The organism is Gordonia marina (assembly GCF_052036135.1).
In the GTDB taxonomy this organism is placed as follows: Bacteria; Actinomycetota; Actinomycetes; order Mycobacteriales; family Mycobacteriaceae; genus Gordonia.
Map to the genome: position 1 here is coordinate 1 of NZ_JBPSDN010000020.1, position 55191 is coordinate 55191.

59 protein-coding genes and 1 pseudogene (1 of these 60 only partly in view) are annotated in these 55191 nt (G+C 69.4%); 38 read left to right on the forward strand and 22 right to left on the reverse strand.

The genetic code is table 11. The features are described from left to right. The 3 genes and pseudogenes from ACSEEN_RS13440 to ACSEEN_RS13450 form a co-directional block, all read left to right on the forward strand. A pseudogene (locus ACSEEN_RS13440) lies at positions 1-120 on the forward strand (IS30 family transposase); the annotation flags it as partial. A 353-nt stretch (positions 121-473) separates the two neighbouring features. Then, on the forward strand, positions 474-710 hold the full coding sequence (locus tag ACSEEN_RS13445) for a helix-turn-helix domain-containing protein (RefSeq protein WP_440713423.1): 237 nt from the start codon (positions 474-476) through the stop codon (positions 708-710). Positions 711-787: 77 nt separating this feature from the next. Next, positions 788-1417, forward strand: a complete 630-nt coding sequence (locus ACSEEN_RS13450; RefSeq protein ID WP_440713424.1) for a hypothetical protein — start codon at positions 788-790, stop codon at positions 1415-1417. Here the strand turns inward: ACSEEN_RS13450 and ACSEEN_RS13455 are convergent. Beyond that, entirely contained in the window at positions 1403-2671 is a 1269-nt protein-coding gene (locus tag ACSEEN_RS13455) for a tyrosine-type recombinase/integrase (protein ID WP_440713425.1), read from the reverse strand. The two genes, ACSEEN_RS13450 and ACSEEN_RS13455, sit on opposite strands and share 15 nt — an antisense overlap. Positions 2672-2850: 179 nt before the next feature. Then, positions 2851-3762 carry an aminoglycoside phosphotransferase family protein gene (locus ACSEEN_RS13460; RefSeq protein ID WP_440713426.1) on the reverse strand — a complete coding sequence of 304 codons (912 nt, stop codon included), beginning with the start codon at positions 3760-3762 and terminating at the stop codon, positions 2851-2853. A gap of 173 nt (positions 3763-3935) precedes the next feature. Between ACSEEN_RS13460 and ACSEEN_RS13465 the strand changes: the two genes are divergently transcribed. From ACSEEN_RS13465 to ACSEEN_RS13475, 3 genes are all read left to right on the forward strand, one after another. Beyond that, complete coding sequence (locus ACSEEN_RS13465; protein ID WP_440713427.1) at positions 3936-4637, forward strand: nucleoside/nucleotide kinase family protein; 702 nt, start codon at positions 3936-3938, stop codon at positions 4635-4637. A 52-nt stretch (positions 4638-4689) separates the two neighbouring features. Then, a complete protein-coding gene (locus tag ACSEEN_RS13470) occupies positions 4690-5484 on the forward strand; it encodes a tyrosine-protein phosphatase (RefSeq protein WP_440713428.1) in 795 nt (264 codons plus the stop codon). 89 nt (positions 5485-5573) lie between these two features. Continuing rightward, positions 5574-5969 carry a DoxX family protein gene (locus ACSEEN_RS13475; RefSeq protein ID WP_247866691.1) on the forward strand — a complete coding sequence of 132 codons (396 nt, stop codon included), beginning with the start codon at positions 5574-5576 and terminating at the stop codon, positions 5967-5969. On the opposite strand, the gene ACSEEN_RS13480 is transcribed toward ACSEEN_RS13475, so the two are convergent. Then, positions 5953-7188 (reverse strand): MFS transporter, encoded by a 1236-nt coding sequence (locus ACSEEN_RS13480; RefSeq protein ID WP_440713429.1) that lies wholly within the window; start codon positions 7186-7188, stop codon positions 5953-5955. The two genes, ACSEEN_RS13475 and ACSEEN_RS13480, sit on opposite strands and share 17 nt — an antisense overlap. A gap of 80 nt (positions 7189-7268) precedes the next feature. On the opposite strand from ACSEEN_RS13480, the gene ACSEEN_RS13485 reads away from it, so the two are divergent. Continuing rightward, positions 7269-7940: a FadR/GntR family transcriptional regulator gene (locus tag ACSEEN_RS13485; RefSeq protein ID WP_298441336.1), complete on the forward strand. Its 672-nt coding sequence runs from the start codon at positions 7269-7271 to the stop codon at positions 7938-7940. On the opposite strand, the gene ACSEEN_RS13490 is transcribed toward ACSEEN_RS13485, so the two are convergent. After that, complete coding sequence (locus ACSEEN_RS13490; protein WP_440713430.1) at positions 7941-8879, reverse strand: M23 family metallopeptidase; 939 nt, start codon at positions 8877-8879, stop codon at positions 7941-7943. Positions 8880-9047: 168 nt separating this feature from the next. On the opposite strand from ACSEEN_RS13490, the gene ACSEEN_RS13495 reads away from it, so the two are divergent. The 11 genes from ACSEEN_RS13495 (at position 9048) to ACSEEN_RS13545 (ending at position 22655) form a co-directional block, all read left to right on the forward strand. Then, entirely contained in the window at positions 9048-10460 is a 1413-nt protein-coding gene (locus ACSEEN_RS13495; RefSeq protein WP_440713431.1) for an endoglycoceramidase I, read from the forward strand. A gap of 10 nt (positions 10461-10470) precedes the next feature. Next, the gene (locus ACSEEN_RS13500; protein ID WP_440713432.1) at positions 10471-11127 is read left to right on the forward strand and encodes an HAD-IA family hydrolase; all 657 of its coding nucleotides are present in this window, start codon (positions 10471-10473) and stop codon (positions 11125-11127) included. Positions 11128-11208: 81 nt separating this feature from the next. After that, positions 11209-13242 carry an N-acetylglucosamine-specific PTS transporter subunit IIBC gene (nagE, locus tag ACSEEN_RS13505; RefSeq protein WP_440713433.1) on the forward strand — a complete coding sequence of 678 codons (2034 nt, stop codon included), beginning with the start codon at positions 11209-11211 and terminating at the stop codon, positions 13240-13242. A gap of 18 nt (positions 13243-13260) precedes the next feature. After that, complete coding sequence (locus ACSEEN_RS13510) at positions 13261-14655, forward strand: YibE/F family protein (protein ID WP_440713434.1); 1395 nt, start codon at positions 13261-13263, stop codon at positions 14653-14655. A gap of 10 nt (positions 14656-14665) precedes the next feature. Beyond that, a complete protein-coding gene (locus ACSEEN_RS13515) occupies positions 14666-15274 on the forward strand; it encodes a phosphoribosylanthranilate isomerase (protein ID WP_440713435.1) in 609 nt (202 codons plus the stop codon). Positions 15275-15318: 44 nt separating this feature from the next. After that, positions 15319-17568, forward strand: coding sequence for an MMPL family transporter (locus ACSEEN_RS13520; RefSeq protein ID WP_440713436.1), 2250 nt, complete (start codon positions 15319-15321; stop codon positions 17566-17568). After that, positions 17565-18161 (forward strand): TetR/AcrR family transcriptional regulator, encoded by a 597-nt coding sequence (locus ACSEEN_RS13525; RefSeq protein ID WP_440713437.1) that lies wholly within the window; start codon positions 17565-17567, stop codon positions 18159-18161. Before ACSEEN_RS13520 ends, ACSEEN_RS13525 begins: the two co-directional genes overlap by 4 nt. Positions 18162-18172: 11 nt before the next feature. Continuing rightward, entirely contained in the window at positions 18173-19705 is a 1533-nt protein-coding gene (locus ACSEEN_RS13530) for a serine/threonine-protein kinase (protein ID WP_440713438.1), read from the forward strand. Between the two features lie 105 nt (positions 19706-19810). After that, positions 19811-19972 (forward strand): hypothetical protein, encoded by a 162-nt coding sequence (locus ACSEEN_RS13535; protein WP_247866669.1) that lies wholly within the window; start codon positions 19811-19813, stop codon positions 19970-19972. Next, a complete protein-coding gene (locus ACSEEN_RS13540) occupies positions 19969-20826 on the forward strand; it encodes an SDR family NAD(P)-dependent oxidoreductase (RefSeq protein ID WP_440713439.1) in 858 nt (285 codons plus the stop codon). Before ACSEEN_RS13535 ends, ACSEEN_RS13540 begins: the two co-directional genes overlap by 4 nt. 32 nt (positions 20827-20858) lie before the next feature. Then, positions 20859-22655 carry an acyl-CoA dehydrogenase gene (locus ACSEEN_RS13545; protein WP_440713440.1) on the forward strand — a complete coding sequence of 599 codons (1797 nt, stop codon included), beginning with the start codon at positions 20859-20861 and terminating at the stop codon, positions 22653-22655. 256 nt (positions 22656-22911) lie between these two features. Here the strand turns inward: ACSEEN_RS13545 and ACSEEN_RS13550 are convergent, their stop codons facing one another. From ACSEEN_RS13550 to ACSEEN_RS13575, 6 genes are all read right to left on the reverse strand, one after another. Further along, positions 22912-23052 (reverse strand): hypothetical protein, encoded by a 141-nt coding sequence (locus ACSEEN_RS13550; RefSeq protein WP_440713441.1) that lies wholly within the window; start codon positions 23050-23052, stop codon positions 22912-22914. 37 nt (positions 23053-23089) lie between these two features. Further along, positions 23090-23398, reverse strand: coding sequence for an XRE family transcriptional regulator (locus tag ACSEEN_RS13555; RefSeq protein ID WP_440713442.1), 309 nt, complete (start codon positions 23396-23398; stop codon positions 23090-23092). Further along, on the reverse strand, positions 23395-23808 hold the full coding sequence (locus tag ACSEEN_RS13560; RefSeq protein WP_440713443.1) for a type II toxin-antitoxin system RelE/ParE family toxin: 414 nt from the start codon (positions 23806-23808) through the stop codon (positions 23395-23397). Before ACSEEN_RS13560 ends, ACSEEN_RS13555 begins: the two co-directional genes overlap by 4 nt. 33 nt (positions 23809-23841) lie before the next feature. Then, entirely contained in the window at positions 23842-23997 is a 156-nt protein-coding gene (locus tag ACSEEN_RS13565; RefSeq protein ID WP_440713444.1) for a hypothetical protein, read from the reverse strand. Between the two features lie 155 nt (positions 23998-24152). After that, a complete protein-coding gene (locus ACSEEN_RS13570) occupies positions 24153-24986 on the reverse strand; it encodes an alpha/beta hydrolase (RefSeq protein WP_440713445.1) in 834 nt (277 codons plus the stop codon). Next, the gene (locus ACSEEN_RS13575) at positions 24983-25435 is read right to left on the reverse strand and encodes a hypothetical protein (RefSeq protein ID WP_440713446.1); all 453 of its coding nucleotides are present in this window, start codon (positions 25433-25435) and stop codon (positions 24983-24985) included. The genes ACSEEN_RS13570 and ACSEEN_RS13575 overlap by 4 nt, the downstream gene beginning before the upstream one ends. A gap of 128 nt (positions 25436-25563) precedes the next feature. Here ACSEEN_RS13575 and ACSEEN_RS13580 point away from each other — a divergent pair, with 128 nt between their 5' ends. The 4 genes from ACSEEN_RS13580 to ACSEEN_RS13595 are packed head-to-tail and all read left to right on the forward strand — an operon-like array spanning position 25564 to position 29090. Then, positions 25564-26547 carry a pirin family protein gene (locus ACSEEN_RS13580; protein WP_247866659.1) on the forward strand — a complete coding sequence of 328 codons (984 nt, stop codon included), beginning with the start codon at positions 25564-25566 and terminating at the stop codon, positions 26545-26547. A 2-nt stretch (positions 26548-26549) separates the two neighbouring features. Continuing rightward, positions 26550-27020 carry a MarR family winged helix-turn-helix transcriptional regulator gene (locus tag ACSEEN_RS13585; RefSeq protein ID WP_247866657.1) on the forward strand — a complete coding sequence of 157 codons (471 nt, stop codon included), beginning with the start codon at positions 26550-26552 and terminating at the stop codon, positions 27018-27020. Further along, positions 27017-27745 (forward strand): pirin family protein, encoded by a 729-nt coding sequence (locus ACSEEN_RS13590; protein ID WP_440713447.1) that lies wholly within the window; start codon positions 27017-27019, stop codon positions 27743-27745. Before ACSEEN_RS13585 ends, ACSEEN_RS13590 begins: the two co-directional genes overlap by 4 nt. Before the next feature lie 10 nt (positions 27746-27755). After that, the gene (locus ACSEEN_RS13595) at positions 27756-29090 is read left to right on the forward strand and encodes a M20/M25/M40 family metallo-hydrolase (RefSeq protein ID WP_371307367.1); all 1335 of its coding nucleotides are present in this window, start codon (positions 27756-27758) and stop codon (positions 29088-29090) included. A gap of 26 nt (positions 29091-29116) precedes the next feature. Here ACSEEN_RS13595 and ACSEEN_RS13600 read toward each other — a convergent pair whose 3' ends face one another. The 4 genes from ACSEEN_RS13600 to ACSEEN_RS13615 all read right to left on the reverse strand — a co-directional run bounded on the left by ACSEEN_RS13600 (position 29117) and on the right by ACSEEN_RS13615 (position 33203). Continuing rightward, entirely contained in the window at positions 29117-30094 is a 978-nt protein-coding gene (locus ACSEEN_RS13600; protein ID WP_440713448.1) for a serine hydrolase, read from the reverse strand. Between the two features lie 149 nt (positions 30095-30243). Continuing rightward, complete coding sequence (locus ACSEEN_RS13605) at positions 30244-31155, reverse strand: serine hydrolase (protein WP_440713449.1); 912 nt, start codon at positions 31153-31155, stop codon at positions 30244-30246. Positions 31156-31167: 12 nt separating this feature from the next. Beyond that, positions 31168-32634: a serine/threonine-protein kinase gene (locus ACSEEN_RS13610; protein WP_440713450.1), complete on the reverse strand. Its 1467-nt coding sequence runs from the start codon at positions 32632-32634 to the stop codon at positions 31168-31170. Then, positions 32631-33203 carry a TetR family transcriptional regulator gene (locus ACSEEN_RS13615; RefSeq protein ID WP_247867933.1) on the reverse strand — a complete coding sequence of 191 codons (573 nt, stop codon included), beginning with the start codon at positions 33201-33203 and terminating at the stop codon, positions 32631-32633. The genes ACSEEN_RS13610 and ACSEEN_RS13615 overlap by 4 nt, the downstream gene beginning before the upstream one ends. Before the next feature lie 238 nt (positions 33204-33441). Here ACSEEN_RS13615 and ACSEEN_RS13620 point away from each other — a divergent pair, with 238 nt between their 5' ends. The 9 genes from ACSEEN_RS13620 (at position 33442) to ACSEEN_RS13660 (ending at position 42358) form a co-directional block, all read left to right on the forward strand. Then, on the forward strand, positions 33442-34518 hold the full coding sequence (locus ACSEEN_RS13620; protein ID WP_440713451.1) for a ferredoxin reductase: 1077 nt from the start codon (positions 33442-33444) through the stop codon (positions 34516-34518). A gap of 45 nt (positions 34519-34563) precedes the next feature. Further along, the gene (locus ACSEEN_RS13625) at positions 34564-35751 is read left to right on the forward strand and encodes a fatty acid desaturase family protein (protein WP_440713452.1); all 1188 of its coding nucleotides are present in this window, start codon (positions 34564-34566) and stop codon (positions 35749-35751) included. A gap of 104 nt (positions 35752-35855) precedes the next feature. Further along, positions 35856-36197 carry a hypothetical protein gene (locus ACSEEN_RS13630; RefSeq protein ID WP_247866643.1) on the forward strand — a complete coding sequence of 114 codons (342 nt, stop codon included), beginning with the start codon at positions 35856-35858 and terminating at the stop codon, positions 36195-36197. Further along, positions 36194-38053 (forward strand): DNA helicase RecQ, encoded by a 1860-nt coding sequence (recQ, locus tag ACSEEN_RS13635; RefSeq protein ID WP_247866642.1) that lies wholly within the window; start codon positions 36194-36196, stop codon positions 38051-38053. The genes ACSEEN_RS13630 and recQ overlap by 4 nt, the downstream gene beginning before the upstream one ends. Positions 38054-38216: 163 nt before the next feature. Then, a complete protein-coding gene (locus ACSEEN_RS13640) occupies positions 38217-38735 on the forward strand; it encodes a DUF4395 domain-containing protein (protein ID WP_440713453.1) in 519 nt (172 codons plus the stop codon). 85 nt (positions 38736-38820) lie between these two features. Beyond that, a complete protein-coding gene (locus ACSEEN_RS13645; protein ID WP_440713454.1) occupies positions 38821-39492 on the forward strand; it encodes a phosphatase PAP2 family protein in 672 nt (223 codons plus the stop codon). Between the two features lie 43 nt (positions 39493-39535). Then, entirely contained in the window at positions 39536-40198 is a 663-nt protein-coding gene (locus ACSEEN_RS13650) for a phosphatase PAP2 family protein (RefSeq protein ID WP_440713455.1), read from the forward strand. Then, on the forward strand, positions 40195-41001 hold the full coding sequence (locus ACSEEN_RS13655; RefSeq protein WP_371307369.1) for a COG4705 family protein: 807 nt from the start codon (positions 40195-40197) through the stop codon (positions 40999-41001). Before ACSEEN_RS13650 ends, ACSEEN_RS13655 begins: the two co-directional genes overlap by 4 nt. Continuing rightward, a complete protein-coding gene (locus tag ACSEEN_RS13660; RefSeq protein WP_440713456.1) occupies positions 40982-42358 on the forward strand; it encodes a sensor histidine kinase in 1377 nt (458 codons plus the stop codon). The genes ACSEEN_RS13655 and ACSEEN_RS13660 overlap by 20 nt, the downstream gene beginning before the upstream one ends. A 61-nt stretch (positions 42359-42419) precedes the next feature. On the opposite strand, the gene ACSEEN_RS13665 is transcribed toward ACSEEN_RS13660, so the two are convergent. Continuing rightward, the gene (locus ACSEEN_RS13665) at positions 42420-42695 is read right to left on the reverse strand and encodes a hypothetical protein (protein ID WP_440713457.1); all 276 of its coding nucleotides are present in this window, start codon (positions 42693-42695) and stop codon (positions 42420-42422) included. 165 nt (positions 42696-42860) lie between these two features. Between ACSEEN_RS13665 and ACSEEN_RS13670 the strand changes: the two genes are divergently transcribed. Continuing rightward, positions 42861-43712, forward strand: a complete 852-nt coding sequence (locus ACSEEN_RS13670; protein ID WP_440713458.1) for an alpha/beta hydrolase family protein — start codon at positions 42861-42863, stop codon at positions 43710-43712. Between the two features lie 6 nt (positions 43713-43718). Here ACSEEN_RS13670 and ACSEEN_RS13675 read toward each other — a convergent pair whose 3' ends face one another. Continuing rightward, positions 43719-44396 (reverse strand): response regulator transcription factor, encoded by a 678-nt coding sequence (locus ACSEEN_RS13675; protein WP_247866629.1) that lies wholly within the window; start codon positions 44394-44396, stop codon positions 43719-43721. A 126-nt stretch (positions 44397-44522) separates the two neighbouring features. Here ACSEEN_RS13675 and ACSEEN_RS13680 point away from each other — a divergent pair, with 126 nt between their 5' ends. The 3 genes from ACSEEN_RS13680 to ACSEEN_RS13690 all read left to right on the forward strand — a co-directional run bounded on the left by ACSEEN_RS13680 (position 44523) and on the right by ACSEEN_RS13690 (position 47344). Then, a complete protein-coding gene (locus ACSEEN_RS13680) occupies positions 44523-45203 on the forward strand; it encodes a metal-dependent transcriptional regulator (protein ID WP_247866628.1) in 681 nt (226 codons plus the stop codon). Positions 45204-45284: 81 nt separating this feature from the next. Continuing rightward, positions 45285-45974, forward strand: a complete 690-nt coding sequence (locus ACSEEN_RS13685; RefSeq protein WP_440713459.1) for a metal-dependent transcriptional regulator — start codon at positions 45285-45287, stop codon at positions 45972-45974. Further along, complete coding sequence (locus tag ACSEEN_RS13690; protein ID WP_440713460.1) at positions 45971-47344, forward strand: ATP-binding protein; 1374 nt, start codon at positions 45971-45973, stop codon at positions 47342-47344. Before ACSEEN_RS13685 ends, ACSEEN_RS13690 begins: the two co-directional genes overlap by 4 nt. On the opposite strand, the gene ACSEEN_RS13695 is transcribed toward ACSEEN_RS13690, so the two are convergent. From ACSEEN_RS13695 to ACSEEN_RS13720, 6 genes are all read right to left on the reverse strand, one after another. Beyond that, positions 47308-47994, reverse strand: a complete 687-nt coding sequence (locus tag ACSEEN_RS13695; protein WP_440713461.1) for a response regulator transcription factor — start codon at positions 47992-47994, stop codon at positions 47308-47310. The two genes, ACSEEN_RS13690 and ACSEEN_RS13695, sit on opposite strands and share 37 nt — an antisense overlap. 15 nt (positions 47995-48009) lie before the next feature. Beyond that, complete coding sequence (locus tag ACSEEN_RS13700) at positions 48010-48957, reverse strand: Ppx/GppA phosphatase family protein (RefSeq protein ID WP_440713462.1); 948 nt, start codon at positions 48955-48957, stop codon at positions 48010-48012. Beyond that, positions 48954-49463 carry a DUF501 domain-containing protein gene (locus tag ACSEEN_RS13705; protein ID WP_247866623.1) on the reverse strand — a complete coding sequence of 170 codons (510 nt, stop codon included), beginning with the start codon at positions 49461-49463 and terminating at the stop codon, positions 48954-48956. The genes ACSEEN_RS13700 and ACSEEN_RS13705 overlap by 4 nt, the downstream gene beginning before the upstream one ends. Beyond that, positions 49460-49939 (reverse strand): FtsB family cell division protein, encoded by a 480-nt coding sequence (locus tag ACSEEN_RS13710; protein ID WP_247866622.1) that lies wholly within the window; start codon positions 49937-49939, stop codon positions 49460-49462. The genes ACSEEN_RS13705 and ACSEEN_RS13710 overlap by 4 nt, the downstream gene beginning before the upstream one ends. An 18-nt stretch (positions 49940-49957) precedes the next feature. Further along, on the reverse strand, positions 49958-51235 hold the full coding sequence (gene eno / locus ACSEEN_RS13715) for a phosphopyruvate hydratase (protein ID WP_247866621.1): 1278 nt from the start codon (positions 51233-51235) through the stop codon (positions 49958-49960). A gap of 75 nt (positions 51236-51310) precedes the next feature. Then, on the reverse strand, positions 51311-52060 hold the full coding sequence (locus tag ACSEEN_RS13720) for a lytic transglycosylase domain-containing protein (protein WP_440713463.1): 750 nt from the start codon (positions 52058-52060) through the stop codon (positions 51311-51313). A gap of 279 nt (positions 52061-52339) precedes the next feature. Between ACSEEN_RS13720 and efeU the strand changes: the two genes are divergently transcribed. The 3 genes in view from efeU to efeB are tightly spaced (each overlapping or abutting the next) and all read left to right on the forward strand, a layout consistent with a single transcriptional unit that may run on beyond the window. Then, positions 52340-53218, forward strand: a complete 879-nt coding sequence (gene efeU, locus ACSEEN_RS13725; protein ID WP_440713464.1) for an iron uptake transporter permease EfeU — start codon at positions 52340-52342, stop codon at positions 53216-53218. Further along, complete coding sequence (gene efeO, locus ACSEEN_RS13730; RefSeq protein WP_440713465.1) at positions 53202-54416, forward strand: iron uptake system protein EfeO; 1215 nt, start codon at positions 53202-53204, stop codon at positions 54414-54416. Before efeU ends, efeO begins: the two co-directional genes overlap by 17 nt. After that, positions 54413-55191, forward strand: the 5' portion of a protein-coding gene (gene efeB / locus ACSEEN_RS13735) for an iron uptake transporter deferrochelatase/peroxidase subunit (RefSeq protein ID WP_440713466.1). The gene runs 598 nt beyond the window's last position; only the first 779 of its 1377 coding nucleotides appear in the window; it begins with the start codon at positions 54413-54415; the stop codon falls past the right edge of the window. Before efeO ends, efeB begins: the two co-directional genes overlap by 4 nt.

The window sequence follows — 55191 nt, forward strand, 5'->3', positions numbered from 1 at the left end:
CTGTACCTCGAAGCGATCGCCCGCGAGCTCAACGAGCGGCCACGGCAGTGCCTGGGCTTCTACACTCCACGGGAAGTCTTCGAACGCCTACTGAAGGACAACGTTGCTTCCACGAGTTGACACCGCCGTCTGCAGACCCGGCGGCGTACCGGCTGCCAGAACTCTGCTCGAAACGGCCGCAGGGCAGACCACCCTCCTTAAGATCGGCAGCGATCTGATCGGGATTCTCGTAGTCCTGTAGGCCCGACAGCGGGAACTTCGGTTTCGTCTCGCCGCCATCGCTGCTGCCACAGCCCGCGAGCACCGCCACGGCTGCCATCGCACTGACGCCGACCGCCAAGGTTCGCTTCATCTGTTCCGCCCCATCCGCGTAGTTCGTAGGTCTTCCGCGAATCTAGCACCTGCTGACATGACTCCTTGGCTCTGGCCCGATACGGCTAGGCCGTATGAGCTAGGTAGCCGTGCCTGGTCCCGTGAAGCCGCCGCTCAACGCCCTCGTGGCGGAGCTTGGCGAGCGCGTCCGCGCACGGCGCGAAGAACTCGGCTGGAGCCAGGAGCAAGCCGCCGAGCACATCGGGATTCACTGGACCCAACTCGGCCGGGTCGAGCGCGGCCAGCGCAGCAGTCGAGTCGAGAGCGTCGTCAAGATCGCTGCTGGCTTACGCACCACGCCCGGCGCACTGCTGGACGGCCTGCCCCTGGCCGACTGACTGCGCGGCGCTCAACGGCCTATAGCCAGGGCGGGCGGTCGTCCGCTTTGTCATTCGTCCGTGGCACCATGTGCGGCATGACCCTGGCAGACGTGCAGAAGATCGAACTGGTCAATCAGGTGGCTACGCCGATGTGGCAACTGTGGCTACCATTCTTGAGTTCCGTCCTTGTTGCCGTCATTGCGCTCGGTGGTGTTTGGTGGCAGATCCAGCAGAACTGGCGCGCGCTTGAAAAGTCTCGAAAAGACCAAATTGACCAGGCGCATAGAGACGCGACTATCAATGACGCAGTTGTTGCCATTAGTGCTGCCACGGAGATTTCCCAGACCATCAGCATAGTGACCACCTCTCGCCCACTGAGTGCTGACATGGTGTCGGGACTGACGCAGCGCGCGGCGGAGGTCCATGCGAGTGCCGCTCGCCTACGACTCGTCTCAACGCGGGAAATCTCGACTCTGTGCTCTGACCTCGCCTACACGTGCCAGAAAGGGGTCGCCCACATGCTCCTGAATTGGCATGCCGCCGTCGCAGAACCTCCAGAGGTCGCTGTCGACGCCAACGGAGAAGTGCACCTCGGCGAGGTGAGTGAAGCGAGCAGGGCGATCTTTGACTGGTCGGCGAAGATCAGGAATAGCGTTGACCAGCTTGCCGCGATGGTTGGTGAGCATGTCGGCAACTCCTGTGCTGTCTCATCACCCGCCGAATAGCGGTGTCACGTTGGCCGGCTGGACGTCGGCAGTCGCGGCGTACGTCGGTGCTGGCAGGTTGTTGAGCGCGCCGCCGTCTTCGGTCGGTACCCAATCGCCGTATGTGTCGAGCGTGAGGGTAAAGGTGCTGTGCCCCAACCACTTTGAGACTTGCATGAAGTGCATACCTGCCGATAGCTGCATTGTGGCGAACGTGTGCCGCAGGTCATGGAGCCGGACGCCGCGCTGAGCGGGCCGATGGCGGGTAGCCGGGGCGCTCGCGGGTAGGCCGACAGCAACCAGCGCAGGCTTCATGATCGTGTCGTAGAACGTCCCCATCGCCAGGGGCTGCGTCCAGTCGTGCGGCACGGCGTACCGCGCGCCCTTGGCGCGGAAGCCACCGCCATTCTTGCGGCTCGGCCACAGTGGAGCGGTCAAGTCGGCGGCGTTCGGGTGGACCTCAGCGAGGTACGTCCAGAGCTTCGCCGCAAGCCAGGGCGGCAACGGTACCGAGCGCCGCGACTTCTTGGACTTCGTGGTGCCGACCTGCCATTCCTTGTTACGCCGCTCCTTGGTGCGCGTGACGTGGACGGTGCAGCGCGTCTGGCCGGGGCCGGTGGTGAACTCTAGGTCGCCAACCTCCAGCCCTGTGTTCTCGGCAGCGCGCAGGCCGCTATAGGCCAAGAACTCCACCATCAGCGCATAGATCGGGTAGGCGGGCAGGTCGCCAACCTCGCCAGCGACAGCAGCGGACAGCGCGCCGACTTGCGCAGCGGTCAGCGGGTGGTGCTCGAAACTCTCGCGGTCGCCGGTCGCGCGGTTGGTCTGGAAGTCCACGCGGTCACACGGGTTGGCGTCGAGCGCGCCATGCTGCACCGCGCACTTCAGCACTCGACGCAACACGGTCCAAACGTGCTTCACCGACGCCGGGCTCAGCTGCTCGCCGCAGTTCTGGCGCGAGGGTCGGGCGACCAGGTTAGTCAGGAATTCCTCGCATAGCCGGGGCGTGATCGCGGCGACGGCCATGCCGCCAAACGTCGGTAGCACGTCGTGCTTCAACAGGCGTTCGTAGTCGCCCACCGTGCGCTGCTTCATCCGCCCCTGCTTGACCTTCAACGTCTGCGTATCCAGCCAGCCCTTGAGGCCTATCGGCTTCGGCGCTCGGGTACGGTCCCGGCGTTCGGGGCGCGGTTCCTGCCGCCTAGCTCCATCGGAGACGGTGCTGACGGGCGTCTCCGGCTTCGAGGACGGGACCGAGAATTCAAGTCCGCACAATGGCCGCCACTTGGCCGGGCACGGCGGGGCCGATGGTGACGGCAGCCGGGGCGCTGCGTTCGGGGTCGGGTATTTTCAAGCCGATTCGAGTCGTCGGCGCAGGTCGGCGAAACCCCAGGAAAAGCCCGCCGTAAGTTCTTAAAATCCGCCGAGTGTCGGTTCGAGCCCGACCGGGGGCACTACTGCACCGCCTTGGCCACGCTGATGCACCGCGTGATCCACTCACGCTCGGCGTCGTCCAGCTGGCGATTCACACGTCGCGCATCGTCGACAGCCCAGTGCGCGTTCAGCATCATGCGGACGATCACCCAGTCGCGGGCACGCTCGTCGTCGAACCCGGCCGCTTCCACGACCGCGAAGAAACGCCGCCGGATCGATTCGCGCAGGTAGCCGTCCATCTCGGCCCAGCGGTTCCAGAGCAGCGGCGCCACCTCGTAGTGCGGGTCGCCGGAGAGAGGCTGCGGGTCGATCACCAGCCACGGCTCCCGCTGAGCGGCAAGGACGTTCCCGTAGTGCAGATCGCCGTGCACGATCGTCCCGGCCGAATCCGGATCGGCCACGAACTCCCGTCCGCGTACGAGTGCGCGGTCGATCAGCCGGCGCGGCACCGGCAATTCGTGCGCGCCGGCGTCCATCGCGTCGAGCCACCGCGCCAGCAGGTCAGGCAGCGCGGGGAATCGGCGCGGGGCCGGGCGGTGCAGTCGCGGATAGAACGACGCGACGATCTCGCATGCCTGCAAGTCCCATTCGCCGGACAGATCCTCGTGGCCGAGCCGCTCGAGCAGCATGGCGCGCCGGGCCGGATCGGCGCGGTACATCCGGACGGCACCGTCACCGGCCCATATCTGCAGCGCCAGATGCTCCTGCGCGGACTCCTCGGCACCGTCGAAGCCGACCTTGAGGACGGCCTCGGTGTCGTCGTCCGCGCGGACCGGGATCACGACCGACGCGAAGCAGTGCAGGGCGTCGCCGTCCAGGGTCAAGCGCCATTCGGCCAGCAGCTCGTCGCACAGTCTGGGGAGTCGGTCCAGCCACGACACCCAGTCCGGCCCCAGCCGCCGCTGGGCTTCGAGACCGTCGGGAATCCGCACACGCCCACCCTACGAGCAGTCGTGGGGCGGCGGGCCCACTCGGGTTCGGGCGACCGACCACGTCGGCCACCCCCGAATATCGGCTCACGAGGGACCATTCCCGTCGTCACCTGATATTCGGGGGTGGCCGACGAGACCGCTCGTCCACACCGCCGCCCAGGCAGAATAGCGCCATGCAGACTCCATCCGTCCGGATCATCGAGCGGATTTCCGCAGAATTGATCGCCGCCGACCCCGGCCGTCCCTGGCGCGTCGGCGTCGACGGGGTGTGCGGTGCCGGGAAGTCGACGTTCGCCCGCACGCTCACCGCGGTGATCCAGGGTTCCGGCCGCCCGGTCGTCTTCATCGACTCGGACGGATTCCATCACGCGCGTGCGCGGCGCTACCGGCAGGGACGATCGTCGGCGCGCGGGTACTACGACGACGCGTACGACTTCGACTCCCTGGCGTCCGAGGTCTTGCGGCCCCTCGGTCCGGATGGATCGCGACGGTACGCGACCAAGGTTCATGACCTGGCGTCGGACGAGGTGATCACCGGCGCCACAGCCGTCGCGGCGGCGAACTCGATCGTCATCTTCGATGCGACGTTCATCCAGCGTCCAGAACTCGACGGTCTGTGGGACGACGTGATCTATCTCCACAGCGACGAATCCGCCGCGATCGCCCGCGGAGTGACGCGCGACGCCGATGCCCTCGGTGGCGAGGCCGCCGCACGCATCGCGTTCGAGTCGCGCTACATGGCCGCATGTCGTATCTACCTCGCCGAACGGCAGCCGAGGTCACGCGCGTCCATCGTCATCGACAACACCGATCCCGGAAGACCGGTCGTCGAACGGCTGAACTCTCGCGCGCGCCGGGCCCGCTTTGTAGTCTGAGCGGACAATTGTCCCTCGCTCAGGGGACAGACGATCCGCAAAGGAATCCGCGATGCGTGCACGATTCGCCGCCGTCCTCGCCGCCGTCGGCCTCCTCCTCGGCGTGTCCATCCTCGCTCCCGCGGAAGTACACGCCGCGCCCCGACTCGAGGGGGCGTCGAACTTCCGCGACCTCGGCGGCTATCAGACCTCCGACGGCAGGACCGTCCGCGAGGGCCTGGTGTTCCGGTCGAACAAGCTGAGCGATCTCACACCGTCCGATAAGCAGAAGATCACCGACGCCTCGATCACGCTCGCCGTCGACCTCCGCAATGTCCAGGAACGCAAGGACGAACCCGATCAGTTGCCTCCGGGGGTGCGCTACCAGGTCGCCGACGTGGTGAGCTTCACCAACGGGATCTGGTTCCACGAGCCGGTCCCGCTCACGCTCGGCCGCGGGCTGATCGACTACTACACGACGGGGTCGTCGAACGTCGGCCAGAGCCTCGGCTATCCGTTCATGGTCAGCTATCACGGATCCGATGTCGCCTTCCACGACCTGCTGGTGGCGATCGCCCGCAACACCGACGGCGGCACCGTCTTCCACTGCAGCGCGGGCAAGGATCGCACCGGCTGGGGCGCGGCGATCCTGCTGAGCATCCTCGGCGTCCCGCGGGCCACCATCGACGCGGACTTCCTGAAGTCGAACACCTACCTCGGTCGCGACGACGCCGTGGAGCTGTCGTGGCTGAACGCGGCGTTCGACCAGGTCAAGCGGCTCTACGGATCGATGGATCGCTATGTCCGCCACGGCCTGCGGATCGATCAGCCGACCATCACCGCGCTCCGCACTCGACTGCTCACCTGAACCCGGGCGACTCCAGCTATAGCGGACCGAAGTCCGGATAGGCGGGGTGTTCGGTACCCTCGAAACGACATCGAGAACCGAGGAGAACCATGAGCCTGTTCGACATCGCCGGCCGCGCCCTGACCGGACTGCCCTTCGTCAAGCTCGGCTACGCCGCCGCCACCGCACCCGGCCCGCGCGTCGACATGGCCAAGCCGGTGCTCGATCCGCTGCGCAAGGTGGTGCCGATCCCCGTCGACGACGAGATGGTCGTGCGCGCCAACGGTGCCGCGCAGGCCGTCGGCGGCGCCCTGCTCGCCGCCGGGGTCCTGCCGCGCGCCGCGGCGCTCGGCCTCATCGCCTCGCTGGTCCCGACCACCCTCGCCGGTCACGCCTTCTGGACCTCCGACGACCCCGCGGTCCGCGGACAGCAGCAGGTGCAGTTCCTGAAGAACGTCACGATGATCGGCGGCTTGACCGCGATCGCCGCTACGTCACGGAAGTAGCCGGCGCCGCCTCGGCGTCGCCGGGGACGTCGACGACCTCGATCTGCGCGGGCGCCCGTTCGGCCAGCACGAACGAGGTGCCGAACCCGACCGCGAGCAGCGCCGCGAGAATGACGAAGACCCAGCGCACGCCCACACCGTCGGCGATCATGCCCAGCAACGGGCTGACCACACCGCCCAGCGACAGGGTGAGCCCGAGCGTGACCCCGCTGGCCACGCCGATCCGGTTCGGCAGATACGAATGCGCGAGGGTGATCTGCCCGGCGAACGGCGCGAACAGCGCCAGCCCGAGCGCGCCGGTCGCCACGAAGACGACCAGCGGGGACGGCGCGAGAACGATCGCGACGATACCGCCGACCCCGGCCAGGTAGCCGCAGCGCAAGACCGGCAGCCGGCCCACCCGGTCCGAGAGCCACCCGCCCGCCAGCGTGCCGACCGCGCCGGCGGCGGGGAACACCGTCAGGGCGATCGACGCGTAGTCGGGCGTGGAGTGAAAGCGCGCGACGCAGTACAGCACGACGAAGGTCGAGGTGCCCACGTAGGCGACAGACCAGGTGGCGAGCACCGCGGTGAGCCAGCCGAAGGCCCGCCAGTCGTCGCGCAGATCGGTGTGCGCGGCGACCGCGACATCCCGGGGTCTCACCCGCCGGAACAGCTGATGCCGCGCGACGACGAAATACGCCAGCGCGAGCACGACTGCCGGCACGATCAACAGCCCGGTCCCCCGCAGCCCGAACGCACCGACCACGGCGACCGCCGCGGCGGGCGCGAGTGCCACCCCGGCGTTGCCGCCGACGGAGAACAGACTCATCGCGGCCGTCGTGCCGCCGCCGGCCTCACGGGCCTGCATGGTCGCGGCCGGATGATAGGCGGCCACCCCGATTCCCGACATCGCGATGAGTGCCCACACCACGATGTACGACGATGAGAAGAACCCGCTCAGCGCGACACCGGCGCCCGCGGCCAGCAGTCCGGCGAGGCTGATCCAGCCGAGCCCGTACCGGTCACTCAGATAACCGAAGCCCGGTTGCGCGATGCTCGACAAGGCGGTCGCCGCCAGTGTGATGCCCGCGACCGCCGCATACGAGTAGTGCGCGTGCAGCACGAAGAACGGAAGGAGCGCGGCCACCGCCCCGGTGTAGAAGTCGTTGGCGGCGTGCGTCGCAGTCAGCACCCACAACTGTGCGCGGCGCCGTTCGGGCGCTACGGTCGAATCCATGATGTTCCTCTCGATCTCCCCTGCCAGGGACGAGACGGACTCTACACAACTCCTCAGACAAGTAGACAATTGAGGTTACGGTGAGCCAGGTCAAAAGAACTCCACTCGCGAATCAGGCGGCCGAGCTGCTGCTGGACCGGATCCGCGCCGGGGAGTGGCCGCTCGGAGCCAAGATCCCCGGTGAAACGACCCTCGGGCCGCAGCTCGGGGTCGGTCGTTCCACGGTCCGGGAGGCCATCCGGCAGCTCGCAGGCAAGGGCGTCCTGCAAACGAGACAGGGAGCCGGAGTGTTCGTCACGGCGCTCGACGCTGCCGAGGACTGGAACACCGTGTTGCAGCGGGCCGAGATCGCCGCGGTGATCGAGGCTCGCACGGCCATCGAAGCCGAGGCCGCCTACCTGGCCGCACAGCGTCGCTCACCGCAGGCGTTGCGCGCCATCCGGCGCACCCTCGCCGACCGCGAGCGCCACCGGGAATCCGCCGCCGACTACGTCGACGCGGACATGCGCTACCACCGCGCCGTCGTCGAGGCCGCAGACAATCCCGTACTGCTCGAGCTCTTCGACTCTTTCGTTCCCCGGCTCCGGCAGGCGATGATCGACATGCTCGCCCTCGGCGCCGGCATGGATGACGACGCCGACCGCGGCGCACACGAGCAGCTCACCGAGGCGATCGCCGCCCACGACGGCGACGCGGCACGTCGGCTCAGCCGAACCCACCTCGACGCCCTGTGCGAACGCATCGCACGCTGACTACAGCCGGAGGAGCCGATTCCGCACCGGGAAGTGTCCGTCGATGGTGAGCCACAGCGGGTCTCCGGCGAAGGGCTTCGCCGGATCCGGCGACCGCCGCTGCGCATGGACGTGCAGGTGCGGTTCCGCCGCGTCGCCGCTGTTCCCGACCTTGCCGAGCGGAACGCCGATCTCGACGTGGTCACCGGCCCGCACCACGACGCTCTCGTGCTGCAGATGCGCGAGGAGCACCTCGTAGTCGCCGCAGGAGACGAGCACATAGTTTCCGGCCGGGTTGTCGCTGTCGGTGTCCGGAACCCGATGGTCCGGCAGGTCGGCGCGCGTCTCGGCGACCGTCCCGACGCACGGGGAGATCACCGGCGCACCGTAGATGTAGTACGCGGCCGGATCGGCCGGCGCGATCCCATGCGCACGACGCCCCAGGCCGTCGACCTTGACCAGATCGACGCCGCGGCGCTGCCCACGCCACTGATCCGAATCGGATGTCAGCAGGTGCCGGTTCACGGCGGAGCGGGACCCACCACTGGTGACGTAGTACGCACCCGGGTCGAGCGGTTCGGCGATGTCGACCGCCCCCGGCGGCTGGGAACGACCCGCCGCGGCGGGCACCACCAGCAGTGCGACGACCGCCACCACGAGCAGCGCCACGATCGTCGTCTCCGACCACCGCCAGCCGCGCCGCCGGGTGGTCCCCCGGCGCGACAGCCGCAGCACCGGCCGGACGAAGCTCGCGAGCGCCAGAACGACCAGCACGAACGGCGTCCACCACGGCGGATACAGCCACGTGCCGCCGAGGATCAGCCAGGCCAGCCCGGTGGCCAGCAGCAGTGCGCGCAGGCCGAGCGCCCACCACGACGACGCCGGCACCACCGCGTTGAGCAGGATCAGCAGCAGCGGAATCCCCACCTGGATGATCGCCAACTGTGCGATCGGCGTCATCGGCGCGCCCTTCTACGATTCTCGATCTGCCAGGATTCCGTCATCTCATCTCAAATCGGTCACCGTGACGCATCGACTCGACCACACAAGTAACACCCGACTCTTCAGTAACGCGAGACTTCTCGCATAGTCCCCAATTCAGGTGACACGACTGGAGAAAGATCGACCATGACCACCGTCCTCCGGCGGCTCGCCCTCGTCCTGGCAGCCCTGCTCGTCCTCCCCGTTCTGCTCGCGGCGCCACCCGCGCGGGCCGCTACCCCGCTGAGCCAGCTCACCGCGCGCGGCGGTGCCATCGTCGACGCACAGGGCCGCACCGTGCTCCTGCACGGCGTCAACAACGTCGACAAGGAACCGCCGTACGTCCAGCTGAACGACGGCTTCACGCTCACCGAGAACGACGCCCAGTACCTCGCCGACCAGGGCCTCAACGTGGTCCGCCTCGGTGTCTCGTTCGACGGCCTGATGCCCGAACGCGGCCGGATCGACCACGCCTTCATCGATCGCATCGTCGCGGTGGTCGACCTGCTCGCGGCGAAGGGGATCTACACCCTCATCGACAACCACCAGGACGGCCTGTCGTCGATCTGGGGCGGCAACGGCTTCCCGGCCTGGTCCCTCACCGCGCGCCCGGCCGGCTGGGAACCCAACCCCGGGTTCCCGCTCTACTACCTGATGCCGAGCATGAATCAGGGCTGGGACGAGGTCTGGAGCAACAAGAACGGCGTGATCGACTACCTCGGCACCGCGCTCGCCGCCGTCGCCGACGCGGTCAAGGGCAAGCCGGGCGTCGCCGGCATCGAACTGTTCAACGAGCCGTGGCCCGGCACCGCGGCACTGACCTGTTTCCCGGTCGGCTGCCCGCTGTTCGACCAGCAGTACCAGTCGGTGATGAACAAGCTGACCACCCGGATCCAGGCCGCCAATCCCGCGGTTCCGGTCTGGTGGGAGCCGAACGTCACCTGGAACCAGCTGATGCCGAGCTACCTGGGCCTGAGCAAGATCGCCTCGCCCAATGTCGTGATCTCCCCGCACGACTACTGCATCCCGTCGCAGCTGGGCATCTACCTCGGCCTGCCCGAGCAGCTGCGCAGCCTGTGCCCGCTCCAGCACGACCACACCTGGAGCAACATCGACCTGGTCAAGGCCCGCACCCGCCGGCCGGTGGTGGTCACCGAGTTCGGTGACATCGACCCGACGGTCATCGGCAACACCGTCACCCGCGCCGATGAGCGGATGGCCGGCTGGATCTACTGGCACCTGAGCTCCGGTCAGCGATTCGGCGCCGACGTGGCCAAACACCTGGTGCGCACGTACCCGCAGGCCACCGCGGGCGCGCCGCTGTCGATGTCGTACGACGAGAACACCGGCGCCTTCCGCTACACCTATCGGCCGAACCGCGCGATCAGTGCGCCGACGGTCATCGCGGTGCCCGCGCTGCACTACCGCGGGCACCCGGCCATCACCGTCGACGGCGGTTCGGTGGTCGGCCCGACGGACGGCCCGACCGTCTCGATCAAGGCCGACGGCGCCGGTCCGGTCACCGTGAACATCGTCGCGGGCGGCACCGCGTCGCCGTAGGCTCGGCACCATGACAGACACGTTCGACGTCGGCGCGGTCCTCCTCGACATGGACGGCACCCTGGTGGACTCCACCGCCGTCGTCGAACGTGTCTGGACCGCCTGGGCACACGAGCACGGCCTGGACCCGGCGGCCGTCCTGGCCGTCTGCCACGGGCGGCAGGGTCACGAGACCATGGCGGAACTGCTTCCCGACCGGCCGCGCGAGGTCAACGTCGCCGAGAACGACGCCCTGCTGAAGGTCGAGACCACCGACCTCGACGGGGTGGTCGCGATACCCGGCGCCCCGGAATTCCTCGCCGCCCTGCACGACGTCCGGCACACGCTGGTCACCTCGGCCGACACCGGGCTGGCCACCGCCCGGATGGGTGCGGCCGGGATGGCGCTGCCGGAGCTCTCGATCACCGCGGAGAAGGTGACCCGCAGCAAGCCCGACCCCGAAGGCTTCCTCGCCGCCGCGGCCGCGTTGCACGTCGACCCGGCCGACTGCCTGGTCTTCGAGGACTCCCCCGCCGGCATCGCCGCCGCTCATGCCGCCGGAATGCCGGTGGTCGCGGTCGGCCCGCACGCGACGGATCTGCCCGCCGAGCGGCACATCGACGACTATCTCGGAGTCCGGGTCACCGCGCGGCCGGACGGCCGGGCACTCATCCTGATACCAACCTGAGGAATCGGGCCTCAGCGGGCACTCGCACCAGATAGCGTGTGCGTCGCATATGTCCACCCAGAGCAGGCGGTCACCCGACAAATGATGAAGTTCCTTCAGAACCTCGGCAAATCAATCATGCTGCCGGTGGCTGTGCTGCCGGTCGCCGCGATCCTGGTCGGTATCGGCAACTGGATCAAGGGCGCGGCCGGCCCGAACGTGGTCGAGGCCTTCCTCACCACCGCCGGTCTCGCCGTCGTCGGCAACCTCGCCCTACTCTTCGCCGTCGGTGTCGCGATCGGTATGGCCGAGAAGTCCGACGGCACGTCGGCCCTGGCCGGCCTGGTGTCCTGGCTGGTGATCACCAGTCTGCTCGCGCCGAGCTCGGTGATGAACCTCCTGGGCAAGGGCTTCACCTCGACGCCGGTCGCCGACGGGACGGCCGTCACGGCCGGCCAGCAGATCGCCGAACAGAACGGGCACTTCGTTCTGCAATCACCGGACGTCAACGCCGCGTTCGCGCCCGGCGCCTTCCAGAACGCGTTCATCGGCATCCTGTGCGGCATCATCGGCGCGCTCTGCTACAACCGCTTCAAGGACGTCCAGCTGCCCGACGCGCTGTCGTTCTTCTCCGGCCGCCGCAGCGTCGCGATCGTGACCGCGGGCGTCTCCCTGATCGTCGCCCTGATCCTGCTGTTCCTCTGGCCGCTGATCTACACCGGCCTGGTCAACTTCGGCGAGTGGATCGTCGACCTCGGCGCCCTCGGCACCGGCCTGTACGGCTTCTTCAACCGCCTGCTGATCCCGTTCGGCCTGCACCACGCGCTGAACTCGGTGTTCTGGTTCGACGTCGCCGGCATCAACGACCTCGGCAACTTCCTCCAGGGCAGCGACGGCCCGGGCGTCTTCGGCGTCACCGGCCAGTACATGACCGGCTTCTTCCCGATCATGATGTTCGGCCTGCCCGGCGCCGCCCTGGCCATGTACACCACGGCCAAGCCCACCCAGAAGAAGGTGGCCTACGGCATCCTGCTGTCCGGCGCGGTCGCGTCGTTCTTCGTCGGCGTCACCGAGCCGCTCGAGTTCTCATTCATGTTCCTGGCACCGTTCCTGTACGTGCTGCACGCGCTGTTCATGGGCATCTCGATGGCGATCAGCCAGCTGCTGCCGGTCCGCATGGGCTTCGGTTTCTCCGGCGGCTTCGTCGACCTGGTGCTGAACTGGACCAACCCGCTGGCCGAGAACCCGTGGATCATCCTGGTGATGGGCGTCTGCTGGTTCGTCATCTACTTCGTGGTGTTCCGCTGGGTGATCCTGAAGTTCAACCTCAAGACGCCGGGCCGCGAGGACGACGCCGACTTCGTCGAGGAAGAACTCGACAACGGCGGCGACAGCCCGTTCCTCGGCACCGCCGCCCGCTTCATCGACGCCCTGGGCGGCGCCGCGAACATCACCAGCCTCGACAACTGCGCCACCCGGCTTCGCATGGAACTCGCCGACACCTCGGTGGTCGACGAGGCCGCGCTCAAGAAGGCGGGCGCCGCCGGCACCATGAAGCCCGGCGGGCACTCGATCCAGGTGATCTACGGGACGCGCGTCCAGTTCGTGAAGGACGCGATGGAAGACCTCATCGCGGGCCGCGCCGCCGCACCGGTGACCACCGCGGTGCTCGACAAGCCGGCCCCCGAGGACGACACGCCCGAGGACGACGCCGACGAGCCCGCCACCGGCAAGACCGTCGTCCTGCAGCAGCCGATCCCGGGCGAGGTCCTCGCGCTCGACGCGGTCCCCGACAAGGTCTTCGCCAGCGGCATGATGGGCCCCGGCCTGGCCGTCGACCCGGCCGCCGGTCTCGTCGTCGCCCCCGCCGACGCCACCGTGGTGACCGTGTTCCCGACCGGTCACGCGCTCGGGCTGAGGCTGGCCGACGGCACCGAGATCCTGATCCACGTCGGCCTGGACACCGTCAAGATGAAGGGCGACGGCTTCTCGCCGCTCGTCAAGGCCGGCGACACCGTGAGCGCCGGGCAGCCGTTGCTCGAGGTGGACCTGGACAAGATCCGCGAGGCCGGCTTCTCCCCGATCACCCCGGTCGTGGTGATGAACGACAAGCAGGCGACCGTCACGTTCGGCTGATCGGCTACCGTCGAGCGTGTGAGCCACCGTCTCCCCGAGCCCGCGGACTCACCGGCCGCGAGCGGCCCGCCGCCCGGCGCATCGCCGGGCCCGGCGCCCGGTGGCCACACGCACGCCGGCCACGTCCACGCGACGGGACCGGTGGAGAACCTCGCCCGCTACTCCCGGCCGGCCGTCGTCGGTCTGCTGGTCCTGGCCGCGCTGGCGACGGTGATCGGCGCGATCCTGCTCTGGCCGAGCCACGCCGAACGACCGCTGCCGATCCCGTTCCAGGCGGCCGACGGCGGGCCGATCCGGACGGTCGACGCCACGGTGATCTCGCAGTCGCGCGCCGACTGCGGAACGCTGACCCCGGGCACCGCGACCACCGCGTATCCGGCGATCGCGGCGACCGGCGGGCCCTGCATCGCCTCGGTCACCCGGCTCACCTCGGGGGCGCAGCAGGGGCAGTACGTGGTGCTGTCCATCGCCACCAACCGCACCCAGACCGACGACGTCCCCGGCCAGCCCTCCACCAAGGGACTGGACCCGAACGCGCCGATGGCCGGACAGCCCGACCTGCACCTCGACGACCATCTGCGGCTCTCCGTCATCACCGATCCGTCGGGCACGCTCCGCTACGCCTTCTACGACTATCAGCGCGGCACTCCGCTGATCTGGTGGGCGCTCGCCTTCGTGGTGGCGGTGGTGGCCGTCGCGACCTGGCGCGGACTGCGGGCGGTGATCGGACTGGTCTTCGCGTTCGGCGTGCTCGGCTACTTCACGCTGCCGTCGATCCTCGACGGGCACTCGGTGGTGGGCGTGGCGCTCGTCTCGTCGGCCGCCATCCTGTTCCCCGTCCTCTATCTGGCGCACGGGGTCAACATGCGGACCAGCTCCGCGCTGTTGGGCACCATGGTCTCGCTCGTCCTGGCGGCCGGGCTCAGCCAGGCGGCCGTCAGCTCACTGTCCCTGACCGGCCTGTCCGGCGAGTCCACCCGGACCCTGCAGCTGTATCAGGGCTCCCTCTCGCTGTCCGGGCTGCTCCTGGCCGGCTTCGTGATCGGCACGCTCGGCGTGCTGAACGACGTCACGATCACCCAGGCGTCGACCACCTTCGAGCTGGCCGCCGTGCCCGGCCAGTCCCGGCTGGGCGCGTTCCGCGGTGCCATGCGCGTCGGCCGCGACCACATCGCCAGCACCGTCTACACGCTCGTCTTCGCGTACGCGGGCAGTGCGCTGCCGCTGCTGCTCCTGTTCTCGGTGGCCGGGCAGCCGTTCTCGTCGCTCCTGACCGGCGAAGAGGTGGCGATCGAGCTGGCCCGCACCTTTGTCGGCGGTATCGCGCTGGCCCTGTCGGTGCCGTTCACCACCGCGATCGCCGCCGCCCTGATCGCACCGCCGTCGCCGGAACCCGGCGTCGCGCGGCCGTAAAGTGGGCGGCATGTACGCCAAGGTATGCGGCCTGACCGCGATCGACGACGTCGACGTGGCCGTCGCCGCGGGCGCCGCCGCGATCGGCGTGGTGATCAACCGCACCAGCCCCCGGGCCATCGCGCCGGAGCTGGCACGACGGATCGTGGCCGCCGCCGACGGCCGGGTCGACACCGTCCTGGTCGTGAACGACATGCCCGCCACCGACGCGGCCGAACTCGCCACCGACCTCGGCGTGAGCATCCTCCAGCTGCACGGCACCTACACGCGCGACGACTTCGCCGCCGCCACCGCGCTCTTCGGCCGCGTCTGGCGCGCCACCTCCCTCGCCCACGACCCCGACCTGCACGTCGGCGCGTACGGCGAGGAGACGCTGCTGCTCGACGCCCCACGCCCCGGGTCCGGTGAACAGTGGGACCTGAGCGCGCTCGCCGAGAACGGCCCCGACGGACTGTGGATTCTGGCCGGCGGACTGCGCCCGGACAACGTCGCCGCCGCGATCACGCAGGCGCGGCCGTGGGGCGTCGACGTCTCCTCCGGCGTCGAGTCGTCGCCCGGACGCAAGGACCACGATCTGATCCGTCACTTCCTCGCCGAGGTGTGCGCGGCTTCACGCTGAAATCACGTTGCCGACGGAAGTATTACTCAGTAACACTTGTTGGCATGTCCTCAGTTCTCTTCCGGCTCGGCCGGTTCTCCTTCCGTCACAAGTGGTGGGTACTCGCCGCGTGGGTCGCGGTCGTGGCGATCTTGAGCACCCTCGTCCTCACTCTGCATCCCAAGTTCGCCAAGGACTTCGAGCTGCCCGGCACCGACGGCGGCATCGCGATGGAGCAGTTGCAGAAGAACTTCCCGGCACTCTCCGAACAGCAGACCAAGTCGCGCACCATCGTCGTCGTCGGCGCGGAGAACGGCCTGGCCGCCCACACCGGGCAGATCAACAAGCTGACCGGTGAACTCGCGAAGCTGCCCAGCGTGACCGATCCGCAGACCATCACCGACCCGGTGACCGCGGCCAAGGCCGATCCGGCGATCGCCGAGAAGGTGCTGTCCAAGGACGGCAAGATCGGCCTGATCACGGTCAGCCAGGACGTCGACCTCATGGACGTCAAGGCCGCCGACAAGGAGAAACTGGTCAAGATCCTGGAGGACAACCGCACCGGCGGCCTCCAGGTGGAGGCGACCGGCAGTCTGATGCAGGCGCGGGAACAGAGCATGGCCGAGGTTCTCGGCTTCGCCGTGGCCTTCGTCGTCATGATCGTGGCGTTCGGCGCCCTGATCGCGGCCTTCATCCCGCTCATCACCGGCATCGTGGGCGTCGGCCTGACGATGATGCTGCTCATGGTCAGCGCGACGTTCATGAGCGTCAACCAGACCGCGACCGGCATCGTCATGATGCTCGGTATCGCCGTGTCGATCGACTACGCCCTGTTCATCGTGACCCGGTACCGCACCGAGCTCAAACGCGGCGGCTCACCCGCCGACGCCGCGGGCCGGGCCGTCGGCACGGCGGGCACCGCCGTGGTCTTCGCCGGCCTCACCGTCATCATCGCGGTGGTCGCGCTGATGGTGATCGGCATTCCGCTGATCACCCAGATGGGCCTGGGCGCCGGTCTGGCCGTCCTGGTCGCGGTGATCGCCGCCCTCACCCTGATCCCGGCGCTGCTCGGCGCCGTCGGACGCTTCGCCTTCCTGCCGAAGATCCCGTGGATCAAGCACGCCGAGGAGTCCGACACCGCCGATACCCTCGGGGTGAAGTTCGGCCGCGCCGTCGTCGCCAAGCCGATCCCGTTCATCGTCGTCGGCCTGGCGATCCTGATCGCCGCTGCCATCCCCGTCAAGGGCATGCAGCTCGGCATGGACATGAACTCCGATGAGGAGGCCGCCGCGCAATCCCTGGTCGCCAAGGGCTTCGGCGAAGGAATCAACGGCGAGCTCTACGTGGTCGTCCACGCCGACGACGCCGCGGACCTGGCTCCGGCCGCCGATGCCGCGGTCGCCCGGATCAAGACCATGAAGGACGTGTACCAGCCCGAGTCGCTGGCCTGGATGGGCAACGGCACCGACAAGCAGAATCCGAACGCCGGTGCGGACACCGCCCTCATCGTGGTGACCCCGAACAGCAAGCCGAGCGCGCCACAGACCCACGACCTGATGGAATCGGTCCGCGCGCTCAGCCCCCAGCTGCGCGAACAGCACGCGGAGATCCACGTCGGCGGCCAGACCGCGATCATGTCCGATCTGTCGGCCAAGCTCGACAAGGCACTGATCCCGTACATCGCGGTGGTCGTGGGCCTGGCGTTCCTCATCATGATCGCGGTGTTCCGGTCGATCTGGGTGCCGCTGATCGGCACGCTCGGCTTCGTCTTCTCCGTGCTGGCCACGTTCGGCATCACCACCCTGGTGTTCACCGACGGCGCCCTCGGCCTGATCGATCACACCAAGCCGCTGCTGTCGTTCCTGCCGATCTTCCTGGTGGGTGTGGTCTTCGGCCTGGCGATGGACTACCAGGTGTTCCTGGTGACACGGATGCGCGAGGAGTTCTTGCACGGCATGTCGCCCAAGGACGCGATCATCGCCGGGTACCGGCACGGCGCCCGCGTGGTGACCTCGGCGGCGATCATCATGATCAGCGTCTTCGCCGCGTTCATGCTGTCGCCGGAGACCACCAACAAGATGCTCGGCTTCGCGATGGCCGTCGCGGTCTTCTTCGACGCCTTCATCATCCGGATGACGGTGGTGCCCGCGGTGATCTCGCTGCTCGGCGAGAAGGCGTGGGGTCTGCCCCGCTGGCTCGACAAGCTGGTGCTCAACTTCGACGTCGAGGGCAGCGCGGTCCGTAACCGCGGCCTGAGCGAGGAGACCTCCGAGCCCGTCGAACTGACCCCGGCCACCCCGGCGGCCGCCACGTGATCGAGCCCCGGCCCGGGTCGCGCGCCGAGCACAAGGCGCGCACCCGGGCCGCGATCCGCGCCGCCGCCCTGGAGCTGATCTCCAAGCAGGGTTACCAGGCCACCACGGTCGCGCAGATCGCCGAGCGCGCCGGGGTCTCGCACACCACACTGTTCCGGTACTTCGACTCCAAGGAGCAGGTGCTGGTCACCGATGACCTCGGCGAAGCTCGGCAGCGGATGCTCGACGCGGTGCCGCCCGGTCTGAGTCACTTCGACCTGGCCCGCCGGATGCTCACCGACCTCTTCGAGGTGGCCCGTGACGACCCCTGGGCCAGTGATCCCGAACGGCTGCATCTGCTGCGCACCGAACCGGTACTCCGCATGGCGTATCAGCTGGAGGCCGACCGGGTGATGCTCGAAGCCGTCGAGTTCGTCGCCGACTACACCGGCACCCCCGCCGATGCCCTCGAACTGCGGGTCTTCGTCGCGGCGCTGTCCGGGGTGATGATGATGATCGCCGAGCAGGCCGCCGAACCCGACGAGGCCACCCTCGCCGAATTCCTGGCCGCCGTCGACCTCCTGGAACAGGGCTTACCGCTGGTCACCCGGTAACCTCGACCCCTATGAACACGGGGGATCGCCGGGGAACACAGCTCGGCCCGTACCGCCTAGTCCGGCTCCTCGGGCGGGGCGGTATGGGCGAGGTCTACGAGGCCGTCGACACGGTCAAGGACCGCACCGTCGCACTGAAACTGTTGCCGCCGCAACTGTCCGGCGACGACGACTTCCGCATCCGCTTTCTCCGGGAGTCCCAGACGACGGCCAAGCTGCACGACCCGCACGTCATCCCGATCCACGACTACGGCGAGATCGACGGCCAGCTCTACCTGGACATGCGGATCGTCCGCGGAGACGACCTCCGGGCACTCCTGCGACAGGGACCTCTGCCGGCCGAGCGGGCCGTCGACATCGTCTCGCAGATCGCCGGCGCGCTCGATTCGGCCCACGACGCCGGACTCACCCACCGCGACGTCAAACCGGAGAACGTCCTCCTCGACAAGGGCGGCTTCGCCTACCTCGTCGACTTCGGGCTGGTCCAGTCCGCGGGCCAGACCTCACTCACCGCCACCGGTGCGGCGATCGGGTCGTTCAACTACATGGCGCCGGAGCGATTCGGCGCCGGTGCGCCCGGCACGGCGGTCGGCCCGGCCAGCGACACCTACGCCCTCGCCTGCGTGCTCTACGAATGTCTCACCGGCGCCAAGCCGTTCGGCGCCACCAGCATGGAGCAGATCATCGCCGGGCACCTGCACCGGCCACTGCCGTCGACCGGTACCGCGCTCGACGCCGTCATCGCACGTGGGACCGCGAAGGACCCGGCGCAGCGGTACCCCACCACCGGGGAGTTCGCGGCGGACGCACGGCGGGTCCTCGCCGGCTCGCCCCCGGCGCTGCCCGCGCCGCCGCCGGCAGCGCCGTTCACCGCCGAGGCACCCACCGGGCCGACGCCGGCCGGGACTCGCCCCGCGACAGGATCGGCCGGGTTCACCACCCCGACGTACCCGCACCCGGTCGGCACCGCCGGGCACCCCGCTTCGCGCCGGGACGCCCCGAACACCGCACTCCTGACCATCGCCGCGGTGATCGCCGTGCTGGCACTCGCCGTCGTCGGCATCTGGCTGTGGCCGCGCGGAGACGACAGCCACCAGACCACGACCGCGGCCGGCGATGTGACCGTCACCGAGACGTCGCCCGCGACCTCCCCCTCGGCGGGCGAAGCCCCCGCCGGCACCGTCACCCGGACACAGACCCCGATCCCGCCCGCACCGCCGGGTACGACCACCGCCCGCGGCGTCGGTGACCTCGGCCTGTCCACCCCGATCTCCACACCGCCGTGCGACGGCCGCATCATCACCATCGTGCAGAGCCCCCTGGGCGACGCTCCTGTCGCCGAAGTGCAGGCCGCTTTGGACAAGTACGAGGGCTCCCAGTACCTGCGCGCGGATCAGTCGTGCTCATCGCTGCGCCCGCGCGACGAGCACGGCAACGTGATCTACGCCGTCTACTACGACGGCTGCTCGAAGAAGTATCGGTACCCCGGCTCCTACGGGCGCCGCCTGGAGAACTCGGGTGTCACCGGTGTGGAGGTCTGCTGATCACCGTGGTCGCTGAAACACTCGTTGACCTGCCATGACCGACCTTGGTCACAAGGTGTTCCGATCCCGTCTCGGTTGTTCACCTTGAGGGGTTACCATCCACACGTGCTGGAAGATCTCAACAAAAAGGCGAAGGGCGTCGGGTTGCACGTCGCCGACGCCAAACGGTCCAAGCTCTATACCATCCGCAAGGTGAAGAACGGCAAGCTCGTGGCCAAGAACGTCGACGCCGACGAGGCCTTCAAGATCATCAAGAAGTACAAGTGATCCCCGGCGTGCGCGCCGTGATCACCACGGCGCTGCAGCCGGCCCGCACCCTCACCGACCTCCCCCGCCTTCTCGGGTTCCAGCACACCGATGCCGCGGGCGACCTGGTGGTGATCACCGGCGCATCGTCGGGAATCGGGGAAGCCGCGGCCCGTCGGTTCGCGCGGTCCGGTGCGGAGGTGGTCGCCGTCGCGCGGAACCTCGACGCGCTGGCCGCCGTCTGCGACTCGATCGCCGCCGACGGCGGAATCGCCCATCCGGTCACCGCGGATCTGTCCGAGGTCGCCTCGGCCGAGGCCCTCGCCGAGACCATCCTCGCCCGGTTCGGCACCCCGGACGTCCTGGTCAACAACGCCGGACGCTCGATCCGCCGCTCCGTCGTCGACAGCGTCGACCGATTCCACGACTTCGAGCGCACCATGGCCGTCAACTACTTCGGCGCGGTGCGGCTGACCACCGCGCTCCTGCCCGCCATGCTGCAGCAGCGCCGCGGCCGGATCGTCAACGTGGTCACCTGGGGCGTCGGCGCCGGCTCGATGCCGCGATTCAGCGCCTATCACGCCTCGAAGGCCGCCCTCGCCGCGTTCGGGCGCAGCCTCGACGACGAGTGCCGCGGCACCGGCGTCAGCGTGAGCAACGTCGGGTTCCCGCTGGTGCGGACCCCGATGATCGCGCCGACCGCCGAGTACGACGAGGCGCCCGCCCTCGACGTCGACGACGCGGCCCGCTGGATCGTGCGCGCGGCGGCCACCGGCCGGCCCGCCACCTACCCGCGCTACACCGTCCTCCTTCGCGCGATCGCCGACGTCTCCCCGCGTCTGGCCGGTGAGCTGATCCGCCGAGCCGGAATCTGAAACCGAGCGAGCGATCTGTCAGACTCGTAGGCATGGCCGACTTCATGTCTCGCGACGACCTCGACTTCCTCCTCTACGAATGGCTGAACGTCACCGAGCTCACCGAGCGGGAACGGTTCGCCGAGCACTCCCGGGAGACCTTCGACGACGTCCTCGACCTCAGCCACGACATGGCGGCCAAACTCTTCGCGCCGCACAACAAGAAGTCGGACCAGAACGAGCCGTCTATCGGCCCCGACGGCAAGGTCGTGCTGCTCGACGAGGTGACCGAGGCGGTGCGCGCGTTCTCCGCCGCAGGTCTCAACGCCGGCTCGTTCGACGAGAAGCTGGGCGGAATGCAGTTGCCGCACACCATTTCTCGCGCGTCGATGGTCAACTTCCAGGCCGCGAACGCCGCGACCTCGTCGTACGCGTTCCTCACCGTGGGCAATGCGAACCTGCTCGCCAAGTACGGCACCGACGAACAGATCGACACCTGGGTGCGCCCGATGCTCGAGGGCCGTTTCTCCGGAACCATGTGCCTGTCCGAGCCGCAGGCGGGGTCGTCGCTGGCCGACATCACCACGCGCGCCGTACCCGCCGGCGACGGCACCTACCGCATCACCGGCACCAAGATGTGGATCTCGGCCGGTGACCACGAGATCACCGAGAACATCGTCCACCTGGTGCTCGCGAAGGCGCCCGGCGGCGGCCCCGGGGTGAAGGGCATCTCGCTGTTCATCGTCCCGAAGGTCCTGCCGGACGGGACCAGGAACGACGTCGCCCTGGTCGGTCTCAACCACAAGATGGGCAACCGCGGCACCACCAACACCCTGCTGAACTTCGGCGACGGCACCTTCGCCCAGTCGCCGGCTGAGCCCGGTCGAAGCCCCGGCGCCGTCGGCTATCTGGTCGGCGAGGAACACAACGGCCTGCGCTACATGTTCAACATGATGAACGAGGCACGGATCGGCGTCGGTTTCCTGGCGACCGCACTCGGCTACGCCGGCTATCTGCAGTCGGTCGAGTACGCCAAGACGCGCGTCCAGGGCCGTCCGGTCGACGCCAAGAACGCCGACGTGCCGCCGGTGCCGATCATCGAGCACGCCGACGTCAAGCGGATGCTGCTGGCGCAGAAGGCCTATGCCGAGGGCGCCCTCGCGCTGGGGCTGTACGCCTCGCGGCTGGTCGACGAGGAGATGACCGCACCTGTGGAGGCGGACCGGGTCGCCGCACACACCCTGCTTGAGGTGCTCACGCCGATCGTGAAGAGCTGGCCCAGCCAGTGGTGCCTGGAGGCCAACAGCCTCGCGATCCAGGTCCACGGCGGCTACGGCTACACCAAGGAGTTCGACGTCGAGCAGCTCTACCGGGACAACCGGCTCAATCCGATCCACGAGGGCGCCCACGGCATCCACGGCCTGGATCTGCTCGGCCGGAAGATGGTGATCGACGGCGGCGCCGGATTCACCGTGTTCGCCGAGGCCGTCGGTGCCACCGTCGCCACCGCGCGCGACGCCGGAGGCGACGCCGCACGGTACGCGGACGCGCTGAACGACGCCGTCGGCCGGCTCGGCGCGGCGACCGCCGCCGCCTGGTCCTCCGGCGATCCGGCGCTCGCCCTGGCGAACGCCACCGCGTATCTGGAAGCGGCCGGGCACATCGTCGTCGCCTGGATGTGGCTGGAGCAGCTGCTGGCCGCGGGCGACAAGACCGGCGACTTCTACGACGGCAAGCGCGCCGCGGCCCGGTACTTCTTCGCCTATGAACTGCCCAAGACCCGGGCTCAGCTCGACCTGGTGTCGTCGAACGACCGCACGACGCTCGACACCGATCCCGCCTGGTTCTAGGCGGCGAGCCCCCATGGCCCGTCGAGCCGCCCCCAGCCCGTCGAGCCGCGCCCAGCCCGTTGAGCCGTCGAGCCGATAGGCGAGACGTGTCGAAACGCACCCCCGACTGAAGGCCGCTTCGACACGGCCGGGCCCTGAGGGGCCCGACCGGCTCAACGGGCTACTGACGTGGTGCCCGGCCGGCTCAACGGGCTACTGAGGATCCGGGGTGCTCGCCCAGCCACGCGAGCACGTCGTCGAGCACCTCGCCCTCAGCTCAGTCTTGGACGAGCTGGATTCGCACCTTCTCGTCGCTCATCTCGTTGACGGACTCAACCCGCCAGCCTTCCTCGCCGTGTAGCTCCGTCTGAAACTCGATCTCGCGGTCGAGGTCGAGTACGGAGGTGACCACAATCATCTTGCACTTCGGCGTGACCAAACCCTTCGGTAGATGGTCAGATTGCCAGCGGAACCAAGGTGCCGTCCGGCTTCTTCACCATCAGTTCCAGTTCGCCGCCGACGGCTTCGACGTACCTCTGGATGGTGGAGACCTTGGTGCCGGACAGGTCGCCGCGTTCGATCTGCGACACACGGTTCTGCCCGACTCCGAGGATCGCCGCGATGTCCGCCTGAACCAGGCCAGCGTCTTCGCGGAGCTGGACGAGGCGGTAGAACGCGGCGGTGCGCTCCATATCGGCCCGAACGCGGTCGATCCGCTCACGGTTTCCGGGGCGGTGAGCCCGCAGGTCATCAAGGGTAGTCATCGCTTCCTCCTGTTCTTCTTGCGCTTCTTGGTCTGCTGAGTGTTGGCTGCGACCCGTGCGCGGACTTCAGCCTGGTGGGCGGTGAACAGTCCATCCGCGATCGGGATGTTCTGGTCGTACCACCCCTTCCAGTTGCCTGCCTTGTCACCACCGACCAGGGTGATCGCCCGGCTCTCTGCGTCGAAAGCGAACAGCACCCGAACCACCTCCCCGGTGCTCGTTGGACGTGATCGCAGCTCTTTCATGTTGTGGTGTTCGGACCCCTCCACGCGGTCCACGTAGGGTCGTCCGGCGGTGGGGCCGTGGTGTTCCAGGTACTCGATCGCGGCGAGGGTGTGATCGTATGCCTCGTCACCGAGGCCGAGGAGCCACGCCTCTACGCGCGTGACATCGACCTCCCACTTCTTCACAAGGCCAAGAATATCAGTTACAGATGATACTAGCTAGAGCTGATAGTCGAGACTCATCGACCCGCGATCCCCCGTGCGCTGCCGCCACGCATCGGCCAGCGACACCTCCCCGGCGTCCACGGTGACACAGGGGACCAGCTTCTGGGCCCTGCCGACCGGCTCCACCGGCCCGGCCAGTGCCTCGATCAAGAGCGCCTGCGGATCGGGGGTGTGCGACGGCGGCGCGGAGCCACACGGCGAACGCGGTCAGGTCCACGGCGGTGAGGTCCTCTGGGAGCCACGGACCGAGGCGATCGGAGGCACTAGTGGCTTCGACACGGTCTCGCCCTGCGGGCTCGACCGGCTCAGCCGGCGGGGTGCTCGCCCAGCCATGCGAGCACGTCGTCGAGCACCTCGTCCTGTTCGGGCTCGTTGAAGATCTCGTGGTACAGCTCGGGATAGACCTTCACGGTCACGTCGCCGCCACCGCCGAGCTCGCCGATCATCCGGGTGCCGTCGGGGTTGGCGAGGACGTCGCGGCCGCCGTGCAGCGCCAGGGTCGGCACCCGCAGCGTCGGCAGCCGTGCGGGGAACTCCCCCATCGCGCCGATCAGTGCGCCGCCGAGCCCGGCCGGGATCTTCCCGTGCCAGACCAGCGGGTCGTTCTCGTAGGCCGCCACCACGGCCGGGTCGCGGCTCACCGCCGACGCCGACAGCGCGGCCGCGGGCAGCCGCGGCACCAGCTTCCCGAGCACCGGCGCCGCCTTGATCATCAGCGGCGAGAGGTCGTCGCCCGGCATCACGGCGGGCCCGGAGAGCACCAGACCGGTGAGGTCGTCGGGGTGGTCGAGCGCGTAGCGCAGCGCGATCGCGCCGCCCATGCTGTGTCCGAGGACGTACAGCGGAAGGTCGCCGGTCCACACCGCGGCGATCACCCGGTGCAGGTCGTCGCCGAAATCGCCGAAGTCCCGCACCTCGGCGAGGGTGCCGGACGACCGGCCGTGTCCGGCGTGATCGGGCGCGACCACCAGGTAACCGGCGCCGGTCAGCCGGGACACCACGTGCCCGTACCGGCCGGCGTGCTCACCGAGTCCGTGCACCAGGGCGATGACACCCACCGGGTCACCGTCGGGGCGATGGACGTCGTACACGATGGTCCGGCCGCGCGAACCGGTCAGCGAGCGTTCCTCCGACCTCACGCGCCCACCCCCGGCGTCGACTGGTCACGGACGGGCAAGGCGGGGCGCGGCGACCGCGACGTCTTACCGCCGAAACCCAGCAGCCCGGCCACGCCGTGCGCCGCGGACTCGACGGCGCTGATGGGCCGCAAGGCCGTCTCGGCGATCGCGACGAGGCCCTCCACCTGCGTGACGATCCGTTCCAGCCGGGTCACGACTCCCGCCATCCGGTTGACGGTGCTGTCGACGTTGTCGAGCGAGGTGTTGAGCCGTTCCAGCGTGACGTCCAGGCTGTCGATCGACCCGTCGAGGGAAGCGACCGTCGTGGAGAGTCCTTCCAGCACCGGTCCCATGTCGCCGAGGATGCCTTCGACCTGGTCGACCGTCTGGTCCGCGTTCATCGCGGCCTGCGCGAGCTTGCGCAAGCGCTGTCGTTCGCGGCCGGGCCGGTCGTTCAGGGGGTTCGCCATGCTTCTGATTATGACGGTTGTCACTTCAGTTGGGAGCGATTGGGCCGGGAACCGCCGGGAATAGACCGTCCCGTGACACAGTTGAGTCGTGTGTAATACTTCAAATCTGAACTACTTTGGAGGACACCATGCCCGCCATCACCGTCGACACCCTGACCCTGCCCCGCCTGGCCGACGCCGCTCCGGCCGAAACCGAACGCACCGTCGTCTCGGTCACCACCGGTCCCCGCGCCTACGAAGGTGAGGGCTTCCCGGTGGTCCGCGCCTTCGCCGGCGTCTCCTCGGCCGCGCTCGACCCCTTCGTCCACATGGATCAGATGGGCGAGGTGGAGTACGAGCCGGGCGAACCGAAGGGCACCTCGTGGCACCCGCACCGCGGTTTCGAGACCGTCACCTACATGATCGACGGCCTCTTCCAGCACCAGGACTCCGCCGGCGGCGGCGGTCTGATCACCGACGGCGCCACCCAGTGGATGACGGCCGGCTCCGGAATCCTGCACATCGAGACCCCACCGGCCGAACTCGTCGAGTCCGGCGGCACCTTCCACGGCATCCAGCTGTGGGTCAACCTGCCGGCCAAGGACAAGTTCGCCGCACCGCGCTACCAGAATCTGGAAGGCAGCGCGACCGCACTGGTGTCGTCGTCCGACGGCGGGGCGCTGCTGCGCGTCGTCGCCGGTGAGGTCGACGGCCACACCGGGCCGGGCGCCACCCACACCCCGATCACCTTCGCGCATGCGACCATCGCACCGGGCGCTCAGCTCTCGGTGCCGTGGCGCCGCGACTTCAACGCGCTGGTCTACGTGCTGTCCGGCAACGGCACCGTCGGTCCCGAGCGGCGCCCGATCACCGGCGGCCAGCTCGCCGTGCTCGGCACGGGCGACCGGATCACCGTCGCCGCCGACGCCCACGGGCAGGACTCGCATCGCCCGGCGATGGAGGTGCTGCTTCTCGGTGGCCTGCCGATCCGCGAGCCCGTCGTCTCCTACGGCCCGTTCGTCATGAACACGCGGCAGCAGCTGATCGAGGCCCTCGAGGACTACCAGGCCGGACGGCTCGGCGTGATCCCCGACGACGCCCTGATGCCACACGTCGCGGGGAGCGACCGCTGAGCATGCAGCCGCTGCCGATCGACGACGCCGACCCCCGCGGCGTCGCCTGGCGCCTGTTCATCGAGACCAGCGCCCGCCTCACCACGGCGCTCGATGAGCAGCTCCGCCGGGACGCACACCTGACGCTCGCCGACTTCCATGTGATGCTGCTGCTCTCCGAAGCGCCGGATGGGCGCCTGCGGATGAAGGAGGTCGCCGAGCGGATGGTCTTCTCCCCGTCCCGGCTCACCTATCAGGTGGATCAGCTGTGCAAGCGCGGCTGGCTGTGCCGCGAACGGGCCGCCGAGGACCGGCGCGGCAGCTACGCCGTCCTCACCGATGACGGCCACGAGGTGTTCGCGACCGCGGCCCGCGACCACGCCGCGCTGGTGCACCGGCTGTTCCACGATGCCCTTTCCCCCGCCGACGGCGGCGAGCTGGCGACCCTGATGCGCCGGCTCGCCGACCACCTCGACCGACAGGACCCGCGATGACCAGCGAGATCATCCGTGCCGACGACCGGCACCACTGGCGCAACGAATGGCTCACGTCGTGGCAGTCGTTCCCGGCCACCGGTAACTACGACCTGTTCGGCAACGCGCACGGCGTGCTGGTGGTGCACAACGACGACGTCGTCGATCCCGGCGAGGGCCTGGACGCCCACCATCACCAGAACATGGAGATCCTCACCTGGGTGGTGGAAGGCGCTGTGGCGCACCGCGATTCGTACGGCAACGAGGTGGTTCTGCGGCCCGGAACAATCGGCCACATGAGCGCCGGGCGCGGAATCACGCACTCCGAGCGCAATGCCGGAACCCGGCACGACGGCGCGCGCCTGCGAGTGGTGCAGATGTGGGTCGCACCGCACGCCGACGGCCTGCCACCGGCCCACGCCGAGCACGACTTCTCGGCGGAGCTCGCGACCGGAGAACCGGTCGCCGTCGCCTCCGGCCGCGCCGGGCACCCCGGCGCGCTGCCGATCGCGAACCGGTTCGCGACACTGCATGTCGCCCGGCCGCATCGGGGCACGGCCATCGAGTTGCCCGCGGCGCCGTTCGGTCACCTGTACGTCGTGCGCGGAAGCGTCGTCGTCGTCGAGGATGCGGAGCTCGCCGCAGGCGACGCCCTGCGGACCACCGGGGCCGGCGGTCTCACCCTGACCGCGCCGGACGACGCGGAAATCCTCTACTGGGAGATGCACGCCGCGTTCGACGTGTGACAGTGGAGGGATGACACCGAACCCCCTCGCCGACCGCGTCGACGCTCATCTGGATCTCGCCCGCTCCGACCTGGCCGCGCTGGTGGCCCACGCCTCCGTTCACGGCGACCCCGCGCGCGCCGAAGCGGGTCGGCTCAGCGCCGAATGGGTGGCCGGCCGCTTCGGCGAGCTGGGCTTCGCGTGCGAGGTGATCGTCACCTCCGACGGCTCACGCGCCGTCGTCGGCCACCGGCCCGGTCCGGCGGGCAGCCGCACCGTGGCCCTCTACAGCCATCACGACGTGCAGCCCGCCGGGGACGAATCCCTGTGGAACACACCGCCTTTCGAGCTGACCGAGCGAGACGGCCGCTGGTACGGCCGCGGCGCCGCCGACTGCAAGGGCAACGTGATCGCACATCTCACCGCGCTGCGGGCACTGGGCGACGATGCGTCGTGCGGAATCCGGATCATCATCGAGGGCTCCGAGGAGGCCGGCGGCGAGGGACTGGACCACCTGGTGCGCGAACGGCCGGAACTGTTCGACGCCGACCTGATCCTGATCGGCGACACCGGCAACGTCGAGGTCGGTGTACCGACGCTGACCACCAGCCTGCGCGGTGTGGTGAATGTGCGCGTGCGGGTGGCGGCGCTGGCCGGTGCGGTGCACTCCGGACAGTTCGGTGGTGCCGCTCCGGATGCGATGGCGGCGCTGATCGCCCTGCTCGGCACGCTGCGGGATGCCGACGGCGACACTACGATCGACGGCCTGCCCGCCGATCAGACCTGGGCCGGAGCCGCCTATCCGGTGGACCGCTTCCGCACCGATGCCGGCGTGCTGCCCGGCGCCGACGTGCTCGGCTCCGGCACCCCGGCGGACATGGTCTGGGCACGACCCGCCGTGACGGTGATCGGTATCGACGCCCCCGGCATCGACGACTGCGCGGCGGCCGTCGTGCCCGTCGCGTCGGCACTGCTGAATCTGCGGATCCCGCCGGGCGTCGACCCGCAGCGGGCGTACGACGCGCTCGCCGCGCACCTGCGCGCCCACGTGCCGTGGCACTGCGACCTGCGGGTCAGCGCCGAGGCGATGGGCGCACCGTTCGCGCCGGCCACCGACGGCCCCGGCTACGCGGCGCTCACCGCGGCGATGTCGGAGGCGTATGACGGAGCCGCCGTGGTCCAGTCCGGGCAGGGCGGCTCCATTCCGCTGTGCACCGCGCTCGCCGAGGCCGTCCCGGGCGCCGAGATCGCGCTCCTCGGCGTGGAGGAACCGCGGTGCGCGATCCACGCGCCGAACGAGAGCGTCGATCCGGCCGAGATCCGCCGCACGGCCCTGGCGGAGGCGCTGCTGCTGAGCCGGTTCTGACCGGTCTCCGCGGCGCGCGCCGCCCCCTACCGCCGTTCCGGTGCCGGAGTCGTGACGGTCGGAGCCGGGGCCGTGGGAGTCGAGGTGTCGGGAGCCGGGACCTCGGGCGACGCCGGCACCGGGGCCTCGGCCGCCGGTGCGGCGAGCGGCGCGCACCGGCCCGCGGGCAGCTTGTCGAGGTTGGCGAGCAACCATTTGCCGACGCGGGTGACCATCGCGGTGCCGTCACCGAACGACCCGCTCGCCGGCAGCGCCGCGATGGAGACCCCGTAGCGGCCGGCCGGCGTGGTGACGACGGCCAGCTGGCGAACGACGTACTTGCCGGTGGCATCGCTGGCCGGGCCCCAGCCGCCCTTGACCGCCGAGGTCACGGACTTGGCTTTAGGCTTGGCGACGCCCCACTGCTGATTCGGCGCCACCCGGTTCATGTGCCGCAGCACGTCCGCGGTGCCGGGCAGGCACGGCAGGTGCGCGGCGAAGACCGACTGGTCCCGGAGGGCCCAGGGCGTGTAGCCCGGGTAGCTGCGCGGCACGTCGATCTCCGACGAGACGCGAGTGTTCGTATCGTGCCCTTCGCGCAGCACCGCGGTGACGGCGTCGACCGAGGACCGGCCACCGCCGAGCGAGGCCCAGAGCGCCTCGGCCGCGTCGTTGTCGGAGAGTTCGATCGCCCGGGTCTCGGCGGGCGCCACCACCGCGCCGCGGGCACGTTGCGCGGCGATCGAGACGGGCACTTTGAGCGTCGACCAGGCGCGCGCCGTCTTCAGCGTGCCGAACGAGACCGGGACGTCGCCGTTCACCGGGGTCACCGCGAGACCGATCCGGCCGGGCAGGGTCTTGGCGAGTGACTTCGACATGGCCGCGAAACTCTTGTCGAGCTGCGCCTTCGGCACCACCGGGTCGCCGAGGCTGCCGAGCGGCGGCAGCGGCAGCCCCTGGGCGGCCCCGGCCCCGGTCACCACCGCGGCCGTCACCACGGCCGCCACACCGAATCCGACCATCATCCGCCGAAGCTGCACCACACTTACCCCTCACGCCACTTTAGTAACAGCAGTAACACTAGGGAGTCCGCCCGACCGGAGCCAGCCGGGCGCCCTCGCCGAGACCCAGCCGTAGCCGCGCCGTGACCGGACTCCGGCGAATCCGGCAGAATTCAGCAGCGCCCGCCCGGCATGGCGGCGAGATGAGCGCCGATCCAGGTGCCGACCTGGTTGAGTGCCGCGATACCGCTGTTCATCGACGCACCCGGCGCATGGGTACTCAAGGCGAACGCGACCTGCGTACCGTCCTTCCGGGTGAGCAGACCGAGCTGGCGAACCACGTAGCCGCCATCGAGGCTGGGACCCCAGCCGCCCTTGACCGCGGTGGATCGCCCGGGGATCACTTCGATCCCCCACTGCTGGTTGCCCGCGACCTGCCCCATGAGCGTGACCACGTGCTTGCTGTCCGGCAGGCAGGGCAGGTGCGCGGCGAAGGTCGCCGCCGCGGGAAGCGCCCAGACCGTCTGCCCGAAGATCGTGAACTCACCGCGCCGCCGCACCGACGGCACCGTGGTGGACGTGTCCCCGCCCTCGCGCAGCACCGCCGTCACCGCCGCGGCGGCCTGCGCGTCGGTGCCGAGCGAGGACCACAGCGACTCCGCGGCGTCGTTGTCGGAGTTGACGATCGCCGGAGTCTCGGCCGCCAGGACACCGTTCTTACGCTGCGCGGCGATCGCCAGCGGCACCTTGATCGTCGACCAGGCCACCTGCGCCGTCTGGTCCCCCAGATCGATCGGCGCGCCGCCGCCGACCGGCACGATCGAGACCCCGACCGGCTGACCGAGCGTCTTCGCCAGCGCCGCGTAGCTCGTCCGCAGACCGGCCGCGCCCTTCTGCGTCGGCACCGGCGCCGAGGAGGCCGCCGGTGTGCTCGACGACGCCCCGGCCGTCACGTACACGATCTCGGTGGCGGCGGGCTTGCCGTCGTCGTTCGATGAGCACGCGGTCAGTCCCGCGGCCGCGACCGTGACGGCGAGCAGCGCCAGCGCGCGGCGCGGTGACTTGCGTTCGGAACGCACGATCACGAGGAATTCCGATCAGTAGATGTGGACGATGGCGTTGTTACCGCCCCGGCAGACGACGATGCCGCCTTCCGGACCGCACGACATCGTGTAGTTCACGCCGGTCACCGGGCTGTAGGCACTGATGACGCGGGCGCCACCCTTCGGGCCCGCGGCCAGATAGGCGGCGCGGACACTCGCCGCGAACTCGCAACTCGTCACCCCGCTGCCGATTCCCTCCGTCGACGAGCACGGGGTCGACCAGGACGGCGGAGCCGCCACCGTGGTGGCGCCGTCCGGGGTGACGGTGCTGGTCAGGGTGGTGGTCGACGACGGCGCGGCGGACGAGTCGTCGCCACCGCCGCCGAAGACGCCCAGCCCCCACGCGATGCCGAGACCGGCGAGGACCGCGATCAACAGGCCGATGAGACCGGCCAGCACATAGTTGGTGGCGCGGCCGCTCTCGGGCGGCTGCTGGTAGCCGATCGGCCCGGAGTACATCGGCGGCGCACCGTAGGGGCCGGTCACCTGCGGCCCGGAGACCTGCGGTCCGAGCGGCTGCGGTCCGCTCGCGCGCAGCTGCGTCGCCGAATACGCCGCACCCGCCTCCGGGCCCGTGGCATGGACCTCCGTGGGGCCGGGGATCACCCCGGTCGGCATCACGACCGTCACGCCGCCGCCGGAGAGGGCCTGTTTCGCGGCGCGGCCGAGATCACCGGCGGTGGCGAAGCGCTGCGCCGGACTCTTGGCGAGCCCGCAGGCCAGCACCGGATCGAGTGACGCCGGCACCGCCGGATTCACCGTGCTCGGCGCGGGCACGTCGTTCAGGACGGCCGCCTTGATGATGGCGCTGACCGACTCACCGTAGAACGGGGCGCGACCGGTGAGCAGTTCGAAGAGGACCGCCGAGAGCGAGTACACATCCGAGGCCGGTGAGACCGGTGCGTTGTCGAACTGTTCGGGCGCCAGGTACGACGTGGAGCCGATCGCGGTGCCGGTCTTGGTCAGACCGGGGTCGGCGTCGTCGTGCGCGATGCCGAAGTCGACCAGGTACGCGAATCCGGTGGGCGTGAGCAGGATGTTCTCCGGCTTCACATCGCGGTGCACCAGCCCGGCCACGTGCGCGGCGTCGAGCGCGTCGCCGACCTGGGACACGATGTCGATCGCCTTCTCCGGCGGCAGCGCACCCTCGCGACGCAGCACCTGGCGCAGGTTCTCGCCGTCCACCAGCCGCATGTCGAGGTAGAGGCGGCCGTCGATCTGCCCGTAGTCGTGGATCGGGATGATGTGCGGTTCGCCGAGCTTGGCGACCAGGTGGCACTCGCGGCGGAATCGCTCGGCGAACGTGCCGTCGTCGGCACCCGAGCCGCCGAGCAGCTTCAGCGCCACCTCGCGGTCGCGGACCGTGTCGTAGGCGCGGTACACCGCGCCCATCCCGCCGCGCCCGATCAGGCCGTCGATCCGATACGGGCCGAACCGAGTCCCCACCAACTCGTCACTCATCGAGTCCTCCACTGCCCCATCCCCAGGATGACCATGATCATCTGCTTCTCCGTGCGCTCGACCAGGGCCTTCTCCGCCCCGGGCCGGCCGTCGCCGTCGAGCAGTTCGGCGATCGCGGTCATCATGATGGTCACGATCAGGTCGGCGGCGACCTCAAGATCATCGGCCTCCCAGCTCGCCAGCGCGGGAGTACGCGCCAGATCGATCGCCAATTCCCTCGAAAAGAGCCGCAATTCCGTGTTGATGGCGCGGCGCACCTCGGCGACGCCGCCGTGCTGCTCGCGAATCAGGAAGCGGAATTTGGCCTCGTCGGCGTGGACGTGGCGCAGCAGGATCGCCAGCGATTCCCGCGCCGGAGGCAGTCCGCTCGTCGCCAGATCGCGCCGCCCCTCGCGCAGCGCCCGCCGCAGGACCCGCATCGAGTCCTCGACCAGCGTGACTCCCACGTCCTCCATCGACGCGAAGTGACGGTAGAAAGCGGTCGGCACGATCCCCGCACCGCGGGCCACCTCGCGCAGCGAGAGGCTGCCGAATGAACGGTCGTCCACCAATTCGATCGTGGTGTCCAGGAGCGCCTGGCGGGTCTGTTCCTTCTTCTCCGCGCGGGAGCCGCCACCCTCGGCGCCGGCGCGACCGCGACCGGTACGACGGCGCGCCCCGCCAGCGGAATCGGTCGTTGCAGCCACTCGTTCAGTCTAGGCGGTGACGGGCGACACAATCGAAACCGCTTGCCGACCACCGGCCGATGTGTCAATCTTTTTGGTGTACAGACGTTCACCGAAACGGAACACAGCCCAAGGAGAAATCATGGCAAGCCGACTCGCAGGCCTCCTGGAGAACCTCGTCGAAGCGACCGCCACCCCGTATCCGGTGGATCGCTACCTGGAATTCGTCTCGCCGATGCTGACCTGGCGTGAGACCCACGCCAAGGTGGTGGGCCTCGAGCACCGCACCGACCGCACCGTGACCCTGACCCTCGCGCCGACGCGACAGTGGAAGGGCCACACCGCCGGTCAGTACATCGAGGTCAGCGCCGTGGTCGACGGCGTTCGCCATCGCCGGTTCTTCTCCCCGGCCAACGCCGAGCAGGACACCAAGACCATCGAGCTGACGGTCACCGCGCACGACGACGGCTTCATCTCCAAGCACCTGCGCGACGACCTCGGCCTGGGCGACGTGCTGACCATCGGCGCTCCCGCCGGCGATTTCCAGCTCCCCGCCGCGCGCCCCGAGCGCGTGATCCTGGTCAGCGGCGGCAGCGGCATTACACCTGTCATCTCAATGTTGCGCACCTTGATCGCCGAAGGACACTCCGAGCCGATCACGCTCGTGCACTACGCCCGCACCCCCGGCGACGTGCCCTACGCCGTCGAACTGGACGTCGCGGCGCGGACCCTCGACAACGTCGACGTCCAGCTCCACTACACCCGCGAGGCCGACGGCGGACACTTCGCACCGGAGCATCTCGACGGACTCGCCGACGCCGAGGGTGCACAGGTGTTCCTGTGCGGACCGCCGTCGCTGATGGCCGCCGTCCGCGAGTACCACGACGAGCGCGGGCTGTCCGACCGGCTGCACAGCGAAGCCTTCACCATCGACACCACCCCGGTGATCGACCCGAACCAGCCGATCACCGGCACCGTCACATACTCCGAGTCCGAGACGACGAGCGAGAACGACGGCCGCACCATCCTGGAGCAGGCCGAGGCCGCCGGACTGAATCCGGAATTCGGCTGCCGCATGGGGATCTGCTTCTCGTGCACCAAGGTCCGCAAGTCCGGCTGCACCCGCAACATCCTGACCGGCGAACTCGACTCGGAAGCCGATCAGCAGATCCAGATCTGTGTCAGCGCCCCGGTCGGCGACGTCGACATCGAACTCTGACCCTCCCTCCCCTTCCCCGCCCAGCCACTCAGAGAGGCGACCATCATGGCCATCAACATCACCGACTACTTCAAGAGCGACAAGAAGTCCGACGTCATCGAGGTCGATCTGACCGCCGCGCAGGTGGAACAGATCGGTGCCGAGCTCGACGAGCTGCGCGCCCGCGTCGTCGCCGACCTGGGTCAGTCCGATCGCGACTACATCTACGGCATCATCGAGGCGCAGCGGAAGCTGGAGTTCGCCGGCCGCGCCATGATGTACGTTCCGTTCATCCCGCCGGTGTGGCTGGCCGGCGTCGCCTCGCTCGGTGTCGCCAAGATCCTCGACAACATGGAGATCGGCCACAACGTGATGCACGGCCAGTACGACTGGATGCGCGAGGACACCTACAACTCGCGCGAGTTCGACTGGGACAACGTCTGCCCGGGCGACCAGTGGAAGCACAGCCACAACTACCTGCACCACACCTTCACCAACGTGCTCGACGAGGACCGCGACATCGGCTACGGCATCCTCCGGATGGCCCGCGACCAGAAGTGGAACCCCTACTTCCTGGGCAACCTCGCCTACGCGACCGCACTCATGCTGCTCTTCGAGTGGGGCGTCATGCTGCACGACCTCGAGGCGGAGAACCTGGTCCAGGGCAAGCGCAAGTGGAGCGACGTCAAGGGCCTGGTCAAGGGCATGTGGCGCAAGGCCAGCAAGCAGGTCGCCAAGGACTACATCCTGTGGCCCGCACTGACCGGACCGTTCTTCGTCACCACGCTGATCGGCAACGCCGGCGCCAACCTGATCCGCAACGTCTGGGCGTACTCGATCATCTTCTGCGGCCACTTCCCGACCGGCGCGCAGACCTTCACCAAGGAGGAGACGGCGAACGAGACGAAGGGCGAGTGGTACCTGCGCCAGATGCTCGGCTCCGCCAACATCGAGGGCGGCGACCTGTTCCACATCATGAGCGGCAACCTGAGCCACCAGATCGAGCACCACCTGTTCCCCGACGTCCCGGCCAACCGCTACCCGGAGATGGCCAAGGAGGTCCGGGCGATCTGCGAGAAGTACGGCCTGCCCTACAACACCGGCAACCTGCGTCATCAGCTCGGCTCCACCTGGATGAAGATCGCCAAGCTGTCGCTGCCGAACTCGTTCACCGCCGATGACAACAACATCGTGCTGAACATCGAGCGCGAGCACGACGCGAGCAAGGCGACCCGCTCCGAGAAGGTGGCCTGACCACCGCCTCCGAGTCATCGAGGGGAAGGGCCCGGTGCGGACAACCATGTCCGCACCGGGCCCTGTCGGTATCCTCGTACCTCGAGCGAAACGAAGGAGTCGCCATGGTCGGCAAGCTGGAACGAAACAAGGATCTGATTCAGGACGTGGTCGAGAACACCGCGCGCGGTGTCGGATCGATCACGTCGATCATCACCGGGGCCGTCGCCGATGTGACCCGCGAGATCGGCGACATCGTGACCGACGGATTCGAGATGCGCGAGGCCGCCAAGGCGGCCGGTCGTGCCGAGCGCGCCGGGGCGGCGGGCCTCGACGCCGGCGAGGCCGCCGACACCGAACTCGACGCGGCACCGGAGCCGGAGCCCGCACCGGAACTGGAACTCGAGGCCGCCCCCACCGAATGGGAACTGGAGCCCGCACCGGGCGACGACTCGGCCGCCGGTTGAGCCCCGTCGAAACCTCGGCCGGCGCCGAGACGCCCGCGCGCCAGACGCTCCGCACCGTCTTCGGCTACGAGGCGTTCCGCGGCGATCAGGAACAGATCGTCGAGCAGGTGATCGGCGGGGGCGATGCCGTGGTCCTGATGCCGACCGGCGGCGGTAAGAGTCTCTGCTATCAGATCCCCGCCCTGGTGCGCCCGGGCTGCGCGATCGTCGTCTCACCGCTCATCGCGCTGATGGCCGACCAGGTCGGCGCGCTGCGGCAGCTCGGGGTCCGGGCCGCGTACTTGAACTCGACGCAGAGCCTCGACGAGCGGCGCGACGTCGAGCAAGCGTTCCTCGCCGGCGAGCTGGATCTGCTGTACATCGCGCCGGAACGCCTCAGTCAGCAGTCGGCGCGGGAATTCCTGAGCCGCGGCGAGCTGAGCCTCATCGCGATCGACGAGGCGCACTGCGTCTCGCAGTGGGGGCACGACTTCCGGCCCGACTACCTCGCGCTCGGCGACCTGGCCGAACTCTGGCCGGACGTCCCGCGCATCGCGCTCACCGCGACCGCCACCGACCGCACCCACGCCGAGATCACCGAGCGCCTGCACCTGGACCGGGCACGGCACTTCATCGCCAGCTTCGACCGGCCCAACATCAGCTACCGGATCGAGGCCAAAGACCGCGTCCAGCAGCAACTCCTCGAGTTCATCGCCGCCGAGGGGTTCGACGACGGCGTGCCGCTCTGCGGGATCGTCTACGCCCTCAGCCGCAAGAGTGTGGAGAACATCGCGAAGTTCTTGTCCGCCAACGGAATCGACGCGATGCCGTACCACGCGGGCATGGATGCCGCGGCGCGCGACGCCACCCTGCGCCGCTTCCTCCGCGAGGACGGCGTGGTGGTGGTCGCCACCATTGCGTTCGGCATGGGGATCGACAAGCCCGACGTCCGCTTCGTGGCCCACGTCGATCTGCCCAAGAGCGTCGAGGGTTACTACCAGGAGACCGGCCGCGCGGGTCGTGACGGACTGCCATCGGTGGCGTGGATGGCCTACGGCCTCGCCGACGTGGTGCAGCAGCGCCGGCTGATCGAGATGTCCGACGGCGACCAGATGCACAAGATGGCGCAGGGCCGGCTGCTCGATGCCATGCTCGCGCTCTGCGAGACCGCGACCTGCCGCCGGGTGCAGCTGTTGCGCTACTTCGGGCAGGAGATCGCCCCCTGCGGCAACTGCGACACCTGCCTGAATCCCCCCGCCACCTGGAACGGGACCGTCGCCGCGCAGAAGGTGCTGTCGACGGTCTGGCGGCTCGACCGGGAATTCAGCGGTCAGCGCTACGGCGCCGGGCACCTGATCGACATCCTGCTCGGCAAGGAGAACGCCCGGATCACCCAGTTCGGGCACAGCCGGCTGTCGACCTACGGCATCGGCACCGAACTCGACGCGAACGCCTGGAAGGGGGTGATCCGTCAGCTCATCGCGCAGGGCCATCTCGCCCCGCACGGCGACTACGGCGTCCTCACCCTCACCGAATCGTCCGCCGGTGTGCTGCGCGGCGAGGCGACGGTGACCTTCCGCGAGGAGGCCAAGCGGGTGCGGTCGTCGTCGGGCGGCCGGTCCAAGCGGACCGCGACCGAACTCTCCGGCGAGGAGGGGCAGCTGTTCGAGGTGCTGCGGAAGTGGCGGTACGCGGTGGCCAAGGAGGCCGACGCCCCGGCCTACACGGTGTTCAACAACGCCACCCTGGAGGCGATCGCCCAGGTCCGTCCCGGGAATCTGGACGAGCTGCTCGGCATCTCCGGTGTCGGCCAGGCCAAGGCCGACAAGTACGGCGAGGCCGTCATCGGCGTGATCGCCGACTTCGACGCCGCCTGAGCCCTTCGACTCCGCTCAGGAACCACCGGGCGAGCCCGCCGGGGCGAGACCGAGTCGAAGGCAAGCCGCCGTCTCGCGGGAGTTCGGATCACGGCGCGCACAACCCTGTCGTGCGCGGCGCCACCGCCGTACCGTGAAGCGTTCGGTAAGCATGGAGGTAGCAATGACGGACCTGTTCACGCAGGTGGACGAGTCGATCTCGGTGGAACGGCGGGGCGTGTTCGCGTTCCCCAATCCGGTCAACGACTACGCCGCCCGGTCCACCGCGGGCCTGGTGATCCTGCTGGCCATCGCCGCCATCGTGGTGAACCAGTGGTGGCTGTACGCGGTGCTGACCGCCGGATTCGCGCTGCGCGTCGCCGGTGGCCCGCGCTACTCCCCCTTCGGGCGACTGGCCGTGCACGTGATCGTGCCGACCGTCGTGAAGAAGACCAAGCTGGTGCCCGGCCCGCCCAAGCGCTTCGCGCAGACCGTGGGCCTGGTGTTCTCCGGCACCGCCCTGATCCTCTCGGCCACCGGCTTCGGTCTCGCCGCGCAGATCGTCACGGGTGTGCTGATCGCCGCGGCCTTCGCCGAGTGCGCTTTCGGTTTCTGCCTGGGCTGCGTGGTCTTCGGCTACCTGCAACGCGCCGGGGTGATCCCGGACACCGTCTGCGAGGCCTGCAACCGCGTCGGCGCCTGACCCGGCGTCGGCGCCCGACGTCCGCGTCGCGGACCCCCGCCGTTCACCCAGCGTTTCCTCAGCATGGATGCGCGACGATGTCCGGATGACCTCGTCTCGCAACACCCGGATGACCGCGGGCCTCGTGCTGCTCGCCCTGGCCGTGATCGGCGGAGTGGTGTTCGCCGTCCACCCGGGTCCGCTGGGCGTCGATTCGTCCATCGCGCACTGGCTGATCGACGGCCGCACGCCCAGCCTCGACCGCGTGGCGAAGGCCCTGACCACGGTGTTCGGTCCGAGCTGGATGCTGGCGGCGGCGCTGCTGATCGGCGTCGCCCTGGCCGTCCACGACCGCTCACCGCGCCGCGCCCTCCCGGTCGTGGCGGCGGAGGTGGCCGCTTTCGCCGTCGCCGAGGTCCTCAAGCTCGGCGTCGACCGGCCGCGGCCGCCGCTGTCGCTGCGGATCGGTACGCCCGACTCGTCCGCGTCGTACGTCTCCGGGCACGTGTGCGGCCTCTCGGCGCTGGTCGTGGCGCTGCTGGTGGTGGTCGTACCGTCGTTCCCGCGCGGCTGGGCCGTCGTCTCGTACATCGCCGGAGTCACGCTCATCGCATCGTGCATGTGGACCCGCGTCTACCTCGGTATGCACTGGCCGACCGACGTGCTCGGAGCACTACTGGTGGGCGCCGGCAGCGCGCTGGTGGTACCACCGCTCGTCGATCAGGCACTCGCCCGACTCCGGCCCCGGCAGGAGGCCCGGCACCGGGCCGGAGCCTGACACCCTCAGCGTTCACTCAGCACCGGATCCGCACCGTGGACGTATGGAATCGGTACGTGGCCGGCAGCAGCTCGGCATCGTCTTCTTCGCGCTCGCCGTGCTCGGCGCCGGCCTCTTCGCGGCGCATCCCGGGCCGCTGGGCATCGACACCTCGGTGTTGCACGGGCTCGCGTCCACCCGGAACCCGGGTCTGACGACCTTCGTCGACGATCTGAGCTACCTCTTCAGCCCGGTCGCGACCACCGTCGCGGCCGGGGTGATCGCGGTGGTCCTGCTGCTGCGTGACCGATCATTGCGGCGGGCGCTGCCGGTCGGCGCCAGTGTCGCGATCGCCGCCGGCGTCGCGGGCGTACTGAAGCTGGCCACCGCACGCCCCCGGCCGCCGGAGTACCTGCAGGTCGGGTCCCCCGAGGCCACCTACTCGTACCCGTCGGGCCACGTGACCGGCACGTCCGCGCTGGTCGTGGCGCTCCTCGTGGTGGTGGTGAGCACCTGGCCGCGCCATCGGGCGATCGTCGCCGGCGTGCTCGGCGCCGCCGTCGTCGCGATCTGCGCGTGGACCCGCCTGTACCTCGGCATGCACTGGTTCACCGACGTGACCGGCGCCGTCCTCCTCGGCCTCTCGGCCGGACTCCTCGTCCCGCCAGTGGTCGATCTCCTCCTCGCCCGTCTGGGCCCCCGCCTCGCTCTGAAGGAACACCGATGACACACGCGAGATCCGCCTTCACCACCGTGCTCCTGAGCAAGGTGCCCGAGGTCACGCTCTACTTCTGGATCATCAAGATCCTCTCGACCACGGTCGGTGAGACGGCCGCGGATTACCTCAACATGAACCTGGGCTTCGGCCTGCGGTGGACTACGCTCATCACGGTGGTGCTTCTAGCCGCAGTCCTGACCGCCCAGTTCCGGCTGAACCGATACGTTCCGGCCGTGTACTGGGCCGCGGTGCTGCTGATCAGCGTCACCGGCACCCTGATCACCGACAATCTGACCGATGTCGCGGGCGTCCCGCTCGCCGCGTCGACGACGGTCTTCGCGATCGCGCTCGCGGTTGTGCTGGTCGTCTGGTACCGCGTCGAGGGCACCCTGTCGATCCACTCGATCCGGACGCGCCGCCGCGAGGCCTTCTACTGGCTGACGGTGCTGGTGACCTTCGCGCTGGGCACCGCGGCCGGCGATCTGATCGCCGAGAAGCTCAGCGTCGGCTACGGCTGGTCGCTGGCGATCTTCGCCGTGGTGATCGCCCTGATCTTCGCCGCGCATCGCGGTCTGGGCCTCGGCGCGGTGCCCGCGTTCTGGGCCGGGTACATCGTCACCCGCCCGCTGGGCGCGTCGGCGGGCGACCTGCTGATCCAGCCGGCCGGCGCCGGCGGTCTGGGTCTCAGCTCGACCCTGGTGAACGTCGTGTTCCTCGCCGTGATCGTCGTGCTGGTCGCCTATCTCTCGATCAGCCGCGTCGACCGGATCGACGACGAAGGCGCCAGGGCCGATGCTCCGCTGGCTGCCTGACCGGGCGCGGTCGGTCCGGGTCCGCACCACACTCCTCGCGACCGGACTGGTGACGCTCGCTCTGCTGTTCGCCGCGGTCGTCATGGTCCTGGCCCTGAAACACATCCTGATCCGGAACGCCGACGCCGCCACGCTGGCGCGCGCCCATCAGATCGAGACGGCGCTGGCGACCGACCGGCCCGCCGACCTCGACCGTGCGCTCTTCGTCGCCGCGGGTGATGTGGACGTGGTCCAGGTGATCGACGGCTCCGGGCGGGTCCTCCTCGCGACCGATCCGCGGTACTCCACCCCGCTGAGCAGGCCCCTCGCCCCGGGCACACGGATCACGATCGACGACGGCCACGCCGCCGGCGACACCGACTACCGGGGCAGCGCACTCGGCATCCGCACCGGGGAGGGCGACCTCACCGTCGCCGTCGGCACCGCCGAGGAACCGCTGAACCGACTGGTCGTGATCGTCGGGGTGCTGTGCTGCATCCTGTTCCCGCTGATCGTGATCGGCATGGCGGTCCTCACCTATCTCCTCGTCGGGCGGGCGCTGCGACCCGTCGACGACATCGCGTCGCAGGTCGACGAGATCACCGGCGGCGACCTGAGCCGGCGCGTGCCGGTGCCGGATACCGGCGACGAGATCGCCGGTCTGGCCGCCACGATGAACCGCATGCTCGCCCGCATCGAGCGATCCCGGCGGGAACAGCTGCGCTTCGTGGGCGACGCCTCCCACGAGCTGAACAGCCCGCTCACGACGCTGGTGGGCCTGCTCGATCTGGCCCGCGCCACCGGGGAACCGATCGACGCCGAAACCGCGGGCACCGTGATGCTGCCCGATGCGCTGCGGCTGCAGCAGATGGTGGCCGACCTGCTGTTCCTCGCCCAGTCCGATGAGAGCGGCGTACCCCTGGCGACCGGCGAGGTGGACCTGGACGACGTCGCGGCCGCCGAGGTCACCCGCCTGCGGGCGATGACCGGCCTGCGGGTCGAGGCCCGGATCGTGCCGGTCCGGATCGACGCCGACCGCGACAAGATCGTCCGCGCGCTGCGCAATCTGGCCGACAACGCGGTGCGCTACGCGGCGGGCGCGGTGTCGCTGCGGATGAGCGTCGACGACGCCGGCGTCACCCTCCTGGTGTCCGACGACGGTCCGGGAATCCCGGACGCTGACAAGGCCCGCGTCACCGAGCGGTTCGTCCGGCTCGACGATGCGCGCGGCCGCACCACCGGCGGCTCCGGCCTCGGACTGGCGATCGTCACCGAGATCGTCCACGCGCACGGCGGCCGGATGATCGTGGCCGATTCGGACAGCGGCGGCGCGGCCGTCGGTTTCACCCTCCCCCTCCCTGACTCAACCGCCGACTGATCGGCGCACACCACTGGGGCGGGCTCCGATCGGGGCCCGCCCCAGTGGCACTTCCCGACGGTCAGCGGCCCGCGGTGTCCGGCGTGTCCCCGGGCTCCGGCATATCGGCCTGACCGGCGACATCCGGCGTGTCTCCCGGTTCGGGCGTATCCGCCTGACCGACCGCGTCCGGCATGTCGCCCGGTTCGGGCGTCTCGTGCTGGGTCGCCGACGGGGCGGCCGACGAGCCGACCGCATGGGCGATACCCAGCCCCGCTCCGGTGCCGAGTACCGCCACGGCGCCGACACCGGCGGCGATGCGCCGCAGACGTCGATTGTTCTTCCACTGATCCGGCATGATCTGACTCCTCTGCTGCCGACGTTCGATCGCCGATCGGCGATCTACGACCACCGTCCGCCGCCCGCGCTGTGACGACGCTGAGGCCTCCTTGAACCGGCCTGAACTGGGCAATTCGTCCAGCGGCTCAGCAGATCCTTAGCGCCGCAGGGGATTCTGGTGTTCATGCGCCGCGCCCTGCCCCTGCTGCTGATCCTCTTGATCGCACTCACCGGTTGCTCCGCGGCACCGCGCCATCACCCGCCCCACCCGTCCGCGGCGCCGGCCGGACCGCCCGCCCTCACGCTGGCCTACCCGGTCACCGACCCCGATCCGGCGCAGAACGTCGGCGACCTCTACCTCCCGCCCGCGCGCACGGGCCCGCGGCCACTCATCGTCTTCTTCCACGGTGGCGGCTGGCACGACCGGATCGGCTACCACGCGACCGCATCTCTCGCCCAGCACATCGCCGCGAAGGGCTTCGCCGTCTACAACGTCGAGTACCGGCGCACCGGCTCCGGCGGCGGATGGCCGACGACGCTGACGGATGCGCTCGCCGCCGCCCGGTACGGCGAGACGCTGCACCAGCGGTTCCCGCAGATCAGTCCGGTCACCTACCTCGCCGGCCACAGCGCGGGCGGTCAGCTGGCGGTGTGGGTGTCCGGGCATCTGCCCGACCCACCGGCCGGCGTCGTCTCCATCTCCGGCCCACTCGCGATGGCGTACGCGGCCGGGCGCGGCGACCGCAGCGTCCTCGGATTCCTCGGCGGCACACCGGCTCAGGTCCCGGCGCGCTACCGGTACACCGATCCCGCCGAGCAGTGCCCGACCGTGCCGATCGTCGCGATCCAGGGCACCCGGGACAGGGTGGTGCCGCCCGCCGTTCTACAGGCGTACCGGGCGGCGACCGCACGGTGCCCGGGTCACCGGCTCCGCGTCGTGGAGGTGCCGGGCGCGACGCACCTGTCGCTTCTCAAACCGCACCACACCGGTTATCCGAAGATGCTCGACACGCTGATCACCAGCGTCCGCGCGTGACGGCGGTCATCCCCCGTCGGCGGCCAGCCGGTAGCCGACACCCCGCACCGTCTCGATGGCCTTGCGGCCGAACGGCGTGTCGATCCGGCGGCGGAGGTAGCTGATGTACACCTCGACGATGTTCTCTTCGCCCTCGTAGTTCACATCCCACACCGAGTCGATGATCTCCGTCTTCGACACCGCGGTCCCCTTGTGCCGCAGCAGGAAAGCGAGCAGCGCGAACTCGCGGGGTGTCAGAGTCAGCGGCACACCGCCGCGCGCGGCGGTGTGCGCGGCCGGATCGAGTTCCAGGTCGCCGGCGGTCAGCACCGCGGGACGCTCGACGGCGTTGCGGCGCGCCAGCGCCCTCAGCCGCGCGGTCAGCACCACGAACGAGAACGGCTTGGTCAGGTAGTCGTCGGCACCCAGATCGAACGCATCCGCCTGGTCGTACTCACCGTCCTTCGCCGTCAGCATCAGCACCGGAGTCCAGACCCGCGCCGCCCGCAGATCACGCACCACCTCGTAGCCGTTGCGGCCGGGCATCATGATGTCCAGGACGATCACGTCGAACGAGCCGGTCAGCGCCTTGTCGAATCCGGCGGCACCGTCGTGCACCACATCGACCACCCAGCCCTGGGCCACGATCATCCGGCGGACGGTCTCGGCCACGTTCCGGTCGTCGTCGACGAGGAGAATACGCATCCTTTCAGCATGGCCGCCCGGCGCTGTGAAATCACTGAACCACCCTTCGGCCATGCGTCTGGGTGAATGAATCGAACCGCGCTATGGTGATCACCAGACAACCGATTCGGGGGATCCAGCACAGCCATGACCGACGTCTCGCCGACGACGAGCGCGTTCCTCCGCACGATCTACAACCTGTCCGAGGATCACATCCCGGTGCGCCGCGCCCGCATCAAGGAGCGCCTGCATCTGTCCGGACCCACTGTCACGCAGGCCGTCTCGCGCATGCTCGACGCCGGGCTGATCGAGATCCGCCACGAACAGTATCTCTCGCTCACCGAGCAGGGCCTGCACGCCGCGATCGTCGGGGTGCGTCGTCACCGCCTCGTCGAGCTGCTGCTCACCGGGATGCTGTCGCTCCCGGCCCAGCACGCGCACGCCGAGGCCACCCGCTGGGCGTCGACCATCAGCGAGGAGACCGAACGTGCCGTCTTCGCGGCGCTCGGCGGCCCGGTGGCATCGCCGTGGGGCAATCCGATCCCCGGTCTGGAGCTCATCGGCGGACCCGTGCCGGACTTCATCGAGCCCGACCTCCTCTATCAGCTGGGACCGCCCGGCACCACGGTCGACGCCGTCGTCCGCTTCGTCTCCGAGGACGCCCAGGACGACCCCGAGATCGCGGCGGCGCTGGTGACGGCGGGCATCGTGCCGGGGGCGGCGGTCACCGTCCGGGTCGGCGACGAGTCGTACGAGCTGCGCGGCCTCAGCCGCTACGACCTCCCGGTCAAGAACGCCCACATGGTGCGCATCGACCTCGCCCGGTAGCCGCCGCGGCCGGTCACCGGAACCTTAACGACCGCTTAAGCCCGCTATGTCCGATGCCGCGGGGTCCGTAAAGTCGAGCCGGTGTCCGACGTGTCTCCGTCGGTAGGCGCTGCCCTACGGACCATCTACAACCTCCGCGAAGACCGGATCCCGGTGCGGCGCGCGCGGATTCGTGATCGCCTCGGACTGGCGGGACCGACGGTGACGCAGACCGTGGGCCGGATGGTCGACGCCGGGCTGGTCCGCCTGCGCGACGAGCAGTACCTCGAATTGACCGAGGACGGCGATCGGGTCGCCGCCGCCCTGGTCCGGCGGCACCGTCTCACCGAGCGGCTGCTGACCGACGTCCTGAAGGTGCCCGCGGCGCTGGCGCACCATGAGGCCGTCACGTGGTCGAACGCCCTCGCCACCGCGACCGAACGGGCCATCGTCGACCAGCTCGACGCGCCGTATCTCTCCCCGTGGGGCAATCCGATTCCGGCGCTCGACGAACTCGGCGTGTGCCCACCCGAGCCCGGGCCCGAACCCGCGTCGCTCGCTCAGCTCGGGCCGCCCGGCGCCACCCTCCCGGTGGCCGTCCGATGGATCTCCGAGGACGCCCAGGACGACGAGGCCCTCGTCGCCCAGCTGGTCTCGGCCGGGATCGTCCCCGGCGCGCAGGTCCGGGTGACCGTCACCGACGGCGGCTACGAGCTCCGCGGGCTGTCCCGGATCGATCTGCCGACTAGCCTGGCTCACGTGGTACGTCTGGACGTGATGGCCGGCCGATGAGGTTCCGGCTGACGCTGATCGCCACCCTGCTGGTCGCGGTGGCGCTCGGCATCGCGGGCGCCGGTCTGTCGCTGGCGCTCAATCACATCCTCACCGAGTCCGCGACCAACGCCGGGCTGGCCCGCGCCGAACAGCTCACCGGCGCGCTGGAAGCCGGCGGCCTGCCCGCCGTCACCACCGCGATGATGCGGCCCGACGACGACATCGACATCGTCCAGATCATCGACTCCAGCAGCCGGGTGGTCCGCAGCTCGGCCACCGAATTCCATGTGGCCCTCGCCTTTCCGGTGCGGCCCGGAGTCGTCGAACGACGCGGGCATCTCGAAGCCGATTTCGGCACCGACTACCGGGCGACCATCGCCGGCGCACGCAGCCCGGCCGGCGGCGACTACACGGTGATCGTCGCCTACGCCGGGCACCGGATCGAGCGGACCGTCATCACGGTGGTGGCCCTGTGCTGCTTCGCGTTCCCGCTCATCGTGGCCGGCGTCGGCTGGCTCACCTACCACCTGGTCGGACGGACCCTCCGGCCGGTCGAAGACCTCCGGTCGCATGCCGCGGAGATCACCGGCGGCGACCTGTCGCACCGGCTGCCCGTCCCCGGCACCGGCGACGAGATCGATTCCCTCGCCCGGACGATGAACGAGATGCTCGCCCGCCTCGAAGCCTCCCGGCAGCGCCAGTCCCAGTTCGTCAACGACGCCTCACACGAACTCAACAGCCCGCTGACGTCGATCCTGGGGATCGTCGAACCCGCGGCAGCCGGGGACCGGGGTGTCGACGCCGCGACCGTCCACACCGTCGTGCTCCCCGAGGCCCTGCGGCTCAAACAACTGATCGCCGACCTGCTGTTCCTGGCCCGTGCGGACGAGCGCGGTGTCGCTCGCCGCGACATCCTCCTCGATCTGGACGATCTGGTCCTCACCGAGGTCGAGCGCCTGCGGCACGTCAGCGCGCTCGATCTCGAGGTCGACATCGTCGCCGCGCGGGTGCGCGGCGACGCGGCGCAGCTCGGCCGCGCACTGTGCAATCTCACCGACAACGCGATGCAGCACGCCGAGGACCGCGTCGCCCTCCTCATGCGCGTCGACGACGGCGCCCGGACCGTCGTCGTCTCGGTGATCGACGACGGCCCCGGAATCCCCGACGCCGACCGCGCCCGGATCTTCGGCCGGTTCGTGCGGCTGGACGCGGCTCGCGAGCGACGGGCCGGGGGAACCGGCCTCGGTCTGGCGATCGTCGCGGAGATCGCCGGTGCGCACGGTGGCCACGTCGCGGTGGTCCCCAGCGAGTCCGGCACGCGGATCGACCTCACGCTGCCGCTGGCCGCGGCTCAGGCGGAAGCGCCACCGTCGGCGGCGAGGCGGTAGCCGACGCCGCGGACCGTCTCGATGGTCCGCCGCCCGAACGGCAGGTCGATGCGCTGCCGCAGGTAGCTGACGTAGACCTCCACGATCTTGTCCGATCCGGAGAAGCTGGAATCCCAGACGGCGCCGACGATCCGCGCCCGGGCGAGCGCCTCGCCCTTGTGGCGCATCAGGTACTCCAGCACCGCGAACTCCCTCGGCGTCAGGTCGATTTCGGTCTCCCCGCGCCGGACGATGTGCGCGGCCGGGTCGAGCGACAGGTCCCCCGCGGTCAGCACCGCCGGGCGCACGACGGCGGACCGGCGGCCCAGCGCGCGCAGCCGCGCCAGCAGCACCACGAAGGAGAAGGGCTTGGTCAGGTAGTCGTCGGCCCCGAGATCGAACGCATCGGCCTGGTCGTACTCGCCGGTCTTGGCGGTCAGCATCAGCACCGGGGTCCACACCTGCGCCTGCCGGATGTCGCGAAGCACCTCGTACCCGTTGCGCACCGGCATCATGATGTCCACGATCAGGATGTCGTAGGTGCGGCGGCACGCGCGGTCGACGGCATCCGCGCCGTTGCCGACCACGTCGACCACCCAGCCCTCGGCCACCAGGATCCGGCGCACCGCCTCGGCGATCTTCTCATCGTCGTCGGCCAGGAGAATCCGCATCCGCCCGGGGCCCGTTCAGTCGAGCAGGCCGAGGGCGATGCCGTCGAGGATGTCGTGCTCGGAGACCACGAGCTCGTCGATCCCCGCGCGGCGGGAGAACTCCCGGGCCAGCGCCAGCGTCACCAGGGCGCCGCCGCCGATCACGTCGACGCGGCCGGGATGCATGGGGCCCAGGGCCGCCCGCTCGGCGCGCGGCATGGCGACCAGTTCCCGGCAGATCCGTTCGATCGACGCGATCGGGTGGCGCGACAGGTGGATCTTCTCGGAGTCGTAGTGCTCCAGACCGAGGTTCAGCGCGGCGAGCGTGGTGAGGGTGCCGGCCACCCCGACCCAGGTGCGGGCCTTCTCCAGCGGCACCGCGGCGAACGCGGGGGCCAGGCGCTCGGCGACGAAGGCCTCGGCGGCGTCGACCTCCGCCGGGGTGGGCGGATCGGAGTGCAGGCAGTGCTCGGTGAGCCGGACGCAGCCGATGTTCGACGAGTAGGCCGCGGAGTCCATGACGATCTCGGTGCTGCCGCCGCCGAGGTCGGTGACCACGAACGGCCCGCTCCCCTCGCCCGTTGAGCTTGTCGAAACGCCCCCGACGGCACCGCGGAACGAGAGCGCCGCCTCCTCGTCACCGGAGATCACCTCGGCGACCGCACCCGGTGCGACCCGGCCGAGCAGTTCCGCGGTCATCGTGAAGAAGTCGTCCCGGTTGCTCGCGTCACGGGTGGCCGACGTCGCGACCATCCGCACTCGCGTCACGCCGTGGGTGCGCATCGCCTCGACGTAGCCGTCGAGCGCGTCGCGGGTGCGGCCGATCGCCTCGGTGGTGAACCGGCCGGTCTCGTCCACGCCCTCGCCGAGCCGCACGATCACCATGTCGCGCACCACGTCGGTGAGCGCGCCGTCCCCGGCGTCGTCGGCGATCAGCAGCCGGATCGAGTTGGTACCGCAGTCGACGGCCCCGACACGCGTCATCGCGCGGCCCGCACCGGCCAGTCGGCGGGCACCGCCGTGCCGCGCAGGCCCTCCTCGTCGGCGAGGAGAGCGACGGCCTCGTCGCCGAGCGGGTTGACCCCGGGCCCCTTCGCCAGGGAATGAGCCACCAGCACATGCAGGCACTTGACCCGGTCCGGCATGCCGCCGCCGGCGAAGTCGGTGCCGAGCGATTCGATGGCGTCACGTTCGGCGAGGTAGCTCTCGTACGCGGCGCGGTACGCGGCGGCGAGTTCGGCGTCGTCGGTCAGGCGCTCGGACATCTCCCGCATCACGCCACCGGATTCGAGGCGGCTGCACGCCCCGGTCAGCCGCGGGTCGGTCAGGTAGAAGAGCGTCGGGAAGGGCGTGCCGTCGGGCAGGCGCGGAGCGGTCTTCACCACGGCGGGCTGGCCGTCGGGCGTGAGGTAGCTGACCTCCAGCACCCCCCGCGGCTCCCGGCCCAGTTGGGCGGCGATGACGTCGAGCTGAGACTGGGGAACGGTCACTTGTCCTCCGGCGGTGTGGACAGCGAGTCCCACAGATTCTGGTACCAGGGGTTGGCGGCGTATTCGCGCGCCTTCTTCTCTTCGGCCTTCTGCTTCTCCCGCGACGGGTAGGTCAGCACGACGGTCTTCTCCCCCGGCATCGCGTATTGCAGTCGTTCGCGGGCCTGCGCCTCGATCCAGGCCGGATCGTTCTGCTCGGTCACCTTGCGCTGGTAGTCGGCGATCTCCTTGGAGAGCTCGACGTTCTGCGCCTGCAAGCGGCTCATCTCCGAACGCTGCGAGAGGTACGTGCGGATGGGCACGACCAGCGTCAGTGCCACCAGGATCACGACCACCGTCAGCGCGAAGGCCCGCGTGGAATTGACCGATGCGACGCGCTGCCACAGCGTGGAAACGGCCGAGCGAGCCCGGGCACTCGAGGCCGAATGAGGGGTCTCATTCTCGCCTTCGGGGTACCCGGACTCGTTCGTCACCATGCGTCTAGCTAATCACGCTCACACGTTGAAACGCGGGAACGCCAGGTCACCGGCGTAGCGCGCGGCGTCGCCCAGTCCCTCCTCGATGCGCAGGAGCTGGTTGTACTTGGCGACGCGCTCGCTGCGGGCCGGGGCGCCGGTCTTGATCTGGCCGCAGCTGCACGCGACGGCCAGGTCGGCGATGGTGGTGTCCTCGGTCTCGCCCGAGCGGTGGCTCATCATCGTCTTGTAGCCGCTGTTGTGGGCCAGCGCGACGGCGTCGAGCGTTTCGGTGAGGGTGCCGATCTGGTTCACCTTGACCAGCAGGGCGTTCGCGATGCCCTTGGCGATGCCCTCCTCGAGTCGCTCGGGGTTGGTGACGAACAGGTCGTCGCCGACCAGCTGCACCTTGTCGCCGATGGCCTCGGTCAGCGCGGCCCAGCCGTCCCAGTCGTCCTCGGCGAGGCCGTCTTCGATCGAGACGATCGGGAAGTCGGCGACCAGCTTCTCGTACACCGACACCATCTGCGCGGCGTCGAGCTGCTTGCCTTCGAGGGTGTACTTGCCGTTCGAGAAGAACTCGGTCGACGCCGAGTCGAGCGCGATGGCGATGTCGCTGCCGAAGGTGAAGCCGGCCTTCTCGACCGCCTTGGCGATCACCTCGATGGCGGCGTCGGTGCCCGGCAGGTCGGGGGCGAAGCCGCCCTCGTCACCGAGCGCGGTGCTCAGGCCCTGCGCGTGCAGCACCGACTTGAGCGAGTGGTACACCTCGGCACCCCAGCGCAGCGACTCCTTGAAGGTCGGCGCACCGATCGGCGCGATCATGAATTCCTGGAAGTCGATGCCGTTGTCGGCGTGCTCGCCGCCGTTGATGATGTTCATCATCGGCACCGGCAGGATGTGGGCGTTCGGGCCGCCGACGTAACGGAACAGGGGCAGGCCGGCCGACTCGGCGGCGGCCCGGGCGACGGCCAGCGAGACGCCGAGCGTGGCGTTCGCGCCCAGCCGGCCCTTGTCCGGGGTGCCGTCCAGATCCACCAGGGTCTGATCCAGGATGCGCTGGTCGTCGGCGTCGATGCCGATCACCTCGGGGGCGATCTGGTCGAGCACGCCCTCCACGGCCTTGGTGACGCCCTTGCCGCCGTAGCGCTCGCCGCCGTCCCGCAGCTCGACGGCCTCGTGCTCACCGGTCGACGCGCCCGACGGGACCGCCGCGCGCGCGAACGTGCCGTCTTCCAGAAGAACCTCGACCTCGACGGTCGGGTTACCGCGCGAGTCCAGGATCTCCCGCGCGCCTACCTGCTCGATGATTGCCACTGCTCGCCCCATTCGCCGGGTTGGATGTCGGCGCCGAAGAATTCGCCGACGGGTACGGCCTCAGCCTAATGGAGGTCAGTAACGGACGTTGACGGAGTACGCATTGGCGTAGTTGCGCACCCGGATCACGTAGTTCATCGAGTTGTTGTAGGTGAGAATCGCCTTCTCCCAGCCCTTGGCGGTGGTCATGTCGCCACCCGAGGAGACGCAGAGATAGCGCGCCGCGGACAGCGCGGCATCGTCGATGTTGTCCGGGTCGGCCTTGCCGTCGCCGTTGGCGTCGACGCCGAAACGCTGCCAGGTCTCCGGGATGAACTGGAACGGGCCCATCGCGCGGTCGTACTCGGCGTCGCCGTCGAGCTTGCCGTGATCGGTGTCCTTGATCTCCCAGTTCCCGTTGGTGCCGTCGAGCACCATGCCGCGGATCTTGGGCCGGACGTCGCCGTTGGGGGCGACGGTGGAACCCCGGTGGGTGCCGTGCTTGCTCTCCACCCCGGCGATGCCGGCGATGGTGGTCCAGGTGATGCCGCACTCGGGGTGCTGCTGACGCTGGATCTCCGCGGCGTTGCCGTAGGCCTCGAGCGAGGTCACCGGGATGCCGGTGGCGTCGGCGATCGGGACCGCCCACTCGTGCATCTTGTCCGCGGTCCGGCCCGGCGCCTGAATGTCGATGTACGGCTGCTGAACACCGCCGCCCGGGGGAATGCCCTCGGGGATGTCGGGCTTGCTCCACGGCATCGAGATACACGCGGTGCTGGTCAACGCGACCGCGCCCAGCATCAGCGGAGCCGCCAGACGTCGGCGCAGCGTCGTGCGTACCGGCATCGGCGACTCTCCTCTCGGTACGGCGGACACGGCTCCGCCCCGACGGGGAAGACTGCCATACCAAGGGGGTAACGACGCAAGTCGTGCAAGAGTTCCCGGAAGTGACGGGACAGCACCCACCTGCGCACTCACACGCGCGACCGAGGCCGGGACCAACGGCCCGTCTTCAGCGTTTCCCAAGCTTCGCATTGTTCACCCGGGCTGAGCGCGCGCTATTGTAAGCCTGTCCAAAATTAGGACTGGCTAAGGCAAGAGGCCACCGAACGACGAGAGAACAGTATGACCATCCTCGCAGAGGGCACGCCCTCGGTCGTGACGCAGATGTTCGGCAGCGGCCTGATCGGCGTCCGTGAGGGACTGGAAGCCGGAATCGTCGTGATGGTGCTGATCGCCTTCGCCGCCAAGTCCGATCGGCGCGATGCCCTCAAGTGGATCTGGGCCGGCGTCGCCGCCGCCCTCACGATGACCATCGGCACCTTCCTGATCATCCAGTTCGGGACGTCGACCATCTCCAGTCTCACCGCCGAATTGATCGCGGGCATCGCCTCCCTGGTCGCCGTGGTGATCGTGACGTCGATGCTGCTGTGGATGCGCAAAGCATCGGCGCACATCTCCGGGGATCTGAAGTCGGGCCTGAGCTCGGCACTGGAAATCGGCGGCATCGCGGTGTTCGGTCTGGCTTTCCTTGCCGTCGGGCGCGAGGGCTTCGAGACCGCGCTGCTGATGGTCGGCTACGCCGAGAGCGTCTCCGGCGGACTGTGGCCGCTGATGGGGCTGCTCCTCGGCATCCTGATCGCCGCGCTGCTGACCGCGCTCCTCTATTACGGCGCGATCAGCATCAACTTCAGCAAGTTCTTCACCTACACCGGACTGTTCCTGGTGATCGTCGCCGCCGGCATCTTGTCGTACGGCGTGCACGCGCTGCAGGTGTACGGCTGGCTGCCGTGGCACGGCGCCCTCGCCTACGACATCAGCGCCACCTACGACGCCAGTTCCTGGTACGGCGTGATCCTCTCCGGAATCTTCAACTTCTCTCCCAACCCGTCGTGGTTGCAGGTCATCGCCTGGATCCTCTACGTCGCGATCGTCACCCCTCTGTTCCTGCTGCGTGGCAGGACGCCCTCCCGAAAGGAAGTCGCCGATGGCGCCACTGTCTAAGTCCCTGCGCATCCCCGCCCTGGTCGGGCTCGCCGTCGCCACGCCACTGGTGCTGACGGCGTGCGAGTCCAAGTCCGGTGGCGACGCCATCGCCGTCACGTCGACCGACGACAAGTGCGAGCTGGCGACCACCGACGCGAAGACCGGCGAGGTGAGCTTCGCCATCACCAACAACGGCAAGAAGATCACCGAGTTCTACGTCTTCGGCAAGAACAACCGCGTGCTCGGCGAGGTCGAGAACATCGGTCCGGGCCTCAAGGGCAAGCTGACCGTCGACATCACCGAGCCGGGCACCTACGAGGTGGCCTGCAAGCCGGGCATGGTCGGCACCGGCATCCGGCAGAAGATCAACGTGACCGGCGAGAAGAAGGATAAGTCGCAGGCACCAGCCGACGTCGCGCAGGCCAAGGCCCGCTACCTCGATTACGTCCGCGGCCAGGTCGACGCGCTCGTCGCCCAGACCGAGGTCTTCGTCAATCACGTCAATTCGGGCGATCTCGACGCCGCGCGCGCCGAGTTCGGCCGCACCCGCACCTTCTACGAGCGCGTCGAGCCCGTCGCCGAGAGCTTCCAGAACCTCGATCCGGCGATCGACATGCGGTGGGACGACACCGAGGACGGCAAGCAGCCGTTCACCGGCTTCCACCGCCTCGAGCGCTACCTGTGGCCGCCGAAGGCCGACGAGATCGGTGACGCGCCGGGTCAGATCGCACCGGCCGACGCCGACGATGCCAAGAAGAACGACACCAAGGAGAACATCACCGCGGCGGCCAACCAGCTCCTCAAGGACGTCAAGTCCCTGCAGGCCGAGGTCACCAAGCCGGACTTCGAGTTCGACACCCGCATGTTCGTCCAGGGCCCGCAGGCGCTGATCGACGAGATCGCCGCGACCAAGGTCGGCGGTGAGGAGGATCGCTACAGCCACACCGACCTGTGGGACTTCGCGGCCAACGTCGACGGCGCGGAGACGCTGATCGCGGAGATGCAGCCGATCATCTCGGCCAAGAACCCCGCGCTGATGGACAAGATCACCGCGCAGTTCGCGGACGTGCGCAATGCCATCGACGCCCTGCGCGAGGGTGACGGCTTCATCTCGTACGACAAGGTCCCCGAGGCCACCCGCAAGGAGCTCTCGGACAAGATCGACGCACTGTCGGCGACGCTCTCGCAGGTGCCGGGCGTCGTCATGCCGAAGTGACCGTCCCGCCGACTGAGCCGGCCGAGGCGCTCGCCGAGGCCGAGGCGAAGCCCGCAGCGGATACTTCGCCGACCGAGACCGGGTCGAAGCCCGCAGCGGAGAAGTCCACCGTCTCCCGCCGCACCGTCCTCGGTGCGGCGGGGGCCGGTGCCGGCCTGGCCGCCGCCGGATTCGCCGGCGGCTGGGCGGTCGGCCGCACCGACAGCGGCCCGCACGGCGACCAGGTGGTCCCCTTCCGCGGCACCCACCAGGCCGGGATCGTCACCGAGGCGCAGGACCGGCTCCATTTCGCGGCGTTCGACGTCGTCACCGACGACCGCGCCGCCGTCGTCGATCTGCTGCAGAAGTGGACCGTCGCCGCCGAGCGGATGACCCGCGGCGAGGAGGTGTCGCCGGACGGCGCCACCGGGCTGGGCGACTACGTTCCGCCGTCGGACACCGGCGAGGCCCTGGGACTCTCGCCCGCGCATCTGACTTTGACCATCGGTTTCGGGCCGGGCCTGTTCGGCCCGAGTGCCGCCTATCCCGACCGCAAGGACCGGTTCGGGCTGGCCTCCCGCAAGCCGGCTGGCCTGACCGACCTGCCGGCCTTCGCCGCGGAGAAGATCGAGCCGCTGCGCAGCTATGGCGACATCTGCATCCAGGCGTGCGCCAACGACCCGCAGGTCGCCGTGCACGCCATCCGCAATCTGGCCCGGATCGGTGTCGGCATCGTGTCCGTGCGCTGGTCGCAGCTCGGTTTCGGCCGGACGTCGGCCACCACCCGATCGCAGGA

Excerpts from the sequence above, each read along its gene's own strand:
- ACSEEN_RS13700 (WP_440713462.1), bottom strand. The coding sequence starts at position 48,957 with ATGACGCGTGTCGGGGCCGTCGACTGCGGTACCAACTCGATCCGGCTG.
- ACSEEN_RS13640 (WP_440713453.1), top strand. The coding sequence starts at position 38,217 with ATGACGGACCTGTTCACGCAGGTGGACGAGTCGATCTCGGTGGAACGG.
- ACSEEN_RS13650 (WP_440713455.1), top strand. The coding sequence starts at position 39,536 with ATGGAATCGGTACGTGGCCGGCAGCAGCTCGGCATCGTCTTCTTCGCG.
- ACSEEN_RS13575 (WP_440713446.1), bottom strand. The coding sequence starts at position 25,435 with ATGGCGAACCCCCTGAACGACCGGCCCGGCCGCGAACGACAGCGCTTG.
- ACSEEN_RS13655 (WP_371307369.1), top strand. The coding sequence starts at position 40,195 with ATGACACACGCGAGATCCGCCTTCACCACCGTGCTCCTGAGCAAGGTG.
- ACSEEN_RS13545 (WP_440713440.1), top strand. The coding sequence starts at position 20,859 with ATGGCCGACTTCATGTCTCGCGACGACCTCGACTTCCTCCTCTACGAA.
- ACSEEN_RS13555 (WP_440713442.1), bottom strand. The coding sequence starts at position 23,398 with ATGACTACCCTTGATGACCTGCGGGCTCACCGCCCCGGAAACCGTGAG.
- nagE (WP_440713433.1), top strand. The coding sequence starts at position 11,209 with ATGATGAAGTTCCTTCAGAACCTCGGCAAATCAATCATGCTGCCGGTG.
- ACSEEN_RS13585 (WP_247866657.1), top strand. The coding sequence starts at position 26,550 with ATGCAGCCGCTGCCGATCGACGACGCCGACCCCCGCGGCGTCGCCTGG.
- ACSEEN_RS13720 (WP_440713463.1), bottom strand. The coding sequence starts at position 52,060 with ATGCCGGTACGCACGACGCTGCGCCGACGTCTGGCGGCTCCGCTGATG.
- ACSEEN_RS13710 (WP_247866622.1), bottom strand. The coding sequence starts at position 49,939 with ATGGTGACGAACGAGTCCGGGTACCCCGAAGGCGAGAATGAGACCCCT.
- ACSEEN_RS13475 (WP_247866691.1), top strand. The coding sequence starts at position 5,574 with ATGAGCCTGTTCGACATCGCCGGCCGCGCCCTGACCGGACTGCCCTTC.
- ACSEEN_RS13660 (WP_440713456.1), top strand. The coding sequence starts at position 40,982 with ATGCTCCGCTGGCTGCCTGACCGGGCGCGGTCGGTCCGGGTCCGCACC.
- ACSEEN_RS13480 (WP_440713429.1), bottom strand. The coding sequence starts at position 7,188 with ATGGATTCGACCGTAGCGCCCGAACGGCGCCGCGCACAGTTGTGGGTG.
- ACSEEN_RS13680 (WP_247866628.1), top strand. The coding sequence starts at position 44,523 with ATGACCGACGTCTCGCCGACGACGAGCGCGTTCCTCCGCACGATCTAC.
- ACSEEN_RS13625 (WP_440713452.1), top strand. The coding sequence starts at position 34,564 with ATGGCCATCAACATCACCGACTACTTCAAGAGCGACAAGAAGTCCGAC.
- ACSEEN_RS13530 (WP_440713438.1), top strand. The coding sequence starts at position 18,173 with ATGAACACGGGGGATCGCCGGGGAACACAGCTCGGCCCGTACCGCCTA.
- ACSEEN_RS13515 (WP_440713435.1), top strand. The coding sequence starts at position 14,666 with ATGTACGCCAAGGTATGCGGCCTGACCGCGATCGACGACGTCGACGTG.
- ACSEEN_RS13665 (WP_440713457.1), bottom strand. The coding sequence starts at position 42,695 with ATGCCGGATCAGTGGAAGAACAATCGACGTCTGCGGCGCATCGCCGCC.
- ACSEEN_RS13580 (WP_247866659.1), top strand. The coding sequence starts at position 25,564 with ATGCCCGCCATCACCGTCGACACCCTGACCCTGCCCCGCCTGGCCGAC.
- ACSEEN_RS13470 (WP_440713428.1), top strand. The coding sequence starts at position 4,690 with ATGCGTGCACGATTCGCCGCCGTCCTCGCCGCCGTCGGCCTCCTCCTC.
- ACSEEN_RS13465 (WP_440713427.1), top strand. The coding sequence starts at position 3,936 with ATGCAGACTCCATCCGTCCGGATCATCGAGCGGATTTCCGCAGAATTG.
- ACSEEN_RS13500 (WP_440713432.1), top strand. The coding sequence starts at position 10,471 with ATGACAGACACGTTCGACGTCGGCGCGGTCCTCCTCGACATGGACGGC.
- ACSEEN_RS13645 (WP_440713454.1), top strand. The coding sequence starts at position 38,821 with ATGACCTCGTCTCGCAACACCCGGATGACCGCGGGCCTCGTGCTGCTC.
- ACSEEN_RS13450 (WP_440713424.1), top strand. The coding sequence starts at position 788 with ATGACCCTGGCAGACGTGCAGAAGATCGAACTGGTCAATCAGGTGGCT.
- ACSEEN_RS13690 (WP_440713460.1), top strand. The coding sequence starts at position 45,971 with ATGAGGTTCCGGCTGACGCTGATCGCCACCCTGCTGGTCGCGGTGGCG.
- ACSEEN_RS13675 (WP_247866629.1), bottom strand. The coding sequence starts at position 44,396 with ATGCGTATTCTCCTCGTCGACGACGACCGGAACGTGGCCGAGACCGTC.
- ACSEEN_RS13520 (WP_440713436.1), top strand. The coding sequence starts at position 15,319 with ATGTCCTCAGTTCTCTTCCGGCTCGGCCGGTTCTCCTTCCGTCACAAG.
- efeO (WP_440713465.1), top strand. The coding sequence starts at position 53,202 with ATGGCGCCACTGTCTAAGTCCCTGCGCATCCCCGCCCTGGTCGGGCTC.
- ACSEEN_RS13670 (WP_440713458.1), top strand. The coding sequence starts at position 42,861 with ATGCGCCGCGCCCTGCCCCTGCTGCTGATCCTCTTGATCGCACTCACC.
- ACSEEN_RS13590 (WP_440713447.1), top strand. The coding sequence starts at position 27,017 with ATGACCAGCGAGATCATCCGTGCCGACGACCGGCACCACTGGCGCAAC.
- ACSEEN_RS13490 (WP_440713430.1), bottom strand. The coding sequence starts at position 8,879 with ATGACGCCGATCGCACAGTTGGCGATCATCCAGGTGGGGATTCCGCTG.
- ACSEEN_RS13595 (WP_371307367.1), top strand. The coding sequence starts at position 27,756 with ATGACACCGAACCCCCTCGCCGACCGCGTCGACGCTCATCTGGATCTC.
- ACSEEN_RS13600 (WP_440713448.1), bottom strand. The coding sequence starts at position 30,094 with ATGATGGTCGGATTCGGTGTGGCGGCCGTGGTGACGGCCGCGGTGGTG.
- efeU (WP_440713464.1), top strand. The coding sequence starts at position 52,340 with ATGACCATCCTCGCAGAGGGCACGCCCTCGGTCGTGACGCAGATGTTC.
- ACSEEN_RS13495 (WP_440713431.1), top strand. The coding sequence starts at position 9,048 with ATGACCACCGTCCTCCGGCGGCTCGCCCTCGTCCTGGCAGCCCTGCTC.
- ACSEEN_RS13620 (WP_440713451.1), top strand. The coding sequence starts at position 33,442 with ATGGCAAGCCGACTCGCAGGCCTCCTGGAGAACCTCGTCGAAGCGACC.
- ACSEEN_RS13630 (WP_247866643.1), top strand. The coding sequence starts at position 35,856 with ATGGTCGGCAAGCTGGAACGAAACAAGGATCTGATTCAGGACGTGGTC.
- ACSEEN_RS13695 (WP_440713461.1), bottom strand. The coding sequence starts at position 47,994 with ATGCGGATTCTCCTGGCCGACGACGATGAGAAGATCGCCGAGGCGGTG.
- ACSEEN_RS13610 (WP_440713450.1), bottom strand. The coding sequence starts at position 32,634 with ATGAGTGACGAGTTGGTGGGGACTCGGTTCGGCCCGTATCGGATCGAC.
- ACSEEN_RS13550 (WP_440713441.1), bottom strand. The coding sequence starts at position 23,052 with ATGATTGTGGTCACCTCCGTACTCGACCTCGACCGCGAGATCGAGTTT.